Annotated in this window: 52 protein-coding genes, 1 tRNA gene and 1 other RNA gene (1 of these 54 running past the window's edge); 33 read left to right on the top strand and 21 right to left on the bottom strand. The window is 35.8% G+C overall.

Translation table 11 applies throughout. The features are described 5' to 3' along the window. The 5 genes from JEP40_RS14350 to zapA all read right to left on the bottom strand — a co-directional run. A protein-coding gene (locus JEP40_RS14350; protein ID WP_198624078.1) for an HlyD family type I secretion periplasmic adaptor subunit crosses the window boundary here: on the bottom strand, nt 1-825 show its 5' portion. Its footprint begins 537 nt before the window's first position; the window shows 825 of its 1,362 coding nt (coding positions 1-825); it begins with the start codon at nt 823-825; its stop codon lies beyond the left edge, outside the window. A 2-nt stretch (nt 826-827) separates the two neighbouring features. Continuing rightward, the gene (locus tag JEP40_RS14345) at nt 828-2,888 is read right to left on the bottom strand and encodes a peptidase domain-containing ABC transporter (protein WP_198624077.1); all 2,061 of its coding nucleotides are present in this window, start codon (nt 2,886-2,888) and stop codon (nt 828-830) included. 122 nt (nt 2,889-3,010) lie between these two features. After that, on the bottom strand, nt 3,011-3,604 hold the full coding sequence (locus JEP40_RS14340) for a 5-formyltetrahydrofolate cyclo-ligase (protein WP_198624076.1): 594 nt from the start codon (nt 3,602-3,604) through the stop codon (nt 3,011-3,013). A gap of 172 nt (nt 3,605-3,776) precedes the next feature. Further along, nucleotides 3,777-3,960, bottom strand: a non-coding RNA gene (gene ssrS / locus JEP40_RS14335) — 6S RNA. 110 nt (nt 3,961-4,070) lie between these two features. Then, the gene (gene zapA, locus JEP40_RS14330) at nt 4,071-4,400 is read right to left on the bottom strand and encodes a cell division protein ZapA (RefSeq protein WP_036934918.1); all 330 of its coding nucleotides are present in this window, start codon (nt 4,398-4,400) and stop codon (nt 4,071-4,073) included. A gap of 176 nt (nt 4,401-4,576) precedes the next feature. Here zapA and JEP40_RS14325 point away from each other — a divergent pair, with 176 nt between their 5' ends. The 7 genes from JEP40_RS14325 to gcvP all read left to right on the top strand — a co-directional run bounded on the left by JEP40_RS14325 (nt 4,577) and on the right by gcvP (nt 13,911). Beyond that, nucleotides 4,577-5,155: a YecA family protein gene (locus tag JEP40_RS14325; protein ID WP_198624075.1), complete on the top strand. Its 579-nt coding sequence runs from the start codon at nt 4,577-4,579 to the stop codon at nt 5,153-5,155. Between the two features lie 51 nt (nt 5,156-5,206). Next, the gene (gene pepP, locus JEP40_RS14320; RefSeq protein WP_198624074.1) at nt 5,207-6,517 is read left to right on the top strand and encodes a Xaa-Pro aminopeptidase; all 1,311 of its coding nucleotides are present in this window, start codon (nt 5,207-5,209) and stop codon (nt 6,515-6,517) included. A 13-nt stretch (nt 6,518-6,530) separates the two neighbouring features. Next, entirely contained in the window at nt 6,531-7,703 is a 1,173-nt protein-coding gene (gene ubiH / locus JEP40_RS14315) for a 2-octaprenyl-6-methoxyphenyl hydroxylase (RefSeq protein WP_198624073.1), read from the top strand. 29 nt (nt 7,704-7,732) lie between these two features. After that, nucleotides 7,733-8,968, top strand: a complete 1,236-nt coding sequence (gene ubiI, locus JEP40_RS14310; RefSeq protein WP_198624072.1) for an FAD-dependent 2-octaprenylphenol hydroxylase — start codon at nt 7,733-7,735, stop codon at nt 8,966-8,968. A gap of 415 nt (nt 8,969-9,383) precedes the next feature. Further along, nucleotides 9,384-10,478 carry a glycine cleavage system aminomethyltransferase GcvT gene (gene gcvT / locus JEP40_RS14305; RefSeq protein WP_198624071.1) on the top strand — a complete coding sequence of 365 codons (1,095 nt, stop codon included), beginning with the start codon at nt 9,384-9,386 and terminating at the stop codon, nt 10,476-10,478. Between the two features lie 34 nt (nt 10,479-10,512). Then, a complete protein-coding gene (gene gcvH, locus JEP40_RS14300; protein WP_198624070.1) occupies nt 10,513-10,905 on the top strand; it encodes a glycine cleavage system protein GcvH in 393 nt (130 codons plus the stop codon). A gap of 129 nt (nt 10,906-11,034) precedes the next feature. Then, nucleotides 11,035-13,911: an aminomethyl-transferring glycine dehydrogenase gene (gene gcvP / locus JEP40_RS14295; protein ID WP_198624069.1), complete on the top strand. Its 2,877-nt coding sequence runs from the start codon at nt 11,035-11,037 to the stop codon at nt 13,909-13,911. A gap of 67 nt (nt 13,912-13,978) precedes the next feature. Here gcvP and JEP40_RS14290 read toward each other — a convergent pair whose 3' ends face one another. Both JEP40_RS14290 and ygfZ read right to left on the bottom strand, forming a co-directional pair. Beyond that, a complete protein-coding gene (locus tag JEP40_RS14290) occupies nt 13,979-14,581 on the bottom strand; it encodes an HD domain-containing protein (protein WP_198624068.1) in 603 nt (200 codons plus the stop codon). A gap of 27 nt (nt 14,582-14,608) precedes the next feature. Next, on the bottom strand, nt 14,609-15,595 hold the full coding sequence (gene ygfZ, locus JEP40_RS14285) for a tRNA-modifying protein YgfZ (RefSeq protein ID WP_198624067.1): 987 nt from the start codon (nt 15,593-15,595) through the stop codon (nt 14,609-14,611). A 264-nt stretch (nt 15,596-15,859) separates the two neighbouring features. Here ygfZ and sdhE point away from each other — a divergent pair, with 264 nt between their 5' ends. Next, a complete protein-coding gene (gene sdhE / locus JEP40_RS14280; RefSeq protein ID WP_036938885.1) occupies nt 15,860-16,135 on the top strand; it encodes an FAD assembly factor SdhE in 276 nt (91 codons plus the stop codon). 458 nt (nt 16,136-16,593) lie between these two features. After that, entirely contained in the window at nt 16,594-17,001 is a 408-nt protein-coding gene (locus JEP40_RS14275) for a protein YgfX (RefSeq protein ID WP_198624066.1), read from the top strand. A 16-nt stretch (nt 17,002-17,017) separates the two neighbouring features. On the opposite strand, the gene fldB is transcribed toward JEP40_RS14275, so the two are convergent. Continuing rightward, the gene (gene fldB, locus JEP40_RS14270; protein ID WP_198624065.1) at nt 17,018-17,536 is read right to left on the bottom strand and encodes a flavodoxin FldB; all 519 of its coding nucleotides are present in this window, start codon (nt 17,534-17,536) and stop codon (nt 17,018-17,020) included. 108 nt (nt 17,537-17,644) lie between these two features. On the opposite strand from fldB, the gene xerD reads away from it, so the two are divergent. The 7 genes from xerD to JEP40_RS14235 all read left to right on the top strand — a co-directional run bounded on the left by xerD (nt 17,645) and on the right by JEP40_RS14235 (nt 25,944). Beyond that, nucleotides 17,645-18,583 (top strand): site-specific tyrosine recombinase XerD, encoded by a 939-nt coding sequence (xerD, locus tag JEP40_RS14265; protein WP_198624064.1) that lies wholly within the window; start codon nt 17,645-17,647, stop codon nt 18,581-18,583. A gap of 33 nt (nt 18,584-18,616) precedes the next feature. Next, on the top strand, nt 18,617-19,324 hold the full coding sequence (gene dsbC, locus JEP40_RS14260; RefSeq protein WP_198624063.1) for a bifunctional protein-disulfide isomerase/oxidoreductase DsbC: 708 nt from the start codon (nt 18,617-18,619) through the stop codon (nt 19,322-19,324). 9 nt (nt 19,325-19,333) lie between these two features. Beyond that, nucleotides 19,334-21,067, top strand: a complete 1,734-nt coding sequence (gene recJ, locus JEP40_RS14255; RefSeq protein ID WP_198624062.1) for a single-stranded-DNA-specific exonuclease RecJ — start codon at nt 19,334-19,336, stop codon at nt 21,065-21,067. A gap of 171 nt (nt 21,068-21,238) precedes the next feature. Beyond that, a protein-coding gene (gene prfB / locus JEP40_RS14250; RefSeq protein WP_099074846.1) for a peptide chain release factor 2 occupies nt 21,239-22,337 on the top strand; the annotation gives its coding sequence in 2 pieces (ribosomal slippage) (nt 21,239-21,313 and nt 21,315-22,337; 1,098 coding nt in all). A gap of 8 nt (nt 22,338-22,345) precedes the next feature. Then, a complete protein-coding gene (lysS, locus tag JEP40_RS14245) occupies nt 22,346-23,860 on the top strand; it encodes a lysine--tRNA ligase (protein ID WP_198624061.1) in 1,515 nt (504 codons plus the stop codon). A 165-nt stretch (nt 23,861-24,025) separates the two neighbouring features. Next, nucleotides 24,026-24,099, top strand: a tRNA-Gly gene (locus tag JEP40_RS14240). A gap of 294 nt (nt 24,100-24,393) precedes the next feature. Beyond that, nucleotides 24,394-25,944: a methyl-accepting chemotaxis protein gene (locus JEP40_RS14235; protein WP_198624060.1), complete on the top strand. Its 1,551-nt coding sequence runs from the start codon at nt 24,394-24,396 to the stop codon at nt 25,942-25,944. A 395-nt stretch (nt 25,945-26,339) separates the two neighbouring features. Here the strand turns inward: JEP40_RS14235 and JEP40_RS14230 are convergent, their stop codons facing one another. From JEP40_RS14230 to JEP40_RS14220, 3 genes are all read right to left on the bottom strand, one after another. After that, nucleotides 26,340-26,543: a hypothetical protein gene (locus JEP40_RS14230; RefSeq protein WP_198624059.1), complete on the bottom strand. Its 204-nt coding sequence runs from the start codon at nt 26,541-26,543 to the stop codon at nt 26,340-26,342. 297 nt (nt 26,544-26,840) lie between these two features. Continuing rightward, on the bottom strand, nt 26,841-27,050 hold the full coding sequence (locus JEP40_RS14225) for a sigma-S stabilization anti-adapter protein IraP (RefSeq protein ID WP_072069219.1): 210 nt from the start codon (nt 27,048-27,050) through the stop codon (nt 26,841-26,843). A gap of 519 nt (nt 27,051-27,569) precedes the next feature. Then, entirely contained in the window at nt 27,570-28,118 is a 549-nt protein-coding gene (locus tag JEP40_RS14220) for an NADPH-dependent FMN reductase (protein WP_198624058.1), read from the bottom strand. A gap of 438 nt (nt 28,119-28,556) precedes the next feature. Here JEP40_RS14220 and JEP40_RS14215 point away from each other — a divergent pair, with 438 nt between their 5' ends. Next, on the top strand, nt 28,557-29,054 hold the full coding sequence (locus JEP40_RS14215) for a hypothetical protein (RefSeq protein WP_232799303.1): 498 nt from the start codon (nt 28,557-28,559) through the stop codon (nt 29,052-29,054). 5 nt (nt 29,055-29,059) lie between these two features. Continuing rightward, nucleotides 29,060-31,876 (top strand): sugar transporter, encoded by a 2,817-nt coding sequence (locus JEP40_RS14210; RefSeq protein WP_198624056.1) that lies wholly within the window; start codon nt 29,060-29,062, stop codon nt 31,874-31,876. A 57-nt stretch (nt 31,877-31,933) separates the two neighbouring features. Here the strand turns inward: JEP40_RS14210 and JEP40_RS14205 are convergent, their stop codons facing one another. Further along, nucleotides 31,934-32,827: a T3SS regulon anti-activator ExsD domain-containing protein gene (locus tag JEP40_RS14205; RefSeq protein WP_198624055.1), complete on the bottom strand. Its 894-nt coding sequence runs from the start codon at nt 32,825-32,827 to the stop codon at nt 31,934-31,936. A gap of 66 nt (nt 32,828-32,893) precedes the next feature. Further along, nucleotides 32,894-33,730: a helix-turn-helix transcriptional regulator gene (locus JEP40_RS14200; protein WP_198624054.1), complete on the bottom strand. Its 837-nt coding sequence runs from the start codon at nt 33,728-33,730 to the stop codon at nt 32,894-32,896. A gap of 1,178 nt (nt 33,731-34,908) precedes the next feature. Between JEP40_RS14200 and JEP40_RS14195 the strand changes: the two genes are divergently transcribed. Beyond that, a complete protein-coding gene (locus JEP40_RS14195; protein ID WP_232799302.1) occupies nt 34,909-35,424 on the top strand; it encodes a bactofilin family protein in 516 nt (171 codons plus the stop codon). 79 nt (nt 35,425-35,503) lie between these two features. Further along, complete coding sequence (locus tag JEP40_RS14190) at nt 35,504-36,061, top strand: GNAT family N-acetyltransferase (protein ID WP_198624052.1); 558 nt, start codon at nt 35,504-35,506, stop codon at nt 36,059-36,061. On the opposite strand, the gene JEP40_RS14185 is transcribed toward JEP40_RS14190, so the two are convergent. Continuing rightward, nucleotides 36,039-36,389, bottom strand: a complete 351-nt coding sequence (locus JEP40_RS14185) for a nitrous oxide-stimulated promoter family protein (RefSeq protein ID WP_198624051.1) — start codon at nt 36,387-36,389, stop codon at nt 36,039-36,041. The genes JEP40_RS14190 and JEP40_RS14185 overlap by 23 nt on opposite strands. 180 nt (nt 36,390-36,569) lie before the next feature. On the opposite strand from JEP40_RS14185, the gene JEP40_RS14180 reads away from it, so the two are divergent. Further along, entirely contained in the window at nt 36,570-36,815 is a 246-nt protein-coding gene (locus JEP40_RS14180; RefSeq protein WP_198624050.1) for a DinI-like family protein, read from the top strand. A gap of 119 nt (nt 36,816-36,934) precedes the next feature. On the opposite strand, the gene JEP40_RS14175 is transcribed toward JEP40_RS14180, so the two are convergent. Together JEP40_RS14175 and JEP40_RS14170 are read right to left on the bottom strand one after the other, a co-directional pair. Next, nucleotides 36,935-37,174 carry a YecH family metal-binding protein gene (locus JEP40_RS14175; RefSeq protein ID WP_198624049.1) on the bottom strand — a complete coding sequence of 80 codons (240 nt, stop codon included), beginning with the start codon at nt 37,172-37,174 and terminating at the stop codon, nt 36,935-36,937. 110 nt (nt 37,175-37,284) lie between these two features. Continuing rightward, nucleotides 37,285-37,500, bottom strand: coding sequence for a DUF465 domain-containing protein (locus tag JEP40_RS14170; RefSeq protein WP_198624048.1), 216 nt, complete (start codon nt 37,498-37,500; stop codon nt 37,285-37,287). Nucleotides 37,501-37,752: 252 nt separating this feature from the next. Here JEP40_RS14170 and eco point away from each other — a divergent pair, with 252 nt between their 5' ends. After that, a complete protein-coding gene (gene eco, locus JEP40_RS14165) occupies nt 37,753-38,244 on the top strand; it encodes a serine protease inhibitor ecotin (RefSeq protein ID WP_269814768.1) in 492 nt (163 codons plus the stop codon). Between the two features lie 87 nt (nt 38,245-38,331). Here the strand turns inward: eco and JEP40_RS14160 are convergent, their stop codons facing one another. Next, nucleotides 38,332-38,769, bottom strand: a complete 438-nt coding sequence (locus JEP40_RS14160; protein WP_023581562.1) for a universal stress protein — start codon at nt 38,767-38,769, stop codon at nt 38,332-38,334. Between the two features lie 535 nt (nt 38,770-39,304). Here JEP40_RS14160 and JEP40_RS14155 point away from each other — a divergent pair. Further along, the gene (locus JEP40_RS14155; protein WP_198624046.1) at nt 39,305-40,219 is read left to right on the top strand and encodes a cation diffusion facilitator family transporter; all 915 of its coding nucleotides are present in this window, start codon (nt 39,305-39,307) and stop codon (nt 40,217-40,219) included. 76 nt (nt 40,220-40,295) lie between these two features. Here JEP40_RS14155 and ghrB read toward each other — a convergent pair whose 3' ends face one another. Next, nucleotides 40,296-41,255 (bottom strand): glyoxylate/hydroxypyruvate reductase GhrB, encoded by a 960-nt coding sequence (gene ghrB, locus JEP40_RS14150; RefSeq protein ID WP_198624099.1) that lies wholly within the window; start codon nt 41,253-41,255, stop codon nt 40,296-40,298. 702 nt (nt 41,256-41,957) lie between these two features. Between ghrB and galE the strand changes: the two genes are divergently transcribed. The 10 genes from galE to JEP40_RS14100 all read left to right on the top strand — a co-directional run bounded on the left by galE (nt 41,958) and on the right by JEP40_RS14100 (nt 55,199). Further along, nucleotides 41,958-42,974: a UDP-glucose 4-epimerase GalE gene (gene galE, locus JEP40_RS14145; RefSeq protein ID WP_198624045.1), complete on the top strand. Its 1,017-nt coding sequence runs from the start codon at nt 41,958-41,960 to the stop codon at nt 42,972-42,974. 45 nt (nt 42,975-43,019) lie between these two features. Continuing rightward, nucleotides 43,020-44,075 (top strand): UDP-glucose--hexose-1-phosphate uridylyltransferase, encoded by a 1,056-nt coding sequence (locus JEP40_RS14140; RefSeq protein WP_198624044.1) that lies wholly within the window; start codon nt 43,020-43,022, stop codon nt 44,073-44,075. 131 nt (nt 44,076-44,206) lie between these two features. After that, nucleotides 44,207-45,367 (top strand): galactokinase, encoded by a 1,161-nt coding sequence (gene galK / locus JEP40_RS14135; RefSeq protein WP_198624043.1) that lies wholly within the window; start codon nt 44,207-44,209, stop codon nt 45,365-45,367. Continuing rightward, on the top strand, nt 45,367-46,437 hold the full coding sequence (galM, locus tag JEP40_RS14130; protein ID WP_198624042.1) for a galactose-1-epimerase: 1,071 nt from the start codon (nt 45,367-45,369) through the stop codon (nt 46,435-46,437). The genes galK and galM overlap by 1 nt, the downstream gene beginning before the upstream one ends. Before the next feature lie 181 nt (nt 46,438-46,618). Next, the gene (locus JEP40_RS14125) at nt 46,619-47,629 is read left to right on the top strand and encodes a substrate-binding domain-containing protein (RefSeq protein WP_198624041.1); all 1,011 of its coding nucleotides are present in this window, start codon (nt 46,619-46,621) and stop codon (nt 47,627-47,629) included. Between the two features lie 327 nt (nt 47,630-47,956). Next, nucleotides 47,957-49,591 (top strand): sodium/sugar symporter, encoded by a 1,635-nt coding sequence (locus JEP40_RS14120; protein ID WP_198624040.1) that lies wholly within the window; start codon nt 47,957-47,959, stop codon nt 49,589-49,591. A gap of 256 nt (nt 49,592-49,847) precedes the next feature. Continuing rightward, nucleotides 49,848-51,884, top strand: coding sequence for an IreA family TonB-dependent siderophore receptor (locus JEP40_RS14115; RefSeq protein ID WP_198624039.1), 2,037 nt, complete (start codon nt 49,848-49,850; stop codon nt 51,882-51,884). 115 nt (nt 51,885-51,999) lie between these two features. Then, nucleotides 52,000-52,857, top strand: a complete 858-nt coding sequence (locus JEP40_RS14110; protein ID WP_232799301.1) for an alpha/beta hydrolase — start codon at nt 52,000-52,002, stop codon at nt 52,855-52,857. Nucleotides 52,858-53,254: 397 nt separating this feature from the next. After that, entirely contained in the window at nt 53,255-54,421 is a 1,167-nt protein-coding gene (locus JEP40_RS14105; protein ID WP_198624038.1) for an MFS transporter, read from the top strand. 160 nt (nt 54,422-54,581) lie between these two features. Beyond that, nucleotides 54,582-55,199, top strand: coding sequence for a DUF1287 domain-containing protein (locus tag JEP40_RS14100; protein ID WP_198624037.1), 618 nt, complete (start codon nt 54,582-54,584; stop codon nt 55,197-55,199). 481 nt (nt 55,200-55,680) lie between these two features. On the opposite strand, the gene JEP40_RS14095 is transcribed toward JEP40_RS14100, so the two are convergent. From JEP40_RS14095 to JEP40_RS14085, 3 genes are all read right to left on the bottom strand, one after another. Beyond that, nucleotides 55,681-56,064: a YkgJ family cysteine cluster protein gene (locus tag JEP40_RS14095; RefSeq protein ID WP_198624036.1), complete on the bottom strand. Its 384-nt coding sequence runs from the start codon at nt 56,062-56,064 to the stop codon at nt 55,681-55,683. A gap of 401 nt (nt 56,065-56,465) precedes the next feature. After that, nucleotides 56,466-56,810: a DMT family protein gene (locus JEP40_RS14090; protein WP_072069197.1), complete on the bottom strand. Its 345-nt coding sequence runs from the start codon at nt 56,808-56,810 to the stop codon at nt 56,466-56,468. A gap of 269 nt (nt 56,811-57,079) precedes the next feature. Beyond that, a complete protein-coding gene (locus tag JEP40_RS14085; protein ID WP_198624035.1) occupies nt 57,080-57,640 on the bottom strand; it encodes a hypothetical protein in 561 nt (186 codons plus the stop codon). Nucleotides 57,641-57,671: the final 31 nt, after the last annotated feature.

Genomic DNA, 57,671 nt, shown 5'->3' with positions numbered 1-57,671 from the left:
CCATTCTAGTTTTTTCTGTTTTTCTAGTTGGTTTAAGTTTTCATTTAATTGTTGTTCTTGATTTTTAATAATATGAAATTCTGCATTTTTTATTATTATTAAACGATTTATTTCTAATATTTCTTTCTCGCTTTCAAGATATTCCATTTTGCTAATTATTTTTTTATTGTAAAGATCCTCTCTAATAATAAATCGTTGCTTTATATTGTTTTGTATTTTTTTTAAAGACAATAGATCATTGTAAATTAGTGTTTGATTTTTATTGTTTATCTTTACTTCAGTTTCTAATATATTTATTTTGCTATCAAATTCATCTTTTTCTTTCTGATAACCTAATAAGACTGATTTTTTTGTTTTATTATCTAATTTATTAAAATGATAAAGATTTTTAGGTGATACTTCTTGGCTCAAGGCTTGATAGCGAATTTTAAGTAATAGTAGCTCATCTCTTTTTTTTCTTACCCCTTTAATTTCTTCATCAATACCCAATATGTCAAGAGTTAATAATGCATCACCTTGATTAACTTCTTGCCCATCTTTTACATGAAGGATAGCTAATCGGCTAGGTTCATGTATTTGAATTATTTGGGAACGTCCAGTAACAACAAGCTTACCCGTTGCTTGGGATTGCACATCTAATTTTCCAAAATAAACCCACATAATAAAAGCCACAATACTGAGTGAAATGGTAGAAGCAATATAACGGCTATAAGGTGTTAATGGTTTTTCTATAAGGGCTATATGATTAGGATAAAAATCATAGTGAAACGGTTTTTTGTTAGGATGAAAAATAGCCTGTAATAAGCGTTTTATATTTAGTTTCATGCTCAACATCCTTGTTGAATTTGCCAAAGTTTTTTGTAATCACCGTTATTTTTAATTAAAGCGTCGTGTTTTCCTTCCTCCACAATTTGCCCCTCATTTAATACAATAATACGATGACAATTTCGTATTGTTGAAAGACGATGGGCAATGATAATTACGGTTTTATTTTGTGTGATAAGTGGAAGATTATTTTGAATAATTGCTTGAGAATCATCATCTAAAGCGCTGGTGGCTTCATCAAAGATCAAAATTTTAGGTGAAGTTAATAAGGCTCTAGCAATAGCAATACGTTGACGTTGCCCTCCTGATAAAGAGGTTCCCCCCTCTGTGATCAAGGTGTCATATCCCAATGGTAATTTTAAAATAAACTCATGTGCGCCTGCGATTTTTGCAACATCAATAACTTCTTCTAAAGAAGCTTGTGGGTGCATCAGTTTAATATTGTCAAAAATCGTTAAGTGAAATAAAAAATTTTCTTGTAGTACAAAGCCAATTTGTTGGCGTACACACTTTAAATGAAGTTGTGACAGTGGAATATTATCAAATTTTATACAGCCTGATTGTGGTGTATAAAGACCAGAAATCAGACGTGCTAAGGTACTTTTTCCCGAACCGGATGTTCCCACAATACCAATAACTTCATGTTTTTTTATCTGTAATGAAATATTGCGTAAAATAGACGGCGTATTATTTTGATAACAGAAACTTACGTTATCAAACGTAATTTCACCTTGAAGTTTGGTGTTTGATCCTGTGGTATTTAGCTCAGTAGGCAGGTTAAGAATATCTTGTAAATTATAAATGGCTGTTTTTGTTCTGATATATTTACCCCAAACATCAATAGCTACAGCTAAAGGTTGTAGGCAATATCCTAGTAGCATAATAAAGGCAATCAATTGACCAATTGTCATTGAGTGTGAAATAACTTCATAAGCACCTAGCCATAATAGTAATGCAGTTGTTGTTTTATTGATAAATAGCACAATAAAGCGAGAGAGTGAGTCTATACTCTGGAGTGTTAAATTTTCACAGGTAAGCTGATGAATTTGTGTATGCCACTGTTGTGTAAATCGAGGCTCCAGAGAAAGGCTTTTAATGGTTTCGATGCCACTTAAATTTTCGGTAAGAAATGCTGTATTGGTAGCTATTTTTTGATAAAGCTGTTGAACGGCTAATTCTATTTTCGGGGCAAGCAATTTGGCTAAAATAAAATAAAGAGGAATGGTTACTATAAAAAATAATGTTAACTTTATCGATAAAATTGCCATAACAAAGATAAATATAAAGATAAAAGAAAAATCGATAAATAACATTAATAATGTATTGGTGATAAAGTCTCTAATAATATCTAATTCTTTTACTCGCGTTACAATGATCCCTGTTTGTCGAGACTTAAAGTAACCTATGGGTAATTTTAATAAATGATTAGCCATTTTTAAACTTAAGCCAATATCAATTTTATTTGCGGTATGATGATACATATATTCTCTAATGCCTTTCAATATCCCTTCTGAGATGGCAATAAAGATCAATCCAATCACTAATACATTAAGTGTTGATGATGCTTGATTTATAATTACTTTGTCCATAATAATTTGTGTAACTAAAGGGCTAGCTAAAGATAATAATTGTAATACTAATGAATAGAATAAAATACGATAAAAAATAGCTTTGTATCGTATAAACATAGGAAAGAACCAACTGATGTCAAAATGGTATTGTGCCTTAAAATCAAGATAGTAAGCATGTTTTATACTTATTTTAATAATTTTATCTCTATTAACTATCGCTGTTTTATGAGTTTGATAATTATAAATAAGAAAATCATTTTCACTTTGTTTTAATAATATAAATAAGTGTTCATTTTTATCGTAAAAAATAATTTTATGATTAAGTTGTTTTTTAAATATAATTGATGGTTTTATTTCTTTTAATTTAAACCTATATTCTTTTTCTAAATATTTTATAGTGTGGTTGTTTTTTATTTCTATTTCTTTGTTTTTAGTTAGGTTGATAATAATATTAATGCATTTTATAAGATGAATATCTTTTTCATTCTTCATTTAAATAAAAACACCTTTAGATTGATTGTGAATATAAAAAGGTATTTAAAGTTTTTTCTAAAATAAAAAATATAAAAAAACACAGATAATATTCGGTGTTTTAAAATGAGTTATTCAGAATATTAAAAATGCCATATTTTTTCTGGAGTGATGATTTCAGGTAATGGAACATCCCAATTTGCAATGGGGAGATGTTCAACTTGTTGGCAAGTATGAGCAAGCCCTATTGGATAAAATGATTTTTGTTGCCAGTTTTCTAGCGTTCTATCGTAAAAACCACCTCCCATACCTAATCGTTGGCCTTGGGCATCAAAAGCCACTAAGGGTGTAAAAATAATATCAATGTCATATGGAGGAATAACTGCATTCACATTTAAAGGTGGTTCTGAAATTGCAAAGCGATTTTTCACTAAAACAGTGGTTGGTGTATAACGCAAAAAGAGAAGATGGTAGCGATGAAAAGGGTGCAAAACGGGTAAACAAATCTGTTTCTTCATTGCCCATAATTGTGAAATCAAAGGTAATGTATCAATTTCACCATCAAAAGAGAGAAATAAGGCAAGGGTGTGTGCGTGTTGGACTTTGGGATGACTGAGAACACGTTCACATAATTGATGAGCTGCTTGTTGCTGCTGTTGTGATGTGAGTAAACGTCGTTTTTGGCGAATTGCTTTACGTATTTCATCTCTTTGTTGAAACAGTAACGTCTGAGTCATTCATCAATCCATCAATAAGTAGTTGGCATTAAGTGGGAATTATCATTTTAGTCAATTTATCACACTTTAGAGGTAAGAATGCGAGGAAGTTGAAGAATTCAGGAATTAGAGGCATAAAAAAAGTTCTAAATATTAAGTATTTATAAAATACCTAGTATTCAGAACTTTAGTAGAGGTCTCCAAGATGCCGCCGTAGGCTGTAACCCTTGAACCCATGGTCCAAGGTGAACATAGTGTTGTTACCATTAGGCTGCCTGAACGAATCAGGTATGCTCACAAGTAACAGATCACCACGTTCTATGTGTTTCGAATATCGGCTCAGGGGACTGGCCCACTGGCAAACATCTCAGAGAAATTTGGTGGATGCTGTTAAGCACCTTATCTATGAACTATTGTATTATTTTAATTGTAGAAAGCAACCTATTATCTGTGAATTTCGTGGCGTACGCATGCTTTCTGAACAAATCTACTTCGCAGTTGAAAAAGTGCGATCATGATGCTTGCCTTGATCGTGTAAAGCTTGTTCAATAGATTGTTGCAGCATTTTTATCTTCTCTTCCATGTTGTAGGCATAATCTCTAGTTTTTAACTTTTCTTCTGCCAACTCATGACTCATATTTAATGCCACGATAAAAATTAAGTGCTCTGTATTGGAAACACCACTGCGTTCTTTGAGATCTTGTAATCGTTGTTCAAGTTCAGCAGCAGAAGCCAGTAAAGCATCTTTTTGTTCTGGTGGGCAATTGACACGTAATGAGCGCCCAAAAATTTGAAGTTCAACGGGTTGTGCGGACATGATTCCTTCCTGACATAAAATCTGTGCTACGTGTTGAGTAGTGTATACGGTTATAGCGCTGTATTAAACGCTATTACTACAAAAATTCCAATGATTAACATGGCTTAACTGGTACAGCGACTTCTATTGATGGTAGCATATCTTGAACTATTCCCCTAAATGCGACGTTTATTCTTATGTCAAAACAAAACACATTACCAAATTATCAATCTATCGATGCTTTATTACAGCAGCATACTGTGCCTTTAACGGCGGCTGAAATGCACGGATTGATTACAGGATTTATTTGTGGCGCTGTGCGCGATAGCAGTTGGAAAACCTTATTGCATGATTTAACCAATGAAGGTTTAGCTTTTCCTAAAACGTTATCAGACCCACTCGAAGAGCTTTATCATATTACTTACGAACAACTTGATGACAGTGTATTTAACTTCTCGATGTTAGTTCCTGACGAATCTGAATCCATTTTTCCAAGAGCAGATGCCCTTGCTGGGTGGGTTAATCACTTTCTTTTAGGTTTGGGGGTTGCACAACCTAAGTTATCTGAACATAAAGAGTTGACTGAAGTTATCACCGATTTGCGTAATATTGGTGCGCTAGGTTATGAAGAAGATGAAAACCAAGAAGAACTTGAGGATGCGTTAGAAGAAGTCAGCGAATATGTGAAAGTGTCTGTTCAACTTTGTTATATTACTTTTGTCGCACCAAAAGACAAAGGAAATAGTGAACAAAATGAGCAACGTATACTACATTAATGGCATCATTCATTAGATAATCATAAAGATAAACGAAAGACAGGAGTGGGTATGAATAAGCAAGAATTTTTATCCCGTCGTCAGGCATTATTAGCTCAAATGAAGCCAGCGAGTGCAGCTATCTTTTTTGCCGCACCACCAGCGCAACGTAATGCTGATAGTGAGTATCCTTATCGCCAGCATAGTGATTTCCTTTATCTAACGGGTTTCAGTGAGCCTGAAGCGATCCTTGTGCTGATTAAGAGTGATGAAACACATAACCATAGTGTGCTCTTTAATCGTGTAAGAGATTTAACGGCTGAAATCTGGTTTGGTCGTCGCCTTGGGCAAGAAGCCGCGCCTGAAAAATTAGGTGTTGATAAGGCACTTCCTTATGAAGATGTTGGTGAGCAACTTTACCAATTATTAAACGGGTTAGATGTTGTTTATCATGCTCAGGGCGAGTATGCGTTTGCTGATGAAATCGTTTTTAATGCATTAGAAACCTTAAGAAAAGGTTCTCGTCGGAATTTAAAAGCGCCTCAAACTATTATTGATTGGCGTCCTATCGTTCATGAGCAACGTTTATTTAAATCTGATTTTGAACTTGAATTACTGCGTAAGGCGGGAAAAATTACAGCGTTAGCACATACACGAGCGATGCAAAAATGTCAGCCAGGTATGTATGAATATCAGCTTCAAGGTGAGATAGAACATGAGTTCGTTTCTCACGGTGCCCGTTTTCCTTCTTATAACAGTATTGTAGGTAGTGGTGATAATGGTTGTATTCTTCACTATACCGAGAATGAAACCAAAATGCGTGATGGGGATTTAGTACTCATTGATGCAGGTTGTGAATATGAAGGCTATGCCGGTGATATCACTCGTACTTTCCCTGTTAATGGTAAATTTAGCCGTCAACAACGTGAAATTTATGACATTGTCTTAAAATCTATTAATGTGTCTTTAGAATTGTACAAACCTGGTACAAGCATCAAAGAAGTCACAGAGCATGTCGTGTATATCATGGTTGAAGGACTGGTTAAACTGGGCATTATGCACGGTGAAATCGAACATCTTATTGAAACAAAAGCCTATCAGCGTTTCTTTATGCATAGCCTAAGCCACTGGTTAGGCCTTGATGTTCATGATGTTGGACATTATGGAACAGATCGTGACCGTATTTTAGAGCCAGGCATGGTACTGACTATCGAACCGGGGCTATATATCGCACCAGATGCTGATGTACCACTAGAGTATCGCGGTATCGGTATTCGTATTGAAGATGACATTGTTATTACTGAAACGGGTAATGAGAACTTAACGGCATCTGTTGTTAAAGATCCTGATGAAATTGAAGCTCTGATGGCAGGAAAAATTTAAGGCTAAAATCAGTATGAATGTGATTATTGTGGGTGGTGGAATGGCAGGTGCAACATTAGCACTAGCACTTTCCGCATTAAACAAAGGCAATATTTCAATTTCGTTAATTGAAGCAAGAGAGCCTGATAATGGGCACCCTGGATTTGATGCAAGAGCGATTGCATTAGCCCATGGAACAGCAAAGCGGTTATCACAAATTGGGCTTTGGTCAATATTAAAACCTTTTGTTACCCCCATTAATCACGTTCATGTCTCAGATAGAGGCCATTGTGGTTTTGTTAATATTCATGCGCAAGACTATGATATATCTGCACTTGGTTATGTAATTGAGTTGCATGACGCAGGACGACAACTCTTTGCCAAGCTAAAAAAGCAATCTAATATCACGCTTTATTGCCCCGCTAAAGTTGAACAAGTTCAGCGTAATGTAGATTGTGTTGAGGTAACGCTCGATAATGGTACGCAATTAACAGGTGATTTACTGATTGCGGCAGACGGTACAAACTCGCCTATAGGCCACCAATGCCATATTCAATGGCAACGTGAGCCTTATCATCAAGTCGCTGTAATTGCTAATGTCAAAACAGAAATAGACCCAGAGGGAAAAGCCTTTGAGCGTTTTACTGAATTTGGCCCATTAGCAATGCTACCGATGAGTGAAGGGCGTAGCTCATTAGTGTGGTGTCATCCGATTGAGAGATGGGATGAAATTTCACAGTGGGATGATGAAACAACTATCGCGCATTTACAACGTGACTTTGGCTGGCGTTTAGGAAAAATCGAACATATCGGTAAACGAAATAGCTATCCTTTAGCACTACAAAAAGCCAACCAAATTATTAGTCACCGTTTAGCCTTAGTAGGCAATGCATCACAAACACTCCATCCTATTGCAGGACAAGGTTTTAACCTTGGTTTACGTGATGTGATGACGTTGGCAAATACGCTTACTCAAGCGATTAACACCAATAAAGATATTGGTAGTTATCGAGTACTCTCTCAATACCAGCAACTTCGCCAGCAAGACAGAGAAAAAACCATTTCTATTACAGATGGGTTGGTGAAAGTGTTTGCTAATCATTGTTTTCCTCTTATTATTTCCCGTAATTTAGGGTTAATGACGATGGAATTAGTGCCTACACTTCGTAACAAATTAGCACACCAAACATTAGGTTGGACAAACTGAGCATAATTGCTTTTTAGGATACTTTTATTATGAAATCATTTGATGTTGTTATTGCTGGTGGTGGAATGGTTGGGCTTGCATTAGCCAGCGGATTACACGGGTGTGGATTACGTATAGCGATAATAGAAAATCACCCAGTAACGAAACATTTTCACCCGCAAGATGATTTTTCATTACGGGTATCCGCTATTAATACAGCCAGTGAGATGTTACTGAAAAAATTAGGTGTTTGGGAAAACTTAAATGCTTTACGAGCAACGCCTTACCAAGGTATGGAAGTCTGGGATCAGGATAGTTTTGGTCGTATTGAATTTTCGGCACAAAAAGAAGGATTCAGCCATTTAGGTTCTATTATTGAAAATAATCTTATCCGAGAAGTGCTTTGGCAAAAATGTGAAAGCCACAGTGATATAACCTTCTATTCATCGACACAAATTGAACGTATTGTTTGGGGTGAAAATGATGCGTTTATTACTCTTAATGATGGTGAAATGTTGACGGCAAGATTAGTTGTCGGAGCCGATGGCGCTAATTCATGGTTACGTAAACATGCTGATATTCCGCTGACTTTTTGGGATTATGAACATCATGCATTAGTCGCTACTATTCGTACTGAACAACCTCATGACAATGTTGCTCGCCAAGTTTTTCATGGTGAAGGTATTTTGGCATTTCTACCCCTTTCTGATCCCCATACTTGCTCTATTGTTTGGTCTTTACCAAGCCATCTTGCTGAACGCTACAAAAATGCAGATAAAATCCTATTTGAGCGCACATTAGGTGTGACATTTGATATGCGTTTGGGGCAATGTGAATTAATCAGTGATCGGATGACAATACCGCTAACTGGTCGCTATGCACGCCAATTTGCAGCTCCTCGCTTAGCGTTATTAGGTGATGCGGCACATACTATCCATCCTTTAGCTGGACAAGGTGTTAACCTTGGTTTTATGGATGTTGCAGAGTTAATTGGTGAGATCCGTCGCTTAAAAGCAGAAGGTAAAGATTTTGGTGAATATCTCTATTTGAGACGATTTGAGCGTCGTCGCAAACACGCAGCAGCCGTGATGTTAGCGAGTATGCAGGGATTTCGTGAACTTTTTGCTGGTAACAATCCTGTCAAAAAATGGGTTCGAGATATCGGTCTTTCGTTAGCAGATAGTTTACCGGGCGTAAAACCGAAGTTACTTGAACAAGCAATGGGGCTTTCTGATTTACCTGAATGGTTAAGTGATAAAAATTTCACTTCAGTTGAAAAAATCTAATTCCTCTCTTATTTCACATTACTTTTATTTATATCTGACTGAAGAAATAGAACTAAAAAAATCTATTTTTTCAGTCTATTCTTTGCACTAACTCCTTTTTTATAGGAATTCCTCGCTAAAAATGAGCGCTGATACGCATAATTGCAATCATTAGTTCTGCATACTCATATCTCTCTATTATGATTGAAAGACACAATACCCTATTTTAACTTATGGTTTATTTTTTCTGACAATGCTAAGTTCAAGAGGATGGTATCGTTTGCGTTGTACGTTAATTGCTCGTATTTGTTAAATTAATGTTTAAAAATAAACTTAAACTCGTGATTAATACGCTGATTTCTAATCAAGTTTAATTTTATATTTAACAAATTGCGTTCTCTGAAATAATCTAAAGTAAAAGTAGAAAGAGGGAAGAATGGCAAAACAGACTCCGTTGTATGATGAGCATGTAGCCTGCGGTGCTCGTATGGTCGATTTTCATGGTTGGATGATGCCACTGCATTATGGCTCTCAAATAGATGAACATCACAATGTACGCCGTGATGCTGGTATGTTTGATGTTTCTCATATGACTATTGTTGACTTACATGGCTCGCAAGTTAAAGATTTCCTACGTTATTTATTAGCGAATGATATCGCTAAACTCACCGAAAAAGGTAAGGCGCTTTATACCGGTATGCTTAATGCATCAGGCGGTGTAATTGATGATCTTATCGTCTATTACTTTGATGATTCTTTCTACCGCCTTGTGGTGAACTCCGCTACTCGTGAAAAAGATCTGGCATGGATTGAGCAACATGTTTCAGATTACGTGGTTGATATTACTGTTCGTGATGACTTGGCATTGATCGCTGTTCAAGGCCCTCACGCACAAGAAAAGGTTCAACGTTTATTAACTGAACAGCAACGTCAAGTTGTTTCAGCAATGAAGCCTTTTTATGGCGTAGAGATTGATGACTTGTTTATCGCAACAACAGGCTATACCGGTGAAGCGGGTTATGAAATTGCGATGCCAAAAGACCAAGCTGTCGATTTCTGGAAAAAATTATTAGCGGTGGGGGTTAAACCTGCCGGATTAGGTGCAAGAGATACATTACGCTTAGAAGCTGGAATGAATCTTTATAGCCAAGAGATGGATGAAACTATTAATCCGCTCGAAGCTAATATGGGATGGACGATCGCATGGTTACCTGAAGATCGTCAATTTATTGGTCGAGAAGCATTAGAAAAATTACGCGCAACAGGCACAGATAAACTTGTCGGCCTTGTTATGCGAGAGAAAGGTGTGCTACGTGCAGGTACTGCCGTACACTTTACTGATGATTTGGGTGAATTAAGAGAAGGTGTGATTACAAGTGGTTCTTTCTCACCCACATTAGGCTTTAGTATTGCATTAGCAAGAGTTCCTGCAGGTATTAAAGATAGCGCAATTGTATTAATGCGTAATCGTGAAATGCCAGTAGAAGTTGTTAAACCTGGTTTCGTTCGCTCAGGTAAAGCATTGGTATAACACGCACAATTATTTTAAATGGAGAGTAAGGTCAATGAGTCAAATACCTAGTGAATTAAAATACGCGCAATCTCATGAGTGGATCCGTTCTGAAGGCAATGGAGAATACACAATCGGTATTACTGAGCATGCACAGGAACTGTTAGGTGACATGGTGTTTGTTGATTTACCTGATGTGGGTAGAGAAGTGACTGTTGGTGATGATTGTGCTGTTGCTGAATCTGTAAAGGCGGCGTCTGATATTTACGCACCATTATCGGGTGAGATTATCGCAGTAAATGAAGAGTTAGATGGTTCTCCAGAGCTGGTAAACAGCGCACCTTACGGAGAAGGTTGGTTATTTCGCATTAAAGCAAATAATGAAAGCGAATTAGATGACCTACTTGATGCCGCGGGTTATCAAGAACTGGTAGATAGCGAAGAATAAAACTAAGCGCCCCGTCAAACCATGCGGGGCGTTTTTGTTTATTAGCTTGTTATTTTATCGCTATCACTACGTTTTTTAAGCCATGGCTATTACCTATCCATTCATCGTGAATTCAGGAAATTACTTGCAATGACACAGACTTTAAATCAGTTAGAATATCGTGATGAATTTATTCGTCGCCATATTGGTTCATCACCAGAACAGATTAAAGAGATGCTCAGTGCTGTTGGCGTCTCCTCATTAAATGAATTAACCCAAAAAATTGTTCCAGATAATATCCAATTAGATACTCCACCAAATGTGGGGGCAGGAGCAACAGAGCAAGAAGCCTTGGCTGAACTTAAAGCCATCGCCAGCCAAAATAAGCGTTTTACCTCTTATATTGGTATGGGGTATGCGCCTTCTGTATTACCTCCGGTGATTTTGCGTAATTTATTAGAAAATCCGGGTTGGTATACCGCTTATACACCGTATCAGCCAGAAGTGTCTCAAGGTCGTCTTGAATCACTACTGAATTTCCAGCAAGTCACTATTGATTACACGGGAATGGATCTTGCTTCTGCGTCTTTACTCGATGAAGCAACGGCAGCTGCTGAAGCAATGGCGATGGCAAAACGTGTAAGCAAACTAAAAAATGCAGATCGTTTCTTTGTCGCTGATGATATTCATCCTCAAACTTTAGATGTAGTAAAAACCCGCGCAGATACCTTTGGTTTTGAAGTGATCGTTGATAAAGCGGAAAAGGTATTAGAGCTTGAAGGTGTTTTTGGTGTGCTATTACAACAAGTAGGCACAACAGGTGAAGTTCATGATTACAGTAAGTTATTGGCTGAACTGAAAGAACGCAAAATCATTACTAGTGTTGCTGCCGATTTAATGGCGCTGGTGGTATTAACAGCGCCGGGTCATCAAGGCGCTGATATCGTATTAGGTTCAGCACAACGTTTTGGTGTACCGATGGGATATGGTGGCCCTCATGCGGCATTTTTTGCTTGTCGTGATGAATATAAACGTGCAATGCCGGGTCGTATCATTGGTGTGTCTCGTGATGCCGCTGGTAATCGTGCCTTACGTATGGCAATGCAAACGCGAGAACAGCATATTCGCCGTGAAAAAGCCAACTCCAATATTTGTACATCTCAAGTTTTACTTGCCAACATTGCTGCTATGTATGCGGTTTATCATGGGCCAGAAGGGTTAAAAACCATCGCTCAACGTATTCATCGTTTAACTGATATTTTGGCTGTGGGTTTACAGCAAAATGGCATGACGTTACGTCATCAAACTTGGTTTGATACCTTAACGGTTGAAACAGCGGATAAAGCTGCTGTATTACAACGTGCAAAAGATGCTGAAATTAATTTGCGCACTGATATTGCCGGCGCTGTTGGTGTCACATTAAGTGAAATTACAACGCGTGAAGATGTATCAAAGCTTATTGAGATCATTAGTGGTAAAGCATTAGTGGGTGATATTGATACACTTGATAAACAAGTCGCTTCATCTTCAGCATCTATTCCCGCGTCTATGCGACGTAAAGACACTGTGTTAACACATGAAAACTTTCATCATTATCACAGTGAAACTGAAATGATGCGTTATATGCATCGCTTAGAAAATAAAGACTTAGCTTTAAATCAAGCAATGATCCCATTAGGCTCATGTACGATGAAACTAAATGCGGCTGCTGAAATGATCCCAATTACATGGCCTGAGTTTACAGAGCTACATCCATTCTGCCCAGCCTATCAAGCGAAAGGCTATCAGGTGATGATTGGGCAATTGGCTAATTGGCTTGCTGCATTAACCGGTTATGATGCAATGTGTATGCAACCAAACTCTGGAGCACAAGGGGAATATGCGGGTCTATTAGCAATCCGTCGTTATCACCAAAGTCGTGGTGAAAATGCACGACATATCTGTTTAATTCCAAGCTCTGCACACGGTACAAACCCAGCGTCTGCACATATGGCAGGCATGACTGTGGTGGTAGTTGGCTGTGATGATAATGGCAACATTGATATTGTAGACTTAAAAGCTAAAGCAGAAAAACATCAAGCTGAACTTTCTTGTGTGATGGTAACATATCCATCAACACATGGTGTTTACGAAGAAGGTATTCGGGAAGTTTGCGAGATCATTCATCAATATGGCGGACAAGTTTATCTTGATGGTGCCAATATGAATGCGCAAGTAGGAATAACTACACCAGGCTTTATTGGCTCTGATGTTTCTCACTTAAACTTACATAAAACCTTCTGTATCCCTCATGGTGGTGGTGGTCCAGGTATGGGACCTATTGGTGTGAAATCACACTTAGCGCCGTTTGTACCGGGACATTCTGTTGTTGAAATGGAAAATGTCACCACACAAGGTGCCGTTTCTGCGGCTCAGTTCGGTAGTGCTTCAATATTACCAATTAGTTGGATGTATATTCGTATGATGGGGGCACAAGGGCTTAAACAAGCAAGCCAAGTGGCAATCTTAAATGCGAACTATATTGCACAACGCTTGAAAAATGATTATGACATTCTTTATGCTGGCGCTGATGGTTATGTCGCACATGAATGTATTATCGATATTCGCCCATTAAAAGCGAATTACGGTATCAGTGAAATGGATGTAGCTAAGCGTTTAATTGACTATGGATTCCATGCTCCAACTATGTCATTCCCTGTTGCAGGTACATTGATGATTGAGCCGACAGAATCAGAAAGTAAAGTGGAAATTGACCGCTTTATTGAAGCTCTGCTTTCTATTCGTGCTGAAATTGCACAGGTAGATAAAGGCGTATGGCCAATTGATGACAATCCATTAGTTAATGCACCTCATACACAATATGAATTAGTGCAAGAGTGGTCACACAGTTATAGCCGAGAATGTGCTGTATTCCCAAGTGAAGCAACGAAACAAAGCAAATATTGGCCAGCAGTTAAACGTCTTGATGATGTGTATGGCGACCGTCATTTACATTGTTCATGTGCGCCAATTAGTGATTACGAATAAGCTTTAATCTAACAATATTCCTAAATTAAATACCGATGGTTAAGTTAGCCATCGGTATTTTTTGTTGCTACTTCAACCAGCCTTTTTTCTGCGCCTCTAATAATTGAGGGTAGAGATACTGCCAAAATTCTGGCCACTGTTTTTCAATAAACAGATTGCGCGCTAACACTTGTTCTAAGCGGATATTATTTTCCACCCAACTCTGACCTTCATTATGTAAGTTCATCAGCATTGGCATGGCGCGATCAAGAATGTTAGCAAACTGAGATTCAGGTGTTTCAGCTGCATCATATTCCAGCCATAAATTGAGGAAATATTCACTTTGTGGGGATGGTAATAAAGCAAAAATACGTTTAGCAGCTTTTTGCTCATGTTCTTTGATAGCTTCACGAGCAACAACGTCATACACCATAACGTCACCAGCGTCGATCTCAACGATATCGTGGACTAAAGCTAATTGAATAGCACGCCCCATATCAATGTCGCCGGCATAAGGTTGAAAGCTCATTGCTGCAACTGCAAAATGCCAGCTATGTTCTGCCGTATTTTCAGAACGGCTATTGTCTAAGACATTATTTTTACGATAAACACGTTTAAGTTTATCTAATTCCATAATGAAATTAATAGTCTCTGAAAAGGGGCCAAAAGCCCCATTAGGTTGTTGTGTCATAAAAATCCATTCTGATTTAAATAAGCGTTACTCTTCTTCTAAAGAGTAAGGAAGAGGTTTAATGGATAAGCGACTGATGTTATCGCCTTGGACACGAAATACGCTGTCAGCTTCCATGTCGTTATTCATGATAACTTCTACAAGAATAGTATTGTCTGCCATACGTACAGCACTTAATACAGTGCCTGTTTTACGCCATTTATCTTCACCCAGCTGCCACTCAATGCTACCGCCAATTTCTGGCAATTCAGTACCACCGCCCGATAACAGATACATAGCACGTTTATTGGCACCTCTGAATTTCGCGCGAGAAACCATTTCTTGCCCAGTATAACAGCCTTTTTTAAAGCAGATACTTAATGGCAATGCTTGTAGATTTGTTGCTTGAGGCAAAAACTGTTCGATATTTGGGGTATCAATAATAGGGTATCCAGCTTCAATATCTAAAGCTAACCATTGTTCACTATCACTTATTTGTGCTTTTAATGTTGTGGCTAGATTTTTTGCTGTTTCTTCGTCAGTGACAATTAAGAAACGCTCAGTAGGTAAAGGTAGTTGAAGAATATAAGTATTGTCGTGATTAATGACTTCATTCGCTTTGCGAGGAATATTAGGGAAATAGTCAGCTAAAGCCTGAGCTGCGCCTTGTCCTGCTAATCCTAATAATACGGCTTGTGTATTTTCAGTTAAGGTTATTTTTGAAAATACTGCATATTTTTTTAATTCAGTCAGTTGTTTTTGTGCGACATTCTTACGCAAAATATAAGCAAACCCGTCTTGCATACGGAAAAAGCGTAATGTGCTCCACATTTTTCCTTTTGCTTCACAGTGAGCTGATAACGTATGCGTAGTTGCAGGAAGTGCTGTAATATCGGTAGTTAATTGGCCTTGTAGATATTTTTCACTGTCAGCACCGGTTGCTGTTATCAGTGACCATTCATCTAAAGAAATCAGTGTTAACGGTAAATTGATTGCCGCATTAGGGCGTTTAGCCTGAGTCGAATTTTGAGTCATGATGTCACCAGCGATTAATTTAATCAGATACATCAGTTATGGTAAAAGAGTCACAAGACAATGCAAGTCATTATTATTTATAACGCACAGAAAATGAACCTGGCAAATGACTAATAAATGTGTGTTCAATATGGTGTCTATGAGACGAAACCTGCAAACTGTGATCATTTTGATGTTAAAAATTTCGTGATAAGACTATCATCGAAGATAGGAAGAAATCGTAGTATTTCTTGATTTGAACAATGTAAAGAGCAGAGTATGACTATCGATATAGAGAATAAAGCACGAATTAACTGGGCATGTCGCCGTGGAATGCGCGAGCTGGATATTTCTATCATGCCTTTTTTCGAAAATGAGTACGATACGTTATCTGATAACGATAAAGCGCTTTTTGTTCGTTTACTCGAATGTGCAGATCCTGATTTATTTAACTGGTTAATGAACCATGGTCGTCCTGACGATGAATCGCTCTATTATATGGTGAAGTTAATTCAAGAGCGTAATCGGGCGAGAATGGCAGAGATCGTTGATAAATATTAATAAAAAAAACGTATAAAATCAGCGATAGGTTAAATAATAATTTTGTTGATTATAAATGACGCTTTTATTATCTAATAAAGGCGTTTTTTATTTTTATATAAAAATAAAATCACGTTCTAAAATTTGATGAAATAAAGAACAGGTTTGCGATAAAAATGCGTGTTATCTCTATAAATTAGCGTTTAAATGATCATTTTTCACGATTATCTTCTGAGTATTTAATAAATCAGGTATGCTTATTTTATTAAAATAGTAATTAAAAAAGAATAAAGATTACGTATTTACTATTAAATTGTGTTTTTTTGATTAAGTATAAAACAGTCAAAAATAATAAAAAATTAAATCTAAAAGGTAAGGTAAACTATTTACAGGATTAAAAAAGAAGTTACATTATAAATAGGTTATTCTTTAACGTTATTTATATCGGTATAGAACTAAAGCGGGAGTTTATATAACTCGTGATCTTATGGAAATCGCATCTTACAGTGTCATGGTTTACACAACTCTTTTCAACTGCAATTTATGTTGCTTTTGAAATAGGGTTATTGCTATATCCATGGCCCCCTGATTTTATTTATATTTGGGTGCCTTTGTTGCTACTTTTGATCGGAAGCTGGTATTTTACGCAAAAAAACATTAGTCGAATCAAAGGTGATTTTGCTTTACTGAACGGCAATCGAGTGCAATGGAAACTTCATGAGTGGCAAATAACAAAGCGTCCTTGGATTAGTCGATTTGGTACTCGAATAACGCTGACCTCTATTTTGAATAAAAAACAAATCACGTTGTGGGTCGCTTTTGATAGTATGACTGAAAATGAATGGCGTAATTTTTCGCAATTATTAATGCAATACCCAGATATTTAATCTCTGGGCATTATATTTATAAGTTTTCTTCTATCTCACGTAAAATTTGCATACACCATTGTGATAAACGTTCATCAGTTTCTTCAAATTGATTAACGTCATCTAATGCAAGACCAACAAAATGCTTACCATCATCTGACAACGGTTTTGGACTGACAAACTCATATCCATCAACAGGCCAGAACCCAATAAATTTAACGCCACTTGGCAATAAATGATGGTAAAGCATACCTAGTGCATCAAGAAACCATTCGCTGTAATCAATTTGGTCGCCCATTCCATACATCGCAATAAGTTTATTTTTTAACTTTAATGTTGGCAATGTTTCCCAAATATTGAGCCAATCTTCTTGGATCTCGCCAAAATCCCAAGTGGGAATACCTAAAATAAGAATGTCATATTGCTCCATAAGCGTGATATCACACTCTTGAACATTATGGAGATCAACGAACTCTTCACCGAGAATATCACGAATTTTTTCTGCTGCCATTTCGGTGTAACAGGTGCTAGAACCGTAAAATAGACCAATTTTCATAAAGATTTTTAGGATATTTTTGCCAATAAAGGTCACTATTGTATCAGAAAAAAAGTTTTATAAGGCATAATGTAAAGGCAATAAACTAAAGAGCAGGAGAGTAAGACTGTGTCAAAAACCAAATTATCGACAAAAAAAACAACGCAGACTCATAAAGATACAGATATTATTATTGAGCAATTTCTCGACAATATTTGGTTAGAGCAAGGATTATCGGCTAATACACTCAGTTCTTATCGTTTAGATTTACAAGCATTAGGCCAGTGGCTTATACATCATCAATTGGATTGGTTATCTGTGACTACCTTGGATTTACAATCCTTTCTCGCGACGCGTCTTGATGAAGGATATAAAGCCAGTAGTGCTGCTCGCTTGCTCAGTACAATGCGTCGATTATTTCAATATCTTTATCGTGAAAAATTACGCTTAGATGATCCTAGTGCATTACTCTCAACCCCAAAACTGCCGAAACGCTTACCTAAAGACTTAAGTGAACGGCAAGTGGATGATTTACTCAATGCGCCTTGTATTGATGAGCCATTAGAATTACGCGATAAAGCAATGCTTGAAGTGCTTTATGCCTGTGGGCTTCGTGTTTCTGAATTGGTCGGATTATCTCTTTCTGATATCAGTTTACGGCAAGGTGTATTAAGAGTGATCGGTAAGGGCGATAAAGAACGATTAGTTCCTTTAGGGGAAGAGGCTGTTTACTGGTTAGAACAATATCTGCAATATGGAAGGCCCGCGTTAATGCAAGGAAAAACAGACGATATCGTTTTTCCTAGCCTAAGAGGGCAGAAAATGACACGACAAACTTTCTGGCATCGGATAAAACATTATGCTGTGATTGCTGGAATTGATACTGAAAAGTTATCACCCCATGTGTTGCGCCATGCATTTGCAACACATCTTTTAAATCATGGAGCAGACTTGCGTGTTGTACAGATGTTATTGGGGCACAGTGACCTCTCTACAACACAGATTTATACCCATGTTGCCACAGAGCGCTTGAAAGTGCTTCATCAGCAACATCATCCAAGGGGATAGCCACCAACAGGCTGGCATTAAATAGGAATTTAAATGAAAAAGAAATTACTCTGGTTGCCAATACTATTAAGCATGGTGTCAATACCTGTGCTTGCTGACAATGCTTCTATTGAAGCGCAACTGGCTAAAATGCAAATTAAAGCAGAAAGCATTCAACCAACCCCGATTGTTGGATTAAATGCAGTGTTATCAGATAAAGGTATTTTTTACATTACTGACGATGGTAAATACCTAACAGCTGGCCCTATTTATAATATCAGTAGCGGTGAGCCTGTTAGTATTGCCAATCAAGTTATTATGAAAAAAGTAGATTCACTTAAAAATGAAATGATCGTTTATAAAGCGCGTAATGAACGCCATGTGATCACCATTTTTACTGATATTAGTTGTCCTTACTGTCAAAAACTTCACCAAGAAGTACCTGAACTGAATAAACGGGGGATAACGGTACGTTATTTAGCATTTCCTCGTAATGGTGTTGGCAATAATATTGTGAGTAAAGAAATGAATGCTGTGTGGTGTAGCGGTTTTCCTAATAAATCATTAGACAGTGCATTTAAAGGTGACAAAATTATTCCCATTGATGAATGTAAAAAAATCAATATTAATGAACATTTTAAATTAGGCACCATGATGGGAATTCAAGGTACACCTGCTATTGTGTTACCTAATGCGAGTATTTATGGTGGGTATATTTCTGCTCAAAACCTTATTGAATTATTAGATAAAAAAGAGAAGTAATCACGCTTTATGGTCACTATTGAACCGACACTACGTCGTCGAATTGCACAGGCAACTCAATTGCCGGATAACTTAGATCCTTTATTACGACAGATTTATGCTAATCGCGGAATAACATCCGAAGTTCAACTAGAACGATCGTTAAAAGGCTTACTTCATTATCAAGCATTAACCGGAATTGAAACGGCACTTTCATTGCTTATCGAGGCTTTAAAACAGCAATCTCGCATTGTGATTGTCGGTGATTTTGATGCGGATGGTGCAACCAGTACAGCATTGGCTATCAAAGCATTACGCCAAATGGGATTTAAGCAAGTAAGCTATCATATTCCTAATCGCTTTGATGATGGTTATGGCTTAAGCCCTCAAGTTGTTCATGATGTTGCAAAAAAAGGGGTTGATCTCATTATCACTGTTGATAATGGTATTTCATCTTTTGAAGGCGTGGAGACTGCTCATGAATATGGCATCCGAGTCCTAGTAACAGACCACCATTTGCCGGGACAAACATTACCTGCTGCTGATGCGATTATTAACCCTAATTTGGCTGATTGCGATTTCTTATCTAAATCATTAGCTGGCGTTGGTGTTACTTTTTATTTAATGACGGCATTGCGAGCTGAATTAGAAAAATTAGGTTGGTTTGAACAACACAATTTAGTGCGTCCTAATATGGCTGATTTTCTCGATTTAGTTGCATTAGGAACCGTGGCTGATGTCGTTCCTCTTGATGAAAATAACCGCATTTTTGTTTATGAGGGATTACGTCGTATTCGAGCTGGTCGTTGTTGTGTAGGGATAAAAGCACTTACTGAGGTTTCTCGTAAAGAGCTATCTCAATTGGTAAGCAGTGACTTAGGTTTTTCTTTAGGGCCACGCTTAAATGCAGCGGGGCGTCTTGATGACATGTCTGTGGGTGTTGCTCTACTTTTAACTGATAATATTGGTTCTGCGCGTGAAATAGCGAATGAACTTGATGGCTTAAATCAAACTCGTCGTGAAATTGAAGCAGGTATGCAAGAAGAAGCCTCCACTATTTTCCGTCAATTTATGGGCACTCAACATGATTTGCCGAATGGTTTAGCTATTTATCACCCTGAATGGCATCAAGGTGTTGTGGGCATATTAGCATCTCGAATTAAAGAAAAACTACATCGTCCTGTTATTGCTTTTGCACCTAGCGGTGATGGACTATTAAAAGGTTCTGGTCGTTCAATCAGTGGTGTACATCTTAGGGATGCGTTAGAACGATTAAATACTTTAAATCCTGGATTAATGCTGAAGTTTGGTGGGCATGCAATGGCTGCGGGGCTTTCCCTTGAAGAGGATAAGTTTCCGCTATTTCAGCGTCATTTTTCATCTTTAATGTCTGAGTTGGTTTCTGACGAGCAATTGCAAGGTGTTATTTTATCTGATGGTGAATTGACAGAAAATCAATTATCGCTACCTATAGCCGAAATGCTAAGAGAAGCAGGCCCATGGGGGCAAGCTTTTCCTGAGCCATTATTTGATGGCAAATTTACGTTGTTGCAACAGCGTATTGTAGGCAGTAAACATTTAAAAATGATGCTTCAGCCTGTTAATAGTCATCTGATGATTGATGCTATCGCCTTTAATGTTGATATTAATATCTGGCCTGATAACAGCATTAAAATCGTTGAATTAGCTTATCGATTAGATGTGAATGAATTTAGAGGACAACGGAATGCACAATTACTTGTTGAGCATATTTGGCCTTGTTAATACGAATAATTTAAGCAATTTATTGTGATATAAAGTACAACGTTGTTATGGCAACAACGATTGGATAGACAATTGTATATAAATGCTATAAACCCGTGGATATATCCGTTACAATATGCGGTTCAAAATTTATTCCAATTGTTTTTGAAAACAACATAAAGACGAAAAAGCATGTTTGAAATCAACCCAGTAAAACACCAAATTGAAGAAGTCTCTGAAAGAACAAATGTTCTCAGGGGGTATCTTTGACTATGATGCCAAGAAAGAGCGTTTAGAAGAAGTTAACGCTGAATTAGAACAACCTGATGTGTGGAATGAGCCAGAAAGGGCGCAAGCATTGGGAAAAGAGCGTTCATCTCTTGAGGCTATCGTAGAAACTATCGACCAATTAGACCAAGGACTAGAAGATGTTTCTGGTTTACTTGAATTAGCGGTTGAAGCTGATGATGAAGAGACATTTAACGAAGCCATTGCTGAATTAGATGTGTTAAATAAAAAACTTGAGCAATTAGAATTCCGTCGCATGTTCTCTGGTGAATATGATAGTGCGGATTGCTACCTTGATTTACAAGCCGGCTCTGGTGGTACAGAAGCGCAAGATTGGGCAAGTATGCTGATGCGCATGTATTTACGTTGGGCTGAATCAAGAGGCTTTAAAACAGAAATTATTGAAGAATCTGACGGTGATGTTGCAGGGTTAAAATCAGCGACTATCAAAATTATTGGTGAGTACGCTTATGGTTGGTTACGTACAGAAACAGGTGTTCACCGCCTAGTTCGTAAAAGCCCATTTGACTCAGGTGGCCGTCGTCATACCTCATTTAGCTCTGCCTTTATTTACCCTGAAGTTGATGACAATATTGATATTGAAATCAACCCAGCTGATTTACGTATTGACGTTTATCGAGCTTCAGGTGCGGGTGGACAGCACGTTAACAAAACAGAATCTGCGGTACGTATAACCCACGTTCCTACAGGTCTTGTCACTCAATGCCAAAACGATCGCTCTCAGCATAAGAACAAAGATCAGGCAATGAAGCAGATGAAAGCGAAGTTATACGAGCTGGAAATGCAGAAGAAAAATGCAGACAAGCAAGTAATGGAAGATAACAAGTCCGATATTGGCTGGGGTAGTCAAATTCGTTCTTATGTTCTTGATGATTCACGCATTAAAGATTTACGCACTGGTGTGGAAACGCGTAATACACAAGCAGTGTTAGACGGTGATCTTGATAAATTTATTGAAGCTAGCTTAAAAGCGGGCCTGTGAGGAAAAACATGTCGCAACAGCAACAAGGTGCGGAGCAGGCACCTGATTTAAATAACGAACTGCAAACACGCCGCGAAAAATTATCCGCTTTACGTGATAATGGTAACGCATTCCCAAATGATTTCCGCAGAGATGCACTGTCTGACGAATTACATCAAAAGTATGATGCAATGAGCGCAGAAGAGTTAGCCGCAGCGAATGTGGAAGTTGCTATTGCAGGTCGTATGATGACTCGCCGTATTATGGGCAAGGCATCTTTCGCTACATTGCAAGACATGGGGGGTCGCATTCAGCTTTATGTTTCTCGTGATGATTTGCCAGAAGGCATCTACAACGAGCAATTTAAAAAATGGGATCTTGGCGATATCTTAGGTGCTCGTGGTCGTGTTTTCAAAACGAAAACAGGTGAATTAAGTGTTCACTGTACAGAAGTGCGTTTATTAACTAAAGCACTGCGCCCGTTACCAGATAAATTTCACGGTCTAGCTGACCAAGAAATGCGTTATCGTCAGCGTTATTTAGATCTGATTTCTAACGAAGAATCACGTAAAACTTTCCAAATTCGTTCACAAGTGATGGCGGGTATCCGTCAATTTATGGTGAACAAAGGCTTTATGGAAGTTGAAACGCCGATGATGCAAACTATCCCTGGTGGAGCAACTGCGCGTCCGTTTATTACTCACCATAATGCGTTAGATATTGATATGTATCTGCGTATTGCTCCTGAGTTATATTTAAAACGTTTAGTTGTGGGTGGTTTTGATCGCGTATTCGAAATTAACCGTAACTTCCGTAACGAAGGCGTATCACCGCGTCATAACCCAGAGTTCACCATGATGGAACTCTATATGGCGTATGCAGATTACCGTGACTTGATTGAATTAACGGAAGAATTATTCCGTACATTAACTGAAAATGTACTGGGCTCTTCGTTAGTAAAATACGGCGACCAAGAGTTTGATTTCGGCAAACCATTTGCTAAATTAACCATGAAAGAAGCTATCTGCAAATATCGTCCAGAAACTGTAATGGCTGATCTTGATGATATGGATAAAGCGGTTGCTATTGCTCAATCTATTGGTATTAAGATTGAGAAAAGCTGGGGATTAGGCCGTGTTCAATGTGAAATTTTTGAAGAAGTTGCAGAAAGCCACCTAATTCAACCTACATTTATCATTGAATACCCGGCAGAAGTTTCACCATTAGCTCGTCGTAACGACGATAATCCATTTATCACTGATCGTTTTGAATTCTTTATTGGTGGGCGTGAGATTGGTAATGGTTTCTCAGAACTTAATGATGCACAAGACCAAGCTGAGCGTTTTGAAGATCAAGTTCGTCAAAAAGAAGCCGGTGATGCAGAAGCCATGTTCTTTGACCATGACTATATTACGGCATTAGAACACGGATTACCGCCAACAGCAGGTTTAGGTATTGGTATTGATCGTATGGTAATGTTATTTACTAATAGCCATACTATCCGTGATGTCATTTTATTCCCGGCAATGCGTCCTAATAAATAATTGTTATCCTAATTAACGAATAGTAATTAATTGAAAAGCCACCGAAAGGTGGCTTTTTTATGTTTTATATTAATAGATTATGTTTTTTGTGATGATTAAATAATCACTTAAATAAGAAGGGGATTGCTGTTCAATTAGGGGAGCGTATAATTGAAAAAACCAACTGCGGGCGTAGTTCAATGGTAGAACGAGAGCTTCCCAAGCTCTATACGAGGGTTCGATTCCCTTCGCCCGCTCCAACTTATTTTTTCCTCAAATTATCTTTTTATTTCTTTAACACTTCTTATTTGTTATTTAAATCATTAATTTTTAATTAATTGATTTTACGTGCTTTTTTATTTTTTATATCTAATTATAAAAAATGATACATAAGTAACATTTTTGTTTCTCTTAACTAACTCTTTTTATGTATAGAAAATAAAAAATCAATTTATAAAAAACTTTAGTAAAAAATTAAAATAAATTGAAAAGGTGTCGATAAAAGTACATTACGCCCTATTGGGATTACTTTATCTTGTTAGTTGAGAAATTCGATGCAGAAACTTCGTAACATTACTATTCGTGTGATGATGATAGTAATACTAGGTACTTTATGTGTGTTATTTGGCAGTGTGAGTCTTTATAGCGCATGGTCACTATCACAAATATCTGAAGGTAATCAGGCTGATAATCAAATCATAAAGCAAATGGCGGCGCTTAGTCAGGGAAATGATCAATACTTTCGTTTTACTTCACGGCTTAATCGTTTGGTAGAACAAAAAGCAGAGGGAAAAGAAGTCGATTTTGCTCAAGCTCAAACCGCAATGGAGAATATGGAAAGACAGATTGAGTATATGAAATCTGTTTCGCCAGGACCTATGGATGCGAATGTTTCTCAAGAATTGATGGAGATTTGGTTAGCTCTTTTTGAACAAGGAGTTAAAAAACAAATGGCACTCGCATTAAATGGCACTATTGAAGAATATGAGCAACATGCTAGAAATGTCACTCCTGCATTAAGCCGTGAATTTGGTAATGTTACTGAAAAATTTAATCAAGTCGCAAATATAAAAATTGATAGAACGATAGAAGATGTCGATAGACTTATTGAAATAACTCAAATTATTATTTTTATTAGCGTAATTTTAGGCGGGATTATTCTTATTCTCACCGACCGTTACTTGGTGTCCATGTTACAAAAACCACTAGAAAGTATTCGCCAGCATTTTTTAAAAATTACAGAAGGTGATCTTAGTCAACCACTGGAACCTTTTGGTAATAACTGTGCAGGGCGATTAATACCATTATTGAATGGAATGCAAAATAGCTTACATGAGGCAGTGAGTACAATTCGGCAGGGAAGTGACAGTATTTATCGAGGCGCATCTGAAATTGCAAAAGGGAATAATGATTTGGCATCTCGTACAGAAGAACAAGCGACGGCACTAGAGCAAACAGCCGCAAGCATGGAAGAAATAACTGCTGCAGTTAACCAAAATATGGAACATGCTTACCAAGCAAGAGAATTAGCTGAAGTAGCGTCAGTAACTGTTGAAAAAGGTAATAAGTTAGCTGAATCTGTTGTCACAACGATGGAGGGGATCTCTAATAGTTCGAGTAAAATTGCTGAAATAATTAATGTTATCAATAATATAGCATTTCAAACAAATATACTTGCACTAAATGCATCGGTAGAAGCCGCTAGAGCAGGCACTCATGGTCGAGGTTTTATGGTAGTGGCAAATGAAGTGCGCAACTTAGCTGGAGATAGCGCAAAAGCGGCTAAAGAGATTGAAGTACTTATTGCTGATTCAACAACGCGAGTGAAAAAAGGTGCCAGTTTAGTGAGCGATATGGAAAAAACAATGGAAGATATTTTGATAGGGGTAAAACAGGTCACTTCAATAATGAAAGAAATTACTATTGCATCAGAGGAGCAAAGTAAAGGTATTGGTCAAGTGAGTGTTGCTATTACCCAAATGGACAGTGTAACGCAACAAAATGCCTCTTTGGTTGAACAGGTATCAGCAGCTGCTATTTCGTTAGAAAGGCAAACAGAAGAATTACAATTATCAGTACAAAAATTCAATCTTGTGCACCATTAATATCGAGATACCTTCCATAAGTCATGAGTCTAAGGTGGTAAGTTTTTACTCGTTAGGCGCATGAATGAAATAATGATGGCACACATGCTATTGTATGTTTATTCAACATTGATTAGGTATTAATATAATAATAATACTTAATCAATCCATTTAAAAAGTAAAAAATATTATATAAAATAGGCTATTTATAAATAGTAAATTTATTTGTTTTATTTTAATAGATTGCAGAATATTTTCTATTTTAATTTTTATAATCAATCAATCAATCAATCAATCAATCAATCATTGATGATGTTTTGTTTGGGGGTATTTTAATTTTCTAAAGGCGCTAATATAATTCACCTCAAAATAAATAATAATAAAAAGAGATGTATGGATGATATAGCGCCAACTTTTTAGAGCATTTTTTTTATATATTGTTCTGTTTTGGTTATAACACCTTTGTATTGAGCATGGTTGATATAGGCATCATTGACGGTTTTGTTTATATCTTGAATTGCGACTTCTTTTTGTTTATCCGTTAAAGTCAATAACAATGCCTTTAATACTACTTTTAATGCTGCAATCTCATACTCTATATTGACAACTTTTTTTTCCATATGACCCTCGAAAATAATGCTACATTACAGTGTGATTAATTATTTTTTATATTAATTAATTGTTTAAGTAAAACCAAGAAAAAAATAAATCAACCAAAAAGAGCAAGAGTTTTATGGTGTTTTTATTGAAAAAATAAAATGGTGAATATTTGAGATAGGAAATAATAACTTAATAAACTTAACTTAAAGTTGCATCAATAGGATAAAATTAAAGCATATCTAATATAACAAAATAAGTAGGATGCAATATGCACCCTATAATATTTTGGGAAACATAAATTTGAATAACTCTCTTCACTAAGCTTGGGTGAGTTTTTTTACATATTGCTCTGTTAAGTTAATCACTTCATTAAGCTGAGGATATCGATTTGATGTATCTTCAATTACAATAGATATATTGCCAAGCATATCTCTTCGTTGTTTATCACTTAGAGTGGAAAGTAAAGATTTGATAACAATTTTCAGTGCCGCAATTTCACACTCAATTTCTTTTAAATTTTTATCCATGATTTACCTACCAGTATTTAATGGATGATTAATATAGGTAATTTTTTTGTTTATCACAATTATGGAAGTATATTATTTAGAGATGTATCGCACATTATGCCTAATATTCTAATCTAATAGAAATTATTAAAAATAATTATCAAATTCTAAATATCACCAATGAATATTGATGGAAGTTTATTGATACTTTCGAACTTTGGTGCGACTGAACGAAGTAGTACATTTTGATCTTGTATCTGTTTTTATTTAAATTACTTTATTTTTGCTTAAATAATAAGCATTTATTATAATTATAAGGCATATCGTTTAAAGGGAGCAAAATTAGTTTTAATGTATTGTTTAATATTTAAATAAGGCGGTTATATTATTCAGTGTCATTCAGAAAATATTAAAATTTCCATCAGTGGTGCAGTAGTAATTTATTATTGAATGAAAAATAGAACACTTTATTTTTGATAGTCAAAAAATGAAAATAAAAAGAGCCATGTATTAAAACAAAGCTCTTTTTAGTGGTGTCGATTATTGATTATTTTTTTTTACAAAAGCGACATAAGCATCAACCCAATTTTGCATAAAATGTGCCGTTTTTTCAGCAAATTGTCCATCTTCGACCATCCCATCATACCACTTCAGGTAACACTCTGGCTGATTTAAGGTAGGCATATTTAAGAAAGATAGCGAGTTACGTAGATGCTGTTGTGCTATAGCTGTACTAATGTTACCGGTTGAAACCCCAATAATACCAGCAGGAATTTTATCCCAAGCATTCATTCCATAGGGACGAGATGCTTGATCAAGCGCATTTTTAAGTACACCAGGAATAGAACGATTATATTCTGGTGTGACAAAGATAATGCCTTGGCACTCTTTTATGTATTGTTTGAAACTGATGACAGCAGAAGATGTATTATTGTCATCATCTTGGTTATAGAGAGGAAGGTTAGCGATATCGATAAATTCGTGAGTAAACTCTTCAGGAAATAACTTAACTAATGCATTTGCTGTTTGTTTGTTATACGAATCTTTTCTTAAACTTCCGACAACAATACCTATTCTAAAATGATTCATCTTAGTTCTCCTATATTGAAGGATAGAAAAATATCAATGACAATATCTGATATTTATTTCTTGATTTTATCTTAGTCGTTAAAGAATGATAATAAAATATAAGCCCCATTTTTACACGTAAGTGGTGTAAATAAATGATAAAATTAGTATTATTATTTTTATTGTTATCTGGTATTATTTTACTGAAATAAAAAATAACCAGTTTATATGACAACATTTTTACTAAATAAATCCGATATTCAAAAATGGACATTTTTAGTGTGATGTGAGTAGTGTTTTAAGAAAAAACAAATGAAATGATAGGAGCACTCATTGCAACCTTGAGTGTTAACCTATTTATTTAGTATGCAGTAGGTAATAGAAAATTATAATAAAATGGCTTAAAATGCGACAACTCATATGCTCTTATTTAAGTCTGATCGGGATTAAGGAAAAATGATGTCCTTATTACAAAATAAAAAGAATGTCCTTGCTGTATTTATAACTACCAGCATTCTCGCTTTGTCTGGGTGTGTTTGGTCAGATCAAACACGTCCAGTTGAGACGCCAGCACCGGTGCAAGCTCAAGCAACACAGCCTGTTGCTATGACTCAGCCAGTAGCAACTGCCCAACCGATTTCTATGACAGCAACAACAGGATCTGTTGACAGTGGCGTAGATGCAAGAAAATTAGGATTAGCACCACAAAGCGCTTGTATAAAACAACTTGATTCTCTAAAAACTTTTTCTCCATCGGACTATCAATCCATGATGAGTTCATTTAAAGAAATTAGTGAAATTAATGCGATGTACCGTAGTGTTCAAGGCACAGCAAGTAAGGATAGTTTAGATTTGCTAAAAATGAGTATTGAATCAAAAACAGAAGTTTTGTGTGCAAAAGTTCGCTATCTGTCGATTATGTCAGTTAATTCGACATTGAAAAAACTAGGTGAATAATTATTATGAAATTAAAGCAGAGTGTTTGTCTCGCTTTTATGCTGTTTCCAACACTGTCGTTTGCCAATAATGAGTTTAATTCTGTTATTGAAGATTTTGACCGTTATTTTGAAACACAAGAGCCAATTAAAATTGAGCCTAAAACATCTGCTACAATTTCATCGTCAACGAGAACCGGTCAGGCTAATCGTGGAGTAAACCGTACAACAACGGTTTCTCAACAAAATAAGCCAGAGCAACGAGTTAGGTCTTCTATACCAGCAAAAATAGATAATCAGGTGGTCGAATCTGTTAAGACACCTGATATCACGCTGGCGGAAAGTTGCCCAGTATTACCTGCGGATTACTCTAAATTTAAGAGTGATAATACTCGTTATTTGACACCTTTACTCTCATTTGTTCCGATTAAACCTCAGTTTACACCTGAAGATCTTAATCGATATCAGTATAGAAATAATGCTACGGTCTATAATCCCTTAGCGCTTTATTCGAAAGAAAACTATTCAAAACCTCAACAAAATGAAAATATCTTATTAGACATTATTCCAGGCACATTTTATTCTGTGACTGCAATTCCTTTCCATTTTGCATATCAATTTAATCGCTCTGTGCTTGATCATAAACAACCTCTTTTTAATAAAACGTTGTTGAATCGTTTAGCCGACACAAGAAATAAATATCAAACTCTGTATCAGAAATATACAGAGCAAACAGTAGCGTTAAAGGAACATTTAGAAAAACTTCAAAATGCAAATAACCAAATTAAGCAGTTGGAATTATCTCTGACTGAAACAGAAGAAAAATTAGCGACTGCAAATAACTTACTCGATGATGACACATTGAAACAAGCTGTTGCCAAACTACAAACAGACCTGAAAGCAACAAAAGAAGAACGTGATTTACTAATTAAGCAATTAGCAGATAAAGAAGATGTGTTAAGTACAACAACTGCAAAAAACACAGAACTAGCAAAACAACAACAAGATTTCGAAAAACAATCAGAAACACTTAAAGAGTTAGAAGCGAAGTTTACCCAACTTGAGCAAGAAAAAGAACAATTACAATCTCGGTATTTGCAGGCTCAAGCACTACTAAAAGATGATAGTGCTAAAAAAGAAATTGATAAGTTACAAAGCTCACTCGAGAGTACGAAAGCTGAACAAGAAAAACTATTAAATCAATTAAATGAAAAACAAACATTATTGACTAAAATTGAGCAAGAAAAAGAAAATGTCCAGGCTCAATATGTTCAAGCTGAACAATTACTCCAAAGTAGTCGTGAGCAAAAAGAACAAGAGTTAGCTAAGTTAGAAGCTGTAAAAAATAAAGAAATAGCAACATTGGAAAAATCCTTATCGACAACAACCAATGAACAAACTAATTTGACCAAGCAATTGGCTGATGTGCAGAGTCAATTAGCAAGCATTAAAAAAGAAAAAGAAGATATTCAATCTCAGTTTGTGCAGGCACAGCTATTATTAAAAGATAACACTGCGAAAAAAGAGATAGAGAAACTACAAAGTACATTATTGAAAATTACATCAGAACGTGAAGATTTATCTCACGAGCTTAGATTAAAAGTAGCAGAAGCAGAAAAACAACAAGATGCTAATAACAAACTTGTTGATGAACAACGTCAAGAAATAGCACAATTAAAAACACAAGTTGAAAAAAATAACCAAGAACAAATTCAACTTAATAAATCACTTTTAGCAGTTCAACAGCAAAAAGAGCTGGCTGATGAAAAGCTGAAAACTATTCCAGAATTAAAATTACAGTTAGAGAATAAAATAACAGAATTAGCTGATCTGAAAAAAAGCTTATCTGCAGGCGAGAAAGCAGTTGATAATTTAATTACAGATAAAAATAATTTAATTGCTAAATTAGAAAAAGCGCAAAATGAGTTATCGGCTAAATATCAAGCATTAGATACTCGCTTTAAAGAGAGTAATATTGCATTAGCACAATTAACAGTGAGCCAAACAGAAAGCGCTAAGGCCTCTGCATTATTGGAAAAGCAACTCACTGAGAAACAAAATATTGTTGATAAATTAAGTAATCAATTAGCTGATGTAAAAGCACAATTAGAAAAACAAAATATCGAAAGTACACAGCAAATTAGTGCGTTAAAACAACAGCAAACAGAAGCGATCGGACAATCAAAACAGCAAGAAAAGACATTAGCTGACACCCAAAAAGAGATGCGTGACATCACTAAACAGCTTGAAACTCAACGTGCATTAACTCAATCTTTAGAAGAAAAGAGTACGCAATTAAACGAGCAAATTAAGGCAAAAGAAGCTGAATTAGCAAAAGCAAATACAGAAACAAGCAATGTATTAAAAGAAAATAAAACATTAAAAGAACAACTTGAGAAAATAGCAGGTGAGGGGCAAATGATTGCGGGGCAACTTGCTTATGCTTATTCAATTATCGGTAAAGATAATGCTCAACGCAATAAATCTATTCTATCTGAAATTCAAAAACAAAATTATATACAGTATGACGATAATACCTATTTTAAAATTTTAAAACAGGGTAAACCTGTTGATTTAATCGCAGGTAAAACGGTTGTGTTTACGATGCATGAAGAGTTAACAGACGGGACTGTAACGCTTAATTATGATAAAACTAAGCCACTTACTTTACCTTATCGTCAACTACCATTACCACTGAATACCTTTATTGCTAAAGCAGGTATCAATGGCAAAGCTAAAATTTATATAAAACCAGGTGGTGGTTATGGAAAAAATGGTGTTCCTGGACAAGTACCACCGGAATCAATGTCTATCGTGACAATTGAAATTTTAGACGTTAAATAAAATGATTAAACGATAACATCAGCTCTTTTTTCTTTTAAAAGAAGGGCTGATTTTTATTTATTTCCATAAAAAGATATCGTTTTTTAAACAAAGATCTCTTTCTAATAACCAATCTTTTAAATTATGACAATTTTCAGGGTTTTCTGGAATACTATTAAAAATCTCCCATAAGGGTTTTAATAGTTCAGAATTCGGTTTCACTCCACGTATATAATCTAGTGTATTTGTGATCTTAATATTAAAGGCTGGCTCATTTTCCCAATGTTCTAAAAGTGACTGAATACATTTTTGTAATAAATCATCAATGACAATTAATCTAACATTATCTGTACTAAGTTTAATATTAATATCATCTAAAGATAAAAAAGAGTCTTTTGTATTTGATAGTTGTTTTTCTTCAAATGACTTAATGTTTTCACATTGTTTAATTTGAGACTCAAGCTCTCTTTTTGTTTCATAAAGTGTGAATAATTGAGGTGTAATATGTTGAGCCCACCAAATAAAAAGTGGTTTTATAATGGCTTGAATTAAACGCATATGCTCATTGATATTAACAGTTGCTTTTAATGACTGATCCCAATCCATTACTGTAAAAGCAGAATATGGCGGCCGTGTATGAAAAGAACGGGAAATCTTAATAATGTCGCGAATGTCCTCTTTAGTAATAGCGATAAGGCAATGTTTTTTTCGTAAAAACCAAGTAGATTGTAATAAACTATCTAAGCTTTCACGGCATAGCACGCGAGATAATATTTTTATCTGTTGCTCATTGGCATTGTATCCATTGACAATACTTTCATTTGTATGAAAAGAAAACTGTAGGTTAAATAGCCTATCTACAGTTTCTTTATCATTGTTAGCCATCATTTTTTTTAGTAACGCTAAGCAGTCATAATAATGAGGCTGGGTAGGGCATCTATTTTCTTTTATCACGATATACAACTCACTCATAAGAATAAATTCTAAGCATTCTAACGATGAATGGCTTTTTTATATTATGATAATCGGCTGGATTTTTTATAATTTTAATCTAAGATTTCTCGCCTTACTCGGTGTCATATTGAAACGACGGTGGTAGCTTTGTGTAAAATAAGATTGGCTTGAAAAACCAGATTCCATTGATATATCAACAATACTCATCTCGGTAGTAAGTAGTAACTGATGGGCATAAATGATCCTTCTTTCACAGATCCATGTTCTTGGTGACGTTCCATAGACATGGTTAAAAAGTTCTTTAAATGTAGTTAAACCCATACCAAATTCACGAGCAAACTGTTTGAGTTTCCAATTTTTTAAGTGATTTTTTTCCATAAACAGTTTTAAGCGATCGATTTGGCGATGACTGAGTTGACGCAATAATGCCATCAAGTCTGAACCTTGTTCTGTTGAAAGCAGAAGGATTAAAAGTTCTTCAACTCGTAACTGTGTGAATGTTTTAGGGCAAGAGTGAATAGTAATATATTCAAAACCATTGCTACAAAATTGTATGAGAGGGGAGTTTTGAAAACAGATAAAAGCGCTCGAAAAATCTTCATCTCTTTCTATTTGACTTAGAATATCGTTGTATTTTGCAGTGAAATCTCTTAAAAAATCATCAGGGAGAGGTATATAAATAATCTCTGATGGCTCTGTAGTGGGGGTTTTTATTGTGTAATTACCTTGCTGTAAAAAAAGAACTTGATCTTGATTAATCGTTACGGTATCAGTGCAGTTTTGCAAAATAAGTGTGTTTTTGCGTATTATAAACAGCGCTTTTTGTTCATTTTCTAATATTTGATATTGTGGATAAAAATAAGATTTCTTTTGAACTAAGCAATCATATTGGTTTTTATTATCACATTGTATGGTATTCATTTTTTGCCCAAAAAATCATTACATAAGTATCACTGTGTTTTTATAACAATAAATATAATAGTATTTATAAAAACACTTCTTTATTATTAAATGCTATTAAAAGTAAAAAAAAGAACATTTTCTTTAATTTGATGTGGTTTTTTTTTAGATATTAGACATTACATTTTTATTGCTAATTTAAGATAAGTGATTTTGTTAATTTAAAGATGTTATTAATGAATTGCAAAAGAAAATTAAAGAAGGGAAAGATTTAATCAATAGCAATAGAGGAGATTAGGTATTAATATGTAATAAATAATTTACACTTTATTTTTTTATAATTAAATTTATTGTATAACAAATAGTTGGATTTATTGTTTTTGCTTTACAGTGTAAAAAAATAATAGGTGTATTTAAAATGTAACTATATTCCTTGTTTTTAAATTGTAACTAAGTTGACATAAATATGTTCTTATTTTCTGTAGGATTGAGTGTTTTTATGTGTGTGAGAAAAATTAACACTAAAATTAATTTCAATCATTACAAATAACTATAGTTATTATAACCTGTGTTTTTATAGTGGTCTATAAGATGGAAAACTAAATTTATAATGAAGAATAAGTTATTTTTATTAAGAAGAAGCAGATTTTGTTCTAATTGGTTTTTTATTTATGCGACTAAAGACTCAAATTCTAGCAGGAGTAAATAGAAAAGAGCAGTTAGGCTTAAAAACTTTTAAATAAAATCCTAAATAAAAAGATAAGCATGTATATCTTATGTTAATTCGTATTAAAAATATTTATCCAAAAGTGTGATTTTTTCACGAGTTATTTACATTGCGGTCGGAGTATTTAAATAAATAGTTTTATGGTTTTATTCTATTTAATGTAATTTCCCTTAAGGGGCAAATCAATAAACTAAAAGGTAATAATAGCCTTATTATTGGCATCATACTTGACGTAAATTCATTAAAATAATGAATGCATAAGTGTATTTATTGTCAGGGAGGTAGGGTATAGCTAATTATGGAGAATAAGCGAACACTGCGAAATATTATATTTAGTGGGATATGGATAATTTGGACTCTTGCATTAATTGCCTTTTGGCGTTCTAAAGTGGCAGGGGAATTTTTGATTATCTTGATCCTAATTTTTAGCATTATTATTTATTCCATGACTTTGAGGTTAAAAAAAACCGCTATGTTTAGTCGTAAAACTGAAACACCAAAAGCAGCCGAGCCTGTTACACCAGTCATAACAGAAGAGAAAAAACCGATGCCAGAGCAGAAACTGTATACTATTATTGCGAAAGGAACGGTATTCCAAGGTGATATTAATGTTGATGGCGATATCCAAATTTGGGGTAAAGTATCGGGAAATATTAATGTCAAAGATGGTGTTATTCGTGTTATGCATGCAGGCCAAGTTGAAGGGGAATTAACGGCGCCTGATATTATTATTGATGGTTTCGTTAAAGGCATTTGCGCTGCAAATAATCTAGATATTTTAGAGCACGGTGAGTTACGTGGTACCAGTCGTTGCGGAAGTATGTCTATTAAGCGTGGTGGTATTTTTACAGGGCAATCAGAGCAAGTTGAACATCAAGCTAAATCGGTTGCTCAACAACGAGTGGTTTCAATCAAAGAAAGTGCTAATGTAAATAAAGATAAAGTAACGGCACCTGTAGAAAACCAACTAAAAGAAAATAAAAAATAAATATTCTTTTATTGTCATTATTTTTTGCTTGTCCTATTTTATCGATATTGCCTTAGTTTTGTATAAATAGAGAATAACGATGAATTTAGAGACTCCTAGACTACACTTACGAGAATGGCGTGAAAGCGATAAAGCGCCATTTTTTTATGAAGTTAACTCCTCACCTGAAGTAATGCGCTACTTTCCTTGCACTTTATCTCAATTAGAAAGCGATAAGATGGTTGAGACTATCCGTGAAAAATTTATTCAGCAAAATGGATGGGGAATGTGGGCAGTTGAACTAAAAGAAACTCAAGAATTTATTGGTTTTGTTGGGTTGAATATTCCAGTCGCCTCTTTACCTTTTAGTCCCTGTGTAGAAATTGGTTGGCGTATAGGGCAAAAACATTGGCGTAAGGGGTATACATATGAGGCCGCTTTAGCCGTATTTAGATTTGCTTTTGAAACGTTGAAACTAGAAGAAGTTGTCGCTTTTACTGCTGTTTCGAACCTTCCATCTCAAGGTGTGATGCAAAAACTAGGTATGCATCAATCTGATAACTTCTTTCATCCCGCATTAGATAAAGCCCACCCTTTAGCTGAACATGTTTTATATCGATTGAAGAAATCTGACTTTACTTCTCAGTTGAACGAATAGTACGCTTTTTTTCAGGAAGCGGAGGTACAGGTTTTTTATCATCAATAAGATGACGTATTGCTAAAATCGGATGATAAATCAGCATCCGTGGGCCAGCCCAACGCATGATTTGTTTCATAGTTTTTCTTTTTATAGGTTGGTAACAATGGATGGGACACTGTTTACAGGCTGGTTTATCTTCACCATAGCGACATTTATCTAACCGGTTATAGGCATAATCGATTAATTTTTGATAATAATCCGAGTCGGTTTCAGGGTATGATTTTGCATAAAGAGAAACCATTTTTTGAATGGTTTGTTTCTCACGAGAAATTCTTTTTCCTGCCATGTTCTTTTCTCTTAGTGATATGTTGTATTTATTATGCATCTTATCATTAAGCCTATAGAGACGCTAAAAAATTATTTAATGAATAACGATGAAAAAATTTTAGTAAAAAGGCTTTTCTTTTTCCTTAGAATATAATACTGTATTTATATACAGTTTATTTGCCTTTAAATGGTGAAACCAATGCGTGTGGAAATTTTATTTAATAAACAATCTAAGATAACCGACTCATTACTTCCGCTTTTAGAACATGAATTAAGAAAAAAGATCATTCCAGAATACCCAGATATGCAGTTTCGTATCGCTTTTAGTAGCATGAACTCAATTCAAGTTACAGGCATAAAAGATGAAACTAAGCATGAACACATTATGGAACTTATTCAAAGTGTTTGGGAAGATGATTCCTGGTTACAAACAGATGATGATTAAAGTGCAATAAATAAAGTCCTTACGATTGCCAGAAATAATGGTCTTTTATTTTTTAAACTTAAAAGTCTATTAACTAGAAAAGGAAATCACTGGCAATCGAGTTTTAAACTGTATATTTATCAATGGCGACAAATTTTATTTTCATTTGTCGTAAAACCACCTTCAGCAGGAATAAATTTCCCTTTTTTTTCTAAGAAATCAACTAATTCAGTCGCTGTCATATTTTCAGCTGAACAAGTATGAAATCGAGAGTCATTGCCAAATTGCTGATGAATAGCATCAATAAGTGACATTTTGGTAAATGCAGTGTCTGAAGAAAGGATCATTTGTAAAACTTCATGGCCGTGGATCGATGACATGTTGAACCCCTAAAAAACAAAAGATACATTAATTATGCATCTTTATGGGGTGGTATCTTTGTTTTTAATCATAAAAAGCGATGACATCTATCATCGCTTTAAAAAGATCGTTATTTTTCGCTTCGTTGAAGTATTTTTTGCATTTCATCTTTGAGATGAAGTTTTTCTTTTTTTAGTTTGACCACTTCATCATTATAGCCTGCTCCATTAGGGCCTTCTAATTTTGCAATTTCTTGATTGAGTCGATGATGTTTATCGTAGAGCGCCTGAAAGCGAGGATCACTGTTTCTTAGTTGAGAAACAAGGGATTGTTGATTTGAGAACATATAACCTCCTATGAAAAGAAATTGGGTCTCTATTTCAGTATAATCATAGATTGGATATCTGCATGGTGACGTATCACAAATTTACATTTCATAAAAAAACATGATTTTTCTTTTTAAAACATTCAGAATTATCCTCTCATAGTGGTATTTACTAAGATGTTAGCATTCAAGCACTAAAAATATTAGTATTCAGATAACGAGCAATAAAAACATCTGACTAATTTTGTTAACAGCGAAATGTTCGCTGTAAAAATGGAGAAAGTGATGAACAAAGTAATATTATCTTTAGTAGCAGCAATGTCTTTATCTGCGTGTGCACAAGCTACCGACAGTTTAGATAAAGTTGCGCCTTATCCTAAAGCTCAAGAAAATCAAGTTCGTCATGTTATCGAGTTAGAACAAAAAGATAATGAAGGCAATTACCAAGTTGAGTTAATCGTTGGTAAAGAGCTAAAAGTAGATTGTAATCATCAGTGGTTTGGTGCTGATCTAGATGAAAAGAATTTAGAAGGTTGGGGCTATAGCTATTATGTTGTAGGTGATTTAAATGGTCCAATGTCTACCATGATGGGTTGTGCGGATAATACGAAAAAAGATGCTTTTGTTCAGGCAAATATGGGCTCTGATGCCTTCATTCGTTATAACAGCAAATTACCTATTGTTATTTATGCACCGAAAGACGTTGATGTAAAATACCGAATTTGGTCTGCCGCTGATACAGTCCAAGATTCAGTTAAAAAATAACGGTCAACCTTATTTAGGACGGTCATAGTTAACTAAAAAGCCCTTTATTGTTGAAATAAAGGGCTTTGTTATTATTGAAACTAAAGATTAACGGATAACTAAAACTGACATTTTTGCATGACGTACAATTGATGATGCTGTTGAACCTAATAAGTAGGATGAAACATTAGGTCGATGCGAAGCAATTGCAATTAAATCGGCATCAATGTGGCGGGCATATTCTAAAATTTCATCTTTTGCATTACCAACACCCACATTACATATAATTTGCTCATCAGGAATTTTAGCATCTTTGATCATTTCTTGTAGTGCGACAAAAGCAAGACGAGTACGTTCTGACGAATCTTTGAATTTTTCAGGAATAGCCGCAAATTCGATACCGAAGAAAAGTTCGGCGTTAGGGATAACGGTGAGGAAGTGGATCTCAGGTTTACCCACCTTTGCAATTTGTTCAATGTGAGCGATCAGTTCCTGAGAAAGTTCATCTTCTAAAATATCAATAGGAACTAGGATTTTCTTATACATTACAAACCTCACTTAGCGTTAGTTTAAAATATTTACTATTATTACATAATAGTGAAAAATAGCTGTGATCTGTGTTTTAAATAAGAGTGAGAATGATTATTTACTGCTTTACATTATAAGTCATAAGAAAGTAAATACGGGCTAAAATAATATCAAAAATATAATTAAAATAAGTTATACCCCTTAACTTACTGACAAAAAAGCAATTAATAATATCGCATTAAAAATAAAAACTCTTTACCTCATTATCAAAGAGAAAATGCATAAAAGAATGATTATCAATTATATTATTGTTCTGTATCTATAAGATTTTATTGGTAAAAATAAGAGACATAAAGAATTAAATATGGCATATTAATAGGTAATGACATCTCAATATGATGTCTGGACAGCAATCTTAGTCCCTAAACTGGATTGTTATTCAGAGTCGTCCTTTATCCTCACCAATGAGTTATGGAACCTGAAATAACCTATGGAACTCTATTTAGCTATTATAAATAGAGTAGGCTATTTAAAACCAAATAAGATTATTATTATGACACATAATCACATTGATGATATTGAGTTGGATCGGGCTAGTAATACGCAGTCTGAAAAATTTAAAGCAGCTAAAAAAAGCACGCTAGTGAGCGTCTTTGTTAATATTTTCTTATCCGTTTGGCAAATTACCGTAGGGTTTTTCTCGCACTCTCAAGGCTTAATTGCGGATGGTATTCACTCGCTTTCTGATCTTATTGCTGATTTTGTTGTTCTAATTGCCAATAAAGGTAGTCAGAAACAACCTGATGCAGATCACCCTTATGGTCATTTGCGTTATGAAAACGCAGCTTCACTTATCCTTGGAACTATTTTATTAATTGTTGGCTTAGGTATGGTGGTTTCTGCAATCCATAAAGTTTTAGATCCCTCAACTATTCCTGAAGTCCATCGCGTTGCATTGTATGTTGCTTTATTAGCATTAGCAGCCAAAGAAGGGCTCTTTCGTTACATGCTTGGCGTCGCTAAAAAAGTGGACTCTAATATGCTAGTCGCGAATGCTTGGCATGCGCGCTCGGATGCTGCCTCTTCACTGGTTGTTGCTATTGGTATTCTTGGTAGTCTTGCTGGATTTAAATTCTTTGACCCTCTTGCAGCGTTAATAGTTGGTTTATTTGTTGGACGTATGGGGTGGCGTTTTACTTATCAAGCCTTGCAAGATTTAATGGATAGAGGGGCAGATGAAGAAACATTGGAAGAAATTAAACAGAAGCTGATTACAACTCCAGGTGTGCAAGGTGTGCATGATTTAAAAACCCGTCGTTCAGGTGATTATTTATTAGTAGATGTACATCTTGAAATAAAAGGGGATCTCACTGTTAGTGAAAGTCATGCGATCGTCGTCAGTGCTCGTAATAATGTTTTGCAAAATAAGCAGATATTAAGTGTGATGGCACACGTAGATCCCGCTTAAATTAAAAATACAATAAAAAAGGTAATGGTAGATTTGCATTACCTTTTTTGTACTTCAAAAAGATCTGTTTGCTACTTTAGAAATTAACGCAGTTTTCTTTTACGTTATCACTCAGTGCCGCAATCAGATTATCTACCGCACATTCAGCCATTGCGTAGCGAGTTTCTTTTGTCGCAGACCCAATATGTGGAACGGCAACCACATTTTTCATGCTCAATAAAGGTGATGACAGCGGCAGTGGCTCTGTTTCAAAAACATCAAGCCCAGCACCTGCAATTTCCTTTTGTTCTAGCGCATTAATTAATGCTTTTTCATCAACGACAGCCCCTCTACCTGCATTAATTAAATAAGCGTCGGGCTTCATCATTGAAAACTGATTTTGGCTTATTAAATGATGTGTTTCTGGTGTTAATGGTAAGGTGATACACACAAAATCAGATTGCTGTAGTAGCGTATCTAAATCACAATACTTAGCATCAAAACGGTCATTTACATCAGTATATTCTGTCCGTGAGTGATAAAGAATATTCATATTAAAACCAAAGTGGGCACGCTGTGCTAGTGCTTTTCCAATTCGGCCCATACCAAGAATTCCCATAGTTTTATGATGAACATCAGTACCATACCAATCCGGTGTGATACCTTTAACCCATAAGCCTTGTTTAATATTATCTGCGAGTTCTGGGATACGTCTTGAGACAGCAAGCACTAATGCCATCATGGTGTCAGCGACGGTATCTGTTAATACGGTTGGCGTGTGCATTAGCTTTATATTGCGCTTGGTTAGTGCATTAACATCAACATTATCATAGCCAACCGAAACTGTTGAAACAGCTTTTAAATGAGGAGCGTGGTCTATAAAATTTTTATCAATATTGCCACCAGCGCCTAGTAATCCAGAAGCATTGGCAAGTGCTGAACAAAAATCATTAGAGTCTAAAGAGAGTGTTTTAAATTGTTTGATATCAGCAAAATTAGACAGTTTTTTGTACAGTATTTCGGGAAGATCTTGGTAGAGCAAGACAATCGGTTTCATAATGTTCTCCATTCGATACTCGTCATACTTCAAGCCACAGCGTTGTTGGCTACGTTCATTCTGCATTAGTCACATACTTCGATACTCGTCATACTTCAAGCCACGGCGTTGTTGGCTACGTTCATTCTGCATTAGTCACATACTTCGATACTCGTCATACTTCAAGCCACAGCGTTGTTGGCTACGTTCATTCGCACTAGTCACATACTATTGTATGCTCCTAGCGACTCATTTACTTGCCGCCTAGCTATGACTTGAATTATTTAGAGTATCTATGCAATAAAGCATTAATTAAATTGAGATATTATTGTTTTTACAGCTATTTTCATTAAAGCATTTTATTGAGAATGTTCTTACTCCGCTTAAACATATTAGCGGGGAAGTTAATAAGGTATGATAAAACGTATTGAATGTCAGTTTTATCATGCAATTAACTGATTAATTTGAGTGTAATCGTTTCCTTTGGATGAATATTGTTTTTAGTGGTAACAAAGCAGGATGTATTGCATGTTTTATTAACTTACTGTAATACAATTCTAAACTAGTTTTTATAAAAAATAAGTGTATGTGAAAAAGAGTGTAAACGTTTACACTAAATGTCGGTTTGATCACGAAATCATTTTGTTGATCTTGTTAAACTCTGTGTCAGTGAACAGAAACCGTCTCGCTCTTTTCCGTTGAATTGAATCAAAAGAGGTGAATGTGGAAATATTAGTGACAGGTGGCATGGGATATATCGGTAGTCATACTTGCGTTCAAATGATTGAAGCTGGTATGACCCCGATTATTTTAGATAACCTTAGCAATGCGAATGAAGAAGTGCTTAACCGCGTTGAAGCATTAACCGGTAAACGCCCACAGTTCTACAACGGTGACATTCGTGATGATCAATTATTAGCATCAATTTTTGCTAAACATACTATTCAATCTGTTATTCATTTTGCCGGATTGAAAGCAGTAGGTGAATCTGTTCAAAAGCCGATTGAATATTATGACAACAATGTTAATGGCACATTGGTGTTAGTGCGTTGCATGCGAGATGCGGGTGTTAAAAGTATTATTTTTAGCTCGTCAGCGACGGTTTATGGTGATCCTCAATCTGTACCTATTAATGAAGACTCACCTGTTGGTGGCACAACTAATCCTTATGGCACCAGTAAATATATGGTTGAGCGTATTTTATCTGATTTATATGTTGCTGATGAAAGCTGGTCTATCAGTTTACTGCGCTACTTTAATCCTGTTGGTGCTCATCCATCAGGCACGATGGGAGAAGATCCTAAAGGTATTCCAAACAATTTAACGCCATATATTTCTCAAGTCGCTATAGGTCGTCGTGAACACGTTGCTGTGTTTGGTAATGACTACCCAACAAAAGACGGTACAGGGGTTCGTGATTACATTCATGTTATGGATCTGGCGGATGGCCACATCGCTGCGTTAAATGCATTAGGCAAAAAAGCGGGTCTACATATTTATAATTTAGGAACGGGTAACGGCACGAGCGTGATTGAAATGATTGAAGCATTTCGTAAAGCTAGCGGTAAACCGATCCCTTATCAACTACAAGCTCGCCGCCCTGGCGATATCGCTGAATGTTGGTCAAGCCCCGCAAAAGCAGAGAAAGATTTGCACTGGAAAGCCATTCGTTCAATTGATGATATGGCCGCTGATGCTTGGCGTTGGCAGTCACAAAACCCAAATGGTTATCTGAAATAAGGTTTACAGTATTCAGATAATCTTGAATAAATAAGAGAGAAGATTATGTCAAAGCTGATTTTTGATCCTGTTGAACATCCTCATCGTCGTTACAACCCACTAACTGATCAGTGGATTTTGGTTTCACCTCATAGAGCGAAACGACCTTGGAATGGTAAAGGTGAAAAACCTCAGATTGCGACTCTTCCCTCTTATGATCCACATTGTTATTTGTGCCCAAATAATACACGTGTTTCTGGTGATCAAAACCCAGATTACACTGGAACATATGTCTTTAATAACGATCACTCCGCGTTATTACAAGATGAATATGATGTTGATCCTTCATTAAATCCTTTATTTCAAACTCAAGCAGTAAGAGGAATTAGTCGCGTTATCTGTTTTTCGCCGGATCATGGAAAAACAATACCTGAATTGTCTTTAAGTAGCTTACGTAAAATTGTCGATACTTGGGATAACCAAATAGAAGAGCTCAGTAAAGAATACCTTTGGGTTCAAGTGTTCGAGAATAAAGGTGAAACAATGGGATGTTCCCAACCTCATCCTCATGGACAAATTTGGGCGAGTGATTTCTTACCTAATGAATTAGCGAGAAAAGATACACATTTAAAAGCGTACTTTGAAAAATACGGGCGTAATTTATTAATTGATTATATTGATGCTGAATGTAAAGACGCAAGCCGAACCGTTGTTGAAACTGAACATTGGCTGGCAATAGTACCTTATTGGGCTGCTTGGCCTTATGAAACAATGTTATTACCTAAAGCGCATATTCGTCGAATGAGTGAGTTAAATAGTGCTCAACGCGATGATTTGGCTATTGCAATGAAAAAATTAACCAGTCGTTATGATAATTTATTTCATTGCTCTTTCCCTTACTCAATGGGGTGGCATTTTGCGCCATCTTTTAAAGACAACAGAAATACCGATCATTGGCAATTACATGCACTTTATTATCCGCCATTATTACGTTCAGCCACCGTGCGTAAATTTATGGTGGGGTATGAAATGTTAGCGGAATCGCAAAGAGATCTAACACCAGAACAAGCAGCAAATAATTTACGTCAATTAAGTGACATTCATTATAAAGAGCAATGTTAATGACCTTCAATATGGCAAGGTATTTTAGTTAATCTATTTTTTGCGCACCAAATAAATTAAACCAGACATCTCATTATTTACATAATGATGTGGTGGGATTTTATTACTTAATTTTAAGCTAAGGATTTATTATGCAGGCACTTATTAATAATGTGACTCGTTCATTTGCATCTATTTTTGGTTATGCGCCTACACATTTTATTCAAGCGCCAGGAAGAGTAAATCTTATTGGTGAACACACTGATTATAATGATGGTTTTGTTTTACCTTGTGCTATTAATTATCAAATGGTCGTTTCAGCAGCAAAACGAGAAGATAATACTATTCGTGTGATTGCGGTGGATTACCAAAATGAGGTTGATGAATTTAGTCTTGATAACATCATTGAATTTTTACCTAATAAAATGTGGGCAAATTACGTTCGGGGTGTTATCCATTTTCTACAAAAAGATAATTATTCTTTTCATGGTATGGATATCGCAATATCAGGTAATGTCCCCCAAGGTGCTGGATTAAGTTCTTCAGCTGCCTTAGAAGTGGCTATTGGCCAAACAATTAAAGCTCTCTATCAATTGCCTATTAGCCAAAAAGAGATTGCGTTAAATGGTCAAAAAGCTGAAAACCAATTTGTTGGCTGTAACTGTGGCATTATGGATCAACTGATTTCTGCTTGTGGTGAAGAAAATCATGCCTTATTAATTGATTGCCGTTCTTTAGAGACATTCGCAGTGACAATGCCTGAAAATATGGTTGTGATGATAATCAATTCTAATAAAAAACGTGGATTAGTTGATAGCGAATACAATACTCGTCGTCAGCAATGTGAAGAAGCTGCAAGAATTTTAAATGTCACTGCATTAAGAGATGCCACATTAGAGGATCTATCGGCTAAAAAAATAGTAATGGATGAGGTGGTTTATCGTCGAGCGCGTCATGTGATAACCGAAAATAATCGCACACTGAAGGCGGCTGAGGCCTTGCGTCATGGTGATTTAATCACATTAAGCCAACTTATGATGCAATCACATCATTCAATGCGTGATGATTTTGAAATTACCGTCAAAGAGGTTGATTCGTTAGTTGATATAGTGAAATCAGTCCTTGGTGATCGTGGTGGTGTAAGAATGACTGGTGGTGGATTTGGCGGTTGTGTCGTAGCATTAGTGACACCTGATTTAGTTGATAAAGTTATTGACTCTGTTAAAGCACAATATGAAGCCTTAACAGGATTGAAAGAAACTATTTATGTCTGCTCTGCAAGCCAAGGGGCGGGCTATTCGGAGGCAAAATAATGGCGACTAATGAAATCCGATTTCTAGAGCCAGAACAAATGACAGCACAACCCGCATCAGACGGAAATCCCGCACAAGTGGTCGTGCTTAAAAATCGTTTTGGCATGTCGATTTCTTTAATGGATATTGGTGCGACTTGGTTAACTTGTATTGTGCCTGTTAATGGATACCGTCGAGATGTGCTGTTAGGCTCTGCAGATATGAATGCTCATAAACAGCAAACGGCCTATTTAGGGGCCACAGTAGGCCGTTTTGCCAATCGTATTGCTGGTGCAAAATTCGTATTAGAAGGGCAAGAATATCAAATCAGTGCTAATGAAGGTAAAAACACTTTACATGGTGGTAAACAAAACTTTAGTCATCGTCGCTGGGGGATCACGGCACAAGCATCTCAATCAGTGACCTTTTCATTGATCTCAAATGATGGCGACCAAGGTTTTCCCGGTACACTCAAGGCTAGTGTGACTTATACACTCACCGATAATAATGAGGTTTGTATCGATTATCAGGCAATGAGCGATAAAACCACGCCAGTCAGTTTAACTAACCATGCCTATTTTAACCTTGCAGGTGAACACACTGAACGCACAGCGCTTGAGCACGATTTAAAAATTTGTGCCTCTCATTATTTGAAAAATGGTGAAGGTAATATTCCTACCGGAGAGTTTGTGAACGTCGTAGGAACAGGGTTTGATTTTCGTAAGTTAAAGCGCATTGGTCTTGATTTTATGGTTGATGAGTGCCAAAAAGCGGCGAGTGGTTATGATCATGCATTTATTTTAGATAAACAGGCTATCGACGATAAAGCACCTATTGCAACGGTCATTGCACCTGAAGGCGAGCTCAAAATGGATGTTTTTACTACTCTGCCTTCTGTTCAATTTTATACAGGTAACTTTTTAGCTGGTACAAAAGGAAAAAGTCGTCGTTATGGTAATTATTCTGGGTTAGCTTTAGAAACACAATACTTTCCTGATGGGCCTAATCATCCAGAATGGCATGAAAACCAAGGTGTTTTACCTGCTAATACGCCATGGAATAGCCAAACTATCTATAAGTTTTACTCCTAACAATAAAAGGAAAGTGTAAACGCTTTCCTTTTTACTATTTATTTGATCTTTTTACTTTTTAAATTTCACTTCATCGCTGATAATCAAGCCACTTAAATTTTATTACTCCCTTTTTTCTTTGTTCTTAGATTAACAACCCGTTATTTTTTGATTATGAATAAAGGTGACTCATGAGGTGGATATGGCGACTATCAAAGATGTAGCAAAAGAAGCGGGGGTTTCTGTTGCTACGGTGTCACGAGTCATTAATAACTCGCCGAAAGCAAGTAAAACATCAATAGAAACAGTTAACGTGGCAATGCAAAAATTAGGTTATCGACCTAATGCAGCAGCTCGAGCATTGGTCAGTCAAAGTACACAAACCTTAGGTGTCTTAGTCCATGATGTTTCTGATCCTTTTTTTGGCACATTGGTGAAAGCTGTTGATAATGTGGCAAGGCAGGCTGGAAAACATATTTTAGTATGTAATGGCTATCATGATGCACAAGACGAACGTCAATCTATAGAGTTGTTAATTAATAGTCGTTGCGATGGTTTGGTGATCCACTCAAAAGCACTCTCTGATGAAGAATTGCTTGCTTATGCTCATGAAGTCAAAAGTATGGTACTGATTAACCGCTTTATTCCTGATATTGCGGAACGCTGTGTCGCTTTAGATAATTACAAAGGGGCATGGATGGCAACAGAGCATCTTATTCGCCAAGGGCATACCAAGATTGCTTATATTTCTTCCACGCATCATATTGAGGATACCACTCAACGCCTTGCGGGTTATAAGGCTGCACTTGAAGCCAATAACATCATATTACCCGAAAGTTATATTGAGTATGGTGAGCCTGAAGGAGAAGGCGGTGAAAAAGCAATGATGCACCTATTAACGAAATCAATCGATTTTACAGCCGTAGTAACTTATAACGATTTCATGGCTGCGGGTGCTTTGTCTGTTCTTGATGAAAATGAGATCCCTGTACCTGAAAAAATCTCTGTCATTGGTTTTGATGACGTATTAATTGCTCGCTATATCCATCCTCGTTTAACAACCGTACGTTATCCAGTACAAATGATGGCAGAACAGGCCGCTACGTTGGCGATCAGGCTGTCTAAAGGTGAAGTTCTTGAACAAAAACAACGTATTTTTTCGCCTACTTTAGTTCAACGTAATTCTGTTTTTAATCTTAGTCACCTAGCTTAACCACACCGCTTATTTTTATAATATTGTCGATCCTCTTAATGGGGATCATCATCACCTTAAAGGCCATTCTTACTTAATTTGTGTAATCGTTATCATTTTAATGCTTTTTTTTAATTTTTATTTAGGATGTTTTCTTCTTGGGTTAATTTTAAAAGAGCATTTTGAGTGTGAATTTAGCTTTACTCGTCATAGTAATCGTTTGTTTTTTATTTTTAGATGCATTTACTTAACATAAGCGACAAAATTGTGAAGGGAGTAACGGAAAAAGACTGTGAAAACGTTTACATTAAAAGTCTATTCTCTCTATGGGTCTGAAAGGAAAATATTATGCATACAGAAGGTGTTGGATTAAGCACAATAGACTATGCAATTTTTGCCCTCTATGTCGTCATCATTATTAGTCTAGGATTATGGGTTTCTCGTCCAAAGGATGGTGAGAAAAAAGGAACAAAGGACTATTTCTTAGCAGGTAAAACCCTTCCTTGGTGGGCAATTGGTTCTTCGCTTATTGCCGCTAATATTTCAGCAGAACAATTTATTGGTATGTCAGGTTCTGGTTTCTCCATTGGTCTTGCTATTGCCTCTTATGAATGGATGGCCGCACTGACACTGATTATTGTGGCAAAGTACTTTTTACCTGTATTTATCGAAAAAGGTATTTATACCATTCCTGAATTTGTTGAGAGCCGATTTAAAAGCCGTAACCTAAAAACGATCCTTGCGGTATTTTGGCTCGCATTATTTATCTTTGTTAACTTAACATCTGTACTTTATTTAGGCTCATTGGCACTGGAAACCATTTTAGGTGTACCAATGATGTATGCCATTATTGGTTTGGCGTTATTTGCCGTTGTCTATTCACTTTATGGCGGACTTTCTGCCGTTGCGTGGACAGATGTGGTGCAAGTATTCTTCCTTATTCTCGGTGGGTTATTTACCACAGTATTGGCTGTCAGCTATATCGGTGGTGATGGCGGGATCATGGAAGGCTTAAGTAAAATGACACAAGCCGCGCCAGATCACTTTAAAATGATCTTAGAAAAAGATAATCCGCAGTTTATGAACTTACCAGGTATCGCTGTGCTAATTGGTGGTTTATGGGTTGCTAACCTTTATTATTGGGGCTTTAACCAATACATTATTCAGCGTGCTTTAGCGGCTAAATCTATAAATGAAGCACAAAAAGGGCTAGTGTTTGCTGCATTCTTAAAATTAATTGTTCCTGTTCTTGTGGTTGTTCCAGGAATTGCTGCATTTGTTATTACCACTAATCCAGACTTAATGGCAGGGTTAGGTACAATGGCTCCACAGCATATTCCAACGCTGGCACAAGCTGACAAAGCTTATCCTTGGTTAACACAGTTCTTGCCAGTAGGTGCAAAAGGTGTTGTTTTTGCAGCGCTTGCGGCTGCTATTGTTTCGTCTTTAGCATCAATGCTTAACTCTATCGCGACTATATTCACGATGGATATTTATAAAGAATATGTTGGGCCTAAAGCTTCAGAAACACGTTTAGTGAATGTGGGACGTATAAGTGCGGTTGTTGCCCTGATTATCGCTTGTTTTATCGCACCATTATTGGGTGGCATCGATCAGGCATTCCAATATATTCAAGAATATACTGGCTTAGTAAGCCCAGGTATTTTAGCTGTATTCCTATTAGGCTTATTCTGGAAGAAAACAAACGCAAAAGGTGCAATTATTGGTGTAGTCTTATCTATACCGTTTGCTTTATTCCTAAAATTAATGCCTTTAGGTATGCCATTCCTTGATCAAATGATGTACACCTTTATGTTTACCACTGTTGTGATTGGTTTAGTGAGCTTAACTTCAACGAAAACCGATGACAGCGTAGGGGCGATTACATTAACAGATAAAACCTTTAAAACACAAAGCGGATTTAATATCGCTTCCTATGCCATCATGGTCATATTATGTGTGCTTTATGCTATGTTCTGGTAATAACAGCGTGATGATTTGTTGATCTGTTAAATCTAAAAATATCCTACAAAAGAAGAAAGCAGAGGGGTAATACCTTCTGCTTTTTTTATGACTGAAATTGTTTACAAAGTGGCCTAGCGAAAATGGTGCTGATTTACTTTGATACAGATTAAAAAAAAATACTAAATATGAAAAGAAAATCATTCTCATGAATATTTGATTAAGATAATATTAATCATTCTCATTACTATAACTGTTATAAATTCAGGGAACCGCTATGAACTTTAAAATGGGTATTTTAACTGCCTGTATTTTATCTGCCTCTTACCCGTTGTATGCACAAGAAAATAAAGAAGAAAAACTCGTTGTATCAGCATCAGGGTTTGCTCAACAAATTACAGATGCACCAGCAAGTATTACCGTGATTAGCAAAGAACAACTTGCCAAGAAGCCAGTTCATGATTTAGCTGATGCCGTAAAAGGTGTTGAAGGTGTTAGCATTAACGGTAATGCCAACAAGCAAGAAATTACGATGCGTGGTTTACCAGGTGAATACACACTTATTTTAGTTGATGGTCGCCGTCAAAATAGTCGTGAGTCGCGCCCGAATGGCAGTGGTGGTTATGAAGGTGGCTTTATTCCACCGGCAGATGCGATCGAACGTATCGAAGTTATCCGTGGACCAATGTCATCACTGTATGGCTCTGATGCAATGGGTGGTGTTATCAACATCATCACTAAACCAGTAACAAAAGAGTGGCATGGCTCTGTTGCGCTTGGCGGTACATTGCAACATAACCGTGACGCCGGCGATTCCATTAATGGTGATTTTTATCTTTCAGGACCCTTAATTGAAGATAAATTAGGTTTACAACTTTACGGCAGTAGCTACTTACGTGCCGAAGATAAAATCACTTATGGTCAAGGGCGTAATGACAATAAAAACATTACGGCAAAATTGGCATTCACACCAACTGATAATCAAACCATTTTATTAGAAGCGGGTCGCAATACGTTACAGCGTACAACGACTCCGGGTAAATCCATGAGTGAATTTACTATCCGCGGTGGCAAAGCGGATGAAAACAAAATGTTAGAAACCAATAATGACCGTAATCACTGGGCATTAACCTATAAAAATCAGTTTGATATTCTGCATTCAGAATTAAGTGTGTATCAAGAGCAGACAAAGCGTATCACCAAAACAGAAACAATTGATAAAACGACGAAGGAGCGCGAGAAGTATTATGAAGATCGTCGTCCTGAAATTACCAATACTGTTTTTGATGCGAAATTTACTGCGTTCTTACCTGATAACGTGATGACCTTTGGTGGTCAATATCAATATTCACGTTTAAAAGATGAATCATCTACTGGCTCAGGTATTAAACAATCCACTATTACGGCGGATCAAAAAGCGTTATTCCTTGAAGATGAATATAGCGTAACAGACAATCTCGCGCTAACAGGTGGTGTGCGTCTTGATGATCACGAATATTATGGTAATCACTGGAGCCCAAGAGCCTATGCTGTTTATCATTTAACTGATGAATTCACCTTAAAAGGGGGTGTAGCGAAAGCCTTTAAAGCACCAAGCTTACGTGAAATCAGTCCTGAATATGGCACTTCAACAGAAAAAGGCCGTGCAATTATGTACGGTAATCGTGATTTAAAACCTGAAACATCCGTTAGCCAAGAAATTGGTATTGGCTATGATAATGGGGATGGTGTAACTGCGAGTGTGACTTTCTTTAATACTGATTTTAAAGATAAGTTAACGAACTACGACTCAGGTGAAATAGATCCAATTACCGGTTTAAAATTGTACCAATACGATAATGTCGGTAAAGCCAATATTAAAGGGATTGAAACTGCTGTTGGTTTCCCAATTACAGAAAGCTGGCATATCAATGCCAACTACACTTATATTGATTCAGAGCGTAAAAGCGATGATGAGAAACTAGGCTCAGGTGAGTCTTTAAAAGGCTATCCATTAGATTTAACACCAAAACACAGTGCCAATGCGCGTGTGGATTGGCAGTTTGATGAAGCAACCAGTTTTTATGCCAATACGGCTTATACGGGTAAACAAATTTGGGCTGCTCAACGTAATGGTTACACAGGCGCGCGTTATCGTAGTGGCTACACAACCTTTGATTTAGGAATGACCTACAACTTTAATAAAAATACCCTGTTTAACTTTGCGGTATTAAATATTACAGATGAAACAGGCCCTGCTGTAAACGATAAAGGTGGCAACTGGGTTGTTGATGAAGGTCGTCGTTATTGGGCGAACATTAAATATAGCTTCTAATTAAGCCTAAACTGAAATAAACCCCGTATTTAATATGGGGTTTATTTTTTATCACTTTCTATTACTTTCAGTTTAACTGTTCAACTTTTTATATTACTGACAGAGTATCTGATTTATGCGAATACTAATGTTATGTGGAATGATTATGTTATCTGCGGTTGCTCAAGCCAGACCTAACCAAGAAGTACCTAAAATTGAAGCCCAAGCACAATCTTATTATCAAATCACACAAAAAGAAGTCGCTTATGAAGGCAAACAATATCACCTCTTTCTTGCTGTACCTAAAAATACAACAAAGACCACATTAATTTATGGTGTTGATGGTAATGCGCAATTTCCATTGATGGTCAATGAAGCCATAAAACAAAAAAATAGCCCATTACCTGCGATTATTAGCGTGGGCTATGTGGGAGATAAGGCCTATTTTATTACAGAAAGGACGCATGATTATACGCCAAGTGTAAAAGGTGAGGCATTTAGCCGTGGTGGAAATGCAGAAAATTTTTATCATTTTATCCTAACGCAAGTCAGGCCTTATGCGTTTGAACAACTCGCAAAAGAGAATATCTCAGTTACCCAGCAATCTCTTTTTGGTCACTCTTTTGGTGGTGTGTTTACGCTGTATGTTTTATTTAATCATCCAGAAACGTTTCAACATTATATAGCAGCAAGCCCTTCTTTATGGTGGGGAAATGGCGAGTGGGTAAAAAAAGAACAATGGCGAGCTATTCCTAATAATATTTCCATTACAATAACGCTAGGTGAAAAAGAAGAAAAACCAGATTTAAGCAAATTAAGTGAAGAGCAACAAAAAAATTATCAAGAGCGCAGTAGTTGGTTAACGCAACGCCAGTTATGTGAATATTTACTGGATGAAGGAAAACAGTGTGAATTTTATCTATTTAAAGGTAAAGGCCATGGTGGTTCAATTCCTGATGCCATAAATATTGCTTTAGAAAAAAGTATGAAATAAACATCATAACCTCTTTATTTTTAGCTACCCTATTCGATAACAATAGGATAGCTATGAGTATTTCTTATTGTGCATTTTATAGAGTACGTATTTATTCGTAAAAATTTTAATAAAAAAGACTTATCTTTTATAAAAATAAATATCTTAATCAAGCTATTTATTTTTTGCAGGAAAAGACGATAATCATGATTGATATAAATAAAATTGTTTTCTGGCATTAGATTTTATAATTTTATTTATGACAATTTAAGCGCTATATTCGCGTCTCCTGAATTTAGGGACGCCATCCACTGTTTTCACCTTGGTTTTTTTATCTTTCCTAGATAAAAAAATTGCCCTTATCAGGCATCGAGAAAACAGCATATTATCAACCGTTTTGATTGTGGAGACGAGGGTAGTGAAACAGAACACTACTTTGGTACGCCAAGGCGACAGTACATTAGTACCTGTAGCTGGGTTAACGGTATTTGCTATCGCGTCTGGCTATTTAATGAGTTTAATTCCACTGTCTATGGATAGTTTTGGAATGGATACACTCTATGCTAGCTGGTTAGCAAGTATTTATTTTATCGGATTATTAATAGGTTCAGTGATGATAGAGCCTATTATTGCAAGAATAGGGCATCGTCTTTCTTTCGTCGTATTTTTATTATTACTGGCAGTGACTGTTGGTATATTACCTTTAATGCCTTATTTGTCAGCATGGATGGTTTTCCGTTTTATTGGTGGTATGGCGGTTGCTGGTATTTTTGTTGTGGTCGAGTCATGGTTATTAATTGGTGATAATCCTAAAGAGCGTGCTAAACGTTTAGGCTTTTATATGACCTCGCTGTATGGTGGCACAACATTAGGACAGTTGGCGATTGGTGCAATCGGTACACAGGGTGCTATTCCGTTTATGACGGTATTAGTCTTGTTATTAATTGCAGTATTACCGCCTCTGTTCTTTAAACAAGGGCAACCCCAAGGGCATGATCATAAAAGTTTATCACTTAAACAAATGCGCCGTTTAAATAAAGCAGCTCTAGTGGGCTGTATGGTCTCTGGCGTGGTAATGGGCAGTATTTATGGCATGATGCCATTAGCATTAAATCAAGGGCAATTTACAACAGACCAAATAGGTGTGTTGATGGCTGCAATTATTTTAGGTGGGATGGTGGTTCAGCCTATTATTAGTAAGTTGTCCGTGGTGATCAGCAAAACGTTATTATTAGCGATGATGTGTTTAGTGGGTGTGTTTGCCATGGGGCTGACTTATCTTTCTAATGATTATATGGTGCTTATAATTGCACTAGCGCTATTGGGAATGTCTTCTTTTGCACTTTATCCTATCGCTATTACTTTGGCGTGTGATCATGTTAATGCAAGTTATATTGTCGCGATTACACAAGTGATGTTATTGAGTTATAGCATTGGTTCTGCCATCGGGCCTTTAGGTGCAGGAATGTTTATGGCACAAGCTAATAATGGCATCATGAATTTCTTCTTTGTAGTGTTATTAGTAACTGGAATTTATATGCTTTTTGCCAGTTTACGGCGCAAAAGCCATATTGTGTTGAACTAACAATGATCTCTTTCTCTTTCATTTTTTATCAGCCGAGCTTACTGTAAAAAGTAGCTCGGTTTTTTTATGCTATATTCAAAAATAAATTAAGATTTTACTTATATTTTTATACTGTGCTTTATCAGTATAAACAGATCATTCAATCCCTTTTTTAAAGATAATGGATTTAATTTTTCATGGAGATTATATAATGAAAATAACGGTACCTAGCTTTTTGCTTTTATTGACTATTCCTTTTTCAAGTGTTCAAGCAATAACAGCAGAGCAAAATAAAAAGCTGGTGGAATATGCTACTGATTTACCAAGAGCCGTAATTTACGACTCAGATTATCGTAAAATAGATTATCCAAATGGTGATGTCCCTGCTTATAAAGGGGTTTGTAGCGACGTTATTATTCGTAGCTATCGTGGAATTGATATCGATTTACAAAAATTATTGCATGAAGATATTAAGGCAAATTTTTCAGCTTACCCGAGTAAGCGGATGTGGGGATTGAATAAGCCAGATACAAATATAGATCATCGTAGAGTGCCTAATTTAGAAGTGTTTTTCTCACGAAAAGGCAAAGTAAAGCCTATTACCAAAAATGCAGAAGATTATGTACCGGGTGATATTGTTAGCTGGCGTTTAGACAATGGCCGGCCTCATATTGGTATCGTGGTAAATAAGAAAAGTTGGGATAATCAACGTCATCTTGTCATGCACAATATTGGTTTTGGACAGGTTGCTGAAGATGTTTTGTTTTCATGGAAAATAACAGGACATTTTACCTACTAAATAAATATAGGTATTAGAGAAAATTGAAACCTTTAGTCTTTTATAAAAAATAAAATAGAAATAATACCAGTAAAATAAATCTAAAAATTAAACGATAAGTAAAATAATGCCCATACTGATTTTATATAAAGTATGGGCATTATTTCTGGGAAAGAATATTTTCATCAGAAATATTCATAGTTATTCCTCTAAGCCACCGAGTAACATACTAACGACAGCCGTAGAACAGATAAAAGAAAGGAAAAGGATAAAAAAAGAGCTACTGATCATAATGCCCTCCAAGTTTATTGCTATTTTTAAATAAAAAACCTCACAAAAGACACGTTATTAATTCATTACCTTATATATTAGGTTATTTAAAAATAAAGTCAAACTAACGTATTATTTAATAATGATTTTTTGTACTGTAATTTTATTTTTATAAAAATAAATGTATTGAATAGTGTTAAATGATCAGGAGGGGCTTAACCCCTCTGATGTCTTACGCAGAGTGAGGCAGCGTGGTGTGTGTTAATGGTGGTAGACCATAAGCAGCTCTAGCACGATCACATGCTTCATTAGGAACACCATTTATCCAAGATTGTTGGAATTCACGACAAGGAGAAGGGCGTTGTTCGTAAATAGAACAATTTACACACTCACCCACTTTACCGATGAGTTTGTCACAGCGTGGTTTTTTAGAATTTGTTCCTTTCATACACGAGAGGAAAGGAGTGAGTGGCTCTGTTAACTCATCAGGAACAACTCCTCCTCCACTCACCATTTCAGCCCAATAGAACGAAACTCTAAAATAGGCACAACAAGCGCCACAATGCATACAGGGATTATCCTGCATATAAATAAAATCATTAGAATGTTTGCTCATACCAGATACCATTTTATCTGACGTTAAAATGACAAAAAGCACGTTTTAAAGGTGCCGTCGTTTAAGAGAAGCAAAAAAAAAGGTAGAGAAACGATGCTTCTCTTAGAGCAATCATTATGCGCCGAATGAAAAAAAATTTTCAAGAGAAATATTTCTATATATAGAATATATTTTTTTCAAAATAGACTATTGTTTTGTAAAAATCAGATATATAGACTATACGACTTAATGGTAAGTAATTTTGTTATTTAACACCAGTAAAAAGCACATCCTAGATAGTATTAAAAATAATCAAAATTTGAGGTTTAAATAAAGAGAAGCCTTATCATTTTTGATAAGGCATAAAAAAGCATAGATAAATGAGATTAATAAATGAGCTATATTATTTGCTCATGGGGTATTTAAAAGGGGCCTTTAAAAATAAATAAGGCGCCAGCACCAATTAAAAGAAAACCAATAAAGTGATTTAATGTGAAATTTTCGCCTAAATAAGTGACAGAAAAAATAGCAAAAATCGTTAATGTGATCACTTCTTGTATGGTCTTTAATTCTGCAGCACTGTAGTAATTATGACCAATTCTATTTGCAGGCACAGCAAAACAATACTCAACAAATGCAATCAACCAGCTTAAAAGAATGACGATAATAAGAGGTTTATTGCCATATTTTAGGTGACCATACCAAGCGAATGTCATAAAAACGTTGGAAATTATCAAGAGAATGATGGGGGTAAATTTGTAGAACATTATGCTCATACCATTGGGTGATTTTCTGGCGAATTTGCCAACAAGAATGACATGAGATTACTGCAAAAAAAGTAGGTTTTCTATCAGTATGATAAGCAAAATGGTGTAATTTACATTGAGACGATTTTACCGTAAAAAAACATATTGAGGATAAATTAAATTGAGCTATTAAATAGTAGAGTAGTTACTTAACTTATTTAATATTATTAAAAATAAAGAAAGGTTATTAGCCTTTCTTTATTGAAATAATATAATAAAGTATATTAAGACTACTTATCGTTACTTTTGGCGGCCATTAATAAATTATTTATTTCGTTTATTGATAAATTCTGACTCTCAAGTATATCTGGAAGGTTTTTATTATCAGAGCTAAAATAAGTATCAACATTTTTAATAATTTTTTCTTTTAAATTTATTGTTTCATCATAAATTTTATTTATTTTAGGTACAATTTCATCTGTATATTGTGTGGTAAATTCAAATGCTTTTTGGTATTTTTCTTCTAATTTTTTAAAGTTATTATCAATGCTGTTTTTTTTGTTGGCTAAGATTTTGACTTGTTTTTCTGAATAGAGATTAGCTTCTGTATGTTCGTTTTTAATTTGTTGGTTTGTGATCTCGATAAGATGGTTAACTAAAATAGTGACTACCTTTTTGCTTAGTTCGATTTCTGGTAATATTTTTTTTCGTAAATTTTCTATTTCTTGATGATTTCTTTCCATTTTTGAGGCAGTATTTTTTATTGATAGTAAATTAACTGTACTATTTGAAATTTGGGGATATTTTATTTCTTCGATGGTAGGAAGTTTATTTGTACTCGATACTTTCATATTTTAATACCTTTCTATAATTTAAAAATTA

It is taken from the genome of Proteus vulgaris, assembly GCF_016239305.1.
Lineage (GTDB): Bacteria > Pseudomonadota > Gammaproteobacteria > Enterobacterales > Enterobacteriaceae > Proteus > Proteus vulgaris_C.
Note: the sequence above shows the minus strand (reverse complement) of the source record. Positions and strands in the feature narration are given on the sequence as shown.

Excerpts from the sequence above, each read along its gene's own strand:
- JEP40_RS14095 (WP_198624036.1), bottom strand. The coding sequence starts at position 56,064 with ATGAGCAAACATTCTAATGATTTTATTTATATGCAGGATAATCCCTGT.
- JEP40_RS14215 (WP_232799303.1), top strand. The coding sequence starts at position 28,557 with ATGTCCTTATTACAAAATAAAAAGAATGTCCTTGCTGTATTTATAACT.
- ubiH (WP_198624073.1), top strand. The coding sequence starts at position 6,531 with ATGAATGTGATTATTGTGGGTGGTGGAATGGCAGGTGCAACATTAGCA.
- JEP40_RS14345 (WP_198624077.1), bottom strand. The coding sequence starts at position 2,888 with ATGAAGAATGAAAAAGATATTCATCTTATAAAATGCATTAATATTATT.
- galK (WP_198624043.1), top strand. The coding sequence starts at position 44,207 with ATGCAGGCACTTATTAATAATGTGACTCGTTCATTTGCATCTATTTTT.
- dsbC (WP_198624063.1), top strand. The coding sequence starts at position 18,617 with ATGAAAAAGAAATTACTCTGGTTGCCAATACTATTAAGCATGGTGTCA.
- JEP40_RS14160 (WP_023581562.1), bottom strand. The coding sequence starts at position 38,769 with ATGTATAAGAAAATCCTAGTTCCTATTGATATTTTAGAAGATGAACTT.
- JEP40_RS14140 (WP_198624044.1), top strand. The coding sequence starts at position 43,020 with ATGTCAAAGCTGATTTTTGATCCTGTTGAACATCCTCATCGTCGTTAC.
- lysS (WP_198624061.1), top strand. The coding sequence starts at position 22,346 with ATGTCGCAACAGCAACAAGGTGCGGAGCAGGCACCTGATTTAAATAAC.
- JEP40_RS14175 (WP_198624049.1), bottom strand. The coding sequence starts at position 37,174 with ATGTCATCGATCCACGGCCATGAAGTTTTACAAATGATCCTTTCTTCA.
- JEP40_RS14220 (WP_198624058.1), bottom strand. The coding sequence starts at position 28,118 with ATGAATCATTTTAGAATAGGTATTGTTGTCGGAAGTTTAAGAAAAGAT.
- JEP40_RS14115 (WP_198624039.1), top strand. The coding sequence starts at position 49,848 with ATGAACTTTAAAATGGGTATTTTAACTGCCTGTATTTTATCTGCCTCT.
- eco (WP_269814768.1), top strand. The coding sequence starts at position 37,753 with ATGGAGAAAGTGATGAACAAAGTAATATTATCTTTAGTAGCAGCAATG.
- JEP40_RS14180 (WP_198624050.1), top strand. The coding sequence starts at position 36,570 with ATGCGTGTGGAAATTTTATTTAATAAACAATCTAAGATAACCGACTCA.
- JEP40_RS14090 (WP_072069197.1), bottom strand. The coding sequence starts at position 56,810 with ATGTTCTACAAATTTACCCCCATCATTCTCTTGATAATTTCCAACGTT.
- ghrB (WP_198624099.1), bottom strand. The coding sequence starts at position 41,255 with ATGAAACCGATTGTCTTGCTCTACCAAGATCTTCCCGAAATACTGTAC.
- JEP40_RS14125 (WP_198624041.1), top strand. The coding sequence starts at position 46,619 with ATGGCGACTATCAAAGATGTAGCAAAAGAAGCGGGGGTTTCTGTTGCT.
- gcvP (WP_198624069.1), top strand. The coding sequence starts at position 11,035 with ATGACACAGACTTTAAATCAGTTAGAATATCGTGATGAATTTATTCGT.
- galM (WP_198624042.1), top strand. The coding sequence starts at position 45,367 with ATGGCGACTAATGAAATCCGATTTCTAGAGCCAGAACAAATGACAGCA.
- JEP40_RS14340 (WP_198624076.1), bottom strand. The coding sequence starts at position 3,604 with ATGACTCAGACGTTACTGTTTCAACAAAGAGATGAAATACGTAAAGCA.
- JEP40_RS14100 (WP_198624037.1), top strand. The coding sequence starts at position 54,582 with ATGGATTTAATTTTTCATGGAGATTATATAATGAAAATAACGGTACCT.
- fldB (WP_198624065.1), bottom strand. The coding sequence starts at position 17,536 with ATGAAAATTGGTCTATTTTACGGTTCTAGCACCTGTTACACCGAAATG.
- gcvH (WP_198624070.1), top strand. The coding sequence starts at position 10,513 with ATGAGTCAAATACCTAGTGAATTAAAATACGCGCAATCTCATGAGTGG.
- recJ (WP_198624062.1), top strand. The coding sequence starts at position 19,334 with ATGGTCACTATTGAACCGACACTACGTCGTCGAATTGCACAGGCAACT.
- JEP40_RS14120 (WP_198624040.1), top strand. The coding sequence starts at position 47,957 with ATGCATACAGAAGGTGTTGGATTAAGCACAATAGACTATGCAATTTTT.
- JEP40_RS14230 (WP_198624059.1), bottom strand. The coding sequence starts at position 26,543 with ATGGAAAAAAAAGTTGTCAATATAGAGTATGAGATTGCAGCATTAAAA.
- gcvT (WP_198624071.1), top strand. The coding sequence starts at position 9,384 with ATGGCAAAACAGACTCCGTTGTATGATGAGCATGTAGCCTGCGGTGCT.
- JEP40_RS14185 (WP_198624051.1), bottom strand. The coding sequence starts at position 36,389 with ATGGCAGGAAAAAGAATTTCTCGTGAGAAACAAACCATTCAAAAAATG.
- JEP40_RS14195 (WP_232799302.1), top strand. The coding sequence starts at position 34,909 with ATGTTTAGTCGTAAAACTGAAACACCAAAAGCAGCCGAGCCTGTTACA.
- JEP40_RS14155 (WP_198624046.1), top strand. The coding sequence starts at position 39,305 with ATGACACATAATCACATTGATGATATTGAGTTGGATCGGGCTAGTAAT.
- JEP40_RS14290 (WP_198624068.1), bottom strand. The coding sequence starts at position 14,581 with ATGACACAACAACCTAATGGGGCTTTTGGCCCCTTTTCAGAGACTATT.
- JEP40_RS14325 (WP_198624075.1), top strand. The coding sequence starts at position 4,577 with ATGTCAAAACAAAACACATTACCAAATTATCAATCTATCGATGCTTTA.
- JEP40_RS14200 (WP_198624054.1), bottom strand. The coding sequence starts at position 33,730 with ATGAATACCATACAATGTGATAATAAAAACCAATATGATTGCTTAGTT.
- zapA (WP_036934918.1), bottom strand. The coding sequence starts at position 4,400 with ATGTCCGCACAACCCGTTGAACTTCAAATTTTTGGGCGCTCATTACGT.
- JEP40_RS14085 (WP_198624035.1), bottom strand. The coding sequence starts at position 57,640 with ATGAAAGTATCGAGTACAAATAAACTTCCTACCATCGAAGAAATAAAA.
- JEP40_RS14190 (WP_198624052.1), top strand. The coding sequence starts at position 35,504 with ATGAATTTAGAGACTCCTAGACTACACTTACGAGAATGGCGTGAAAGC.
- JEP40_RS14110 (WP_232799301.1), top strand. The coding sequence starts at position 52,000 with ATGCGAATACTAATGTTATGTGGAATGATTATGTTATCTGCGGTTGCT.
- JEP40_RS14225 (WP_072069219.1), bottom strand. The coding sequence starts at position 27,050 with ATGGATAAAAATTTAAAAGAAATTGAGTGTGAAATTGCGGCACTGAAA.
- JEP40_RS14170 (WP_198624048.1), bottom strand. The coding sequence starts at position 37,500 with ATGTTCTCAAATCAACAATCCCTTGTTTCTCAACTAAGAAACAGTGAT.
- ubiI (WP_198624072.1), top strand. The coding sequence starts at position 7,733 with ATGAAATCATTTGATGTTGTTATTGCTGGTGGTGGAATGGTTGGGCTT.
- JEP40_RS14235 (WP_198624060.1), top strand. The coding sequence starts at position 24,394 with ATGCAGAAACTTCGTAACATTACTATTCGTGTGATGATGATAGTAATA.
- JEP40_RS14205 (WP_198624055.1), bottom strand. The coding sequence starts at position 32,827 with ATGAGTGAGTTGTATATCGTGATAAAAGAAAATAGATGCCCTACCCAG.
- ygfZ (WP_198624067.1), bottom strand. The coding sequence starts at position 15,595 with ATGACTCAAAATTCGACTCAGGCTAAACGCCCTAATGCGGCAATCAAT.
- JEP40_RS14210 (WP_198624056.1), top strand. The coding sequence starts at position 29,060 with ATGAAATTAAAGCAGAGTGTTTGTCTCGCTTTTATGCTGTTTCCAACA.
- pepP (WP_198624074.1), top strand. The coding sequence starts at position 5,207 with ATGAATAAGCAAGAATTTTTATCCCGTCGTCAGGCATTATTAGCTCAA.